35 protein-coding genes and 1 pseudogene are annotated in these 42,474 nt (G+C 36.1%); 7 read left to right on the forward strand and 29 right to left on the reverse strand.

Annotation, left to right across the window (positions count from 1 at the left end; genetic code table 11):
• Positions 1-157 precede the first annotated feature (157 nt).
• The 4 genes from J2S13_RS11090 to J2S13_RS11100 all read right to left on the reverse strand — a co-directional run bounded on the left by J2S13_RS11090 (position 158) and on the right by J2S13_RS11100 (position 3,218).
• Positions 158-628 (reverse strand): SMI1/KNR4 family protein, encoded by a 471-nt coding sequence (locus tag J2S13_RS11090; RefSeq protein ID WP_307257826.1) that lies wholly within the window; start codon positions 626-628, stop codon positions 158-160.
• Between the two features lie 18 nt (positions 629-646).
• On the reverse strand, positions 647-907 hold the full coding sequence (locus tag J2S13_RS16915) for an HNH/ENDO VII family nuclease (protein ID WP_370874027.1): 261 nt from the start codon (positions 905-907) through the stop codon (positions 647-649).
• 144 nt (positions 908-1,051) lie between these two features.
• Positions 1,052-2,287 (reverse strand): IS110 family RNA-guided transposase, encoded by a 1,236-nt coding sequence (locus tag J2S13_RS11095; RefSeq protein WP_307257827.1) that lies wholly within the window; start codon positions 2,285-2,287, stop codon positions 1,052-1,054.
• A gap of 148 nt (positions 2,288-2,435) precedes the next feature.
• Positions 2,436-3,218, reverse strand: coding sequence for a recombinase family protein (locus J2S13_RS11100; protein ID WP_307257828.1), 783 nt, complete (start codon positions 3,216-3,218; stop codon positions 2,436-2,438).
• A gap of 209 nt (positions 3,219-3,427) precedes the next feature.
• On the opposite strand from J2S13_RS11100, the gene J2S13_RS11105 reads away from it, so the two are divergent.
• Positions 3,428-3,643 (forward strand): helix-turn-helix domain-containing protein, encoded by a 216-nt coding sequence (locus J2S13_RS11105; RefSeq protein WP_307257829.1) that lies wholly within the window; start codon positions 3,428-3,430, stop codon positions 3,641-3,643.
• Here the strand turns inward: J2S13_RS11105 and J2S13_RS11110 are convergent.
• The 13 genes from J2S13_RS11110 to J2S13_RS11170 all read right to left on the reverse strand — a co-directional run bounded on the left by J2S13_RS11110 (position 3,640) and on the right by J2S13_RS11170 (position 19,535).
• Positions 3,640-4,461 (reverse strand): replication initiation protein, encoded by an 822-nt coding sequence (locus J2S13_RS11110; RefSeq protein WP_307257830.1) that lies wholly within the window; start codon positions 4,459-4,461, stop codon positions 3,640-3,642. The two genes, J2S13_RS11105 and J2S13_RS11110, sit on opposite strands and share 4 nt — an antisense overlap.
• 598 nt (positions 4,462-5,059) lie before the next feature.
• Positions 5,060-5,542, reverse strand: a complete 483-nt coding sequence (locus J2S13_RS11115; RefSeq protein WP_307257831.1) for an antitoxin YezG family protein — start codon at positions 5,540-5,542, stop codon at positions 5,060-5,062.
• Positions 5,535-7,274 (reverse strand): T7SS effector LXG polymorphic toxin, encoded by a 1,740-nt coding sequence (locus J2S13_RS11120; RefSeq protein ID WP_307257832.1) that lies wholly within the window; start codon positions 7,272-7,274, stop codon positions 5,535-5,537. Before J2S13_RS11120 ends, J2S13_RS11115 begins: the two co-directional genes overlap by 8 nt.
• Positions 7,275-7,287: 13 nt before the next feature.
• The gene (locus J2S13_RS11125) at positions 7,288-7,566 is read right to left on the reverse strand and encodes a YwqI/YxiC family protein (protein WP_307257833.1); all 279 of its coding nucleotides are present in this window, start codon (positions 7,564-7,566) and stop codon (positions 7,288-7,290) included.
• Between the two features lie 56 nt (positions 7,567-7,622).
• Complete coding sequence (locus J2S13_RS11130) at positions 7,623-7,958, reverse strand: YwqH-like family protein (RefSeq protein ID WP_307257834.1); 336 nt, start codon at positions 7,956-7,958, stop codon at positions 7,623-7,625.
• An 87-nt stretch (positions 7,959-8,045) separates the two neighbouring features.
• A complete protein-coding gene (gene essA, locus J2S13_RS11135) occupies positions 8,046-8,537 on the reverse strand; it encodes a type VII secretion protein EssA (RefSeq protein WP_307257835.1) in 492 nt (163 codons plus the stop codon).
• A complete protein-coding gene (esaA, locus tag J2S13_RS11140) occupies positions 8,521-11,118 on the reverse strand; it encodes a type VII secretion protein EsaA (RefSeq protein WP_307257836.1) in 2,598 nt (865 codons plus the stop codon). Before esaA ends, essA begins: the two co-directional genes overlap by 17 nt.
• Entirely contained in the window at positions 11,115-15,596 is a 4,482-nt protein-coding gene (essC, locus tag J2S13_RS11145) for a type VII secretion protein EssC (RefSeq protein WP_307257837.1), read from the reverse strand. The genes esaA and essC overlap by 4 nt, the downstream gene beginning before the upstream one ends.
• Before the next feature lie 11 nt (positions 15,597-15,607).
• The gene (essB, locus tag J2S13_RS11150; protein WP_307257838.1) at positions 15,608-16,960 is read right to left on the reverse strand and encodes a type VII secretion protein EssB; all 1,353 of its coding nucleotides are present in this window, start codon (positions 16,958-16,960) and stop codon (positions 15,608-15,610) included.
• A 14-nt stretch (positions 16,961-16,974) separates the two neighbouring features.
• The gene (gene yukD / locus J2S13_RS11155) at positions 16,975-17,214 is read right to left on the reverse strand and encodes an ESX secretion system protein YukD (protein WP_307257839.1); all 240 of its coding nucleotides are present in this window, start codon (positions 17,212-17,214) and stop codon (positions 16,975-16,977) included.
• An 87-nt stretch (positions 17,215-17,301) separates the two neighbouring features.
• Complete coding sequence (locus tag J2S13_RS11160) at positions 17,302-17,595, reverse strand: WXG100 family type VII secretion target (protein WP_307257840.1); 294 nt, start codon at positions 17,593-17,595, stop codon at positions 17,302-17,304.
• A gap of 395 nt (positions 17,596-17,990) precedes the next feature.
• Entirely contained in the window at positions 17,991-18,485 is a 495-nt protein-coding gene (locus J2S13_RS11165; protein ID WP_307257841.1) for a dihydrofolate reductase, read from the reverse strand.
• 93 nt (positions 18,486-18,578) lie between these two features.
• A complete protein-coding gene (locus J2S13_RS11170; protein ID WP_307257842.1) occupies positions 18,579-19,535 on the reverse strand; it encodes a thymidylate synthase in 957 nt (318 codons plus the stop codon).
• Positions 19,536-19,749: 214 nt separating this feature from the next.
• On the opposite strand from J2S13_RS11170, the gene J2S13_RS11175 reads away from it, so the two are divergent.
• Positions 19,750-21,921, forward strand: a complete 2,172-nt coding sequence (locus J2S13_RS11175) for a YheC/YheD family protein (RefSeq protein WP_307257843.1) — start codon at positions 19,750-19,752, stop codon at positions 21,919-21,921.
• A 327-nt stretch (positions 21,922-22,248) separates the two neighbouring features.
• Here the strand turns inward: J2S13_RS11175 and J2S13_RS11180 are convergent, their stop codons facing one another.
• A complete protein-coding gene (locus J2S13_RS11180; protein WP_307257844.1) occupies positions 22,249-23,562 on the reverse strand; it encodes an ATP-grasp domain-containing protein in 1,314 nt (437 codons plus the stop codon).
• Positions 23,563-23,782: 220 nt separating this feature from the next.
• On the opposite strand from J2S13_RS11180, the gene J2S13_RS11185 reads away from it, so the two are divergent.
• From J2S13_RS11185 to J2S13_RS11200, 4 genes are all read left to right on the forward strand, one after another.
• On the forward strand, positions 23,783-25,156 hold the full coding sequence (locus tag J2S13_RS11185; protein WP_307257845.1) for a Mur ligase family protein: 1,374 nt from the start codon (positions 23,783-23,785) through the stop codon (positions 25,154-25,156).
• Between the two features lie 107 nt (positions 25,157-25,263).
• Entirely contained in the window at positions 25,264-26,529 is a 1,266-nt protein-coding gene (locus tag J2S13_RS11190) for a YheC/YheD family protein (protein ID WP_307257846.1), read from the forward strand.
• 156 nt (positions 26,530-26,685) lie between these two features.
• Complete coding sequence (locus tag J2S13_RS11195; protein WP_307257847.1) at positions 26,686-27,474, forward strand: YheC/YheD family protein; 789 nt, start codon at positions 26,686-26,688, stop codon at positions 27,472-27,474.
• A gap of 89 nt (positions 27,475-27,563) precedes the next feature.
• Positions 27,564-28,949, forward strand: coding sequence for a UDP-N-acetylmuramoyl-tripeptide--D-alanyl-D-alanine ligase (locus J2S13_RS11200; protein ID WP_307257848.1), 1,386 nt, complete (start codon positions 27,564-27,566; stop codon positions 28,947-28,949).
• 251 nt (positions 28,950-29,200) lie between these two features.
• On the opposite strand, the gene J2S13_RS11205 is transcribed toward J2S13_RS11200, so the two are convergent.
• The 11 genes from J2S13_RS11205 to J2S13_RS11255 form a co-directional block, all read right to left on the reverse strand.
• Complete coding sequence (locus tag J2S13_RS11205; protein WP_307257849.1) at positions 29,201-30,544, reverse strand: C40 family peptidase; 1,344 nt, start codon at positions 30,542-30,544, stop codon at positions 29,201-29,203.
• A 278-nt stretch (positions 30,545-30,822) separates the two neighbouring features.
• A complete protein-coding gene (locus tag J2S13_RS11210) occupies positions 30,823-31,524 on the reverse strand; it encodes an anthrax toxin lethal factor-related metalloendopeptidase (RefSeq protein WP_307257850.1) in 702 nt (233 codons plus the stop codon).
• Between the two features lie 173 nt (positions 31,525-31,697).
• Positions 31,698-32,450 carry a TerC family protein gene (locus J2S13_RS11215; protein ID WP_307257851.1) on the reverse strand — a complete coding sequence of 251 codons (753 nt, stop codon included), beginning with the start codon at positions 32,448-32,450 and terminating at the stop codon, positions 31,698-31,700.
• A gap of 71 nt (positions 32,451-32,521) precedes the next feature.
• Complete coding sequence (locus J2S13_RS11220; RefSeq protein WP_307257852.1) at positions 32,522-33,295, reverse strand: class I SAM-dependent methyltransferase; 774 nt, start codon at positions 33,293-33,295, stop codon at positions 32,522-32,524.
• Between the two features lie 85 nt (positions 33,296-33,380).
• Positions 33,381-33,818, reverse strand: coding sequence for a BrxA/BrxB family bacilliredoxin (locus tag J2S13_RS11225; protein WP_307257853.1), 438 nt, complete (start codon positions 33,816-33,818; stop codon positions 33,381-33,383).
• The gene (locus tag J2S13_RS11230) at positions 33,818-34,957 is read right to left on the reverse strand and encodes a conserved virulence factor C family protein (protein ID WP_307257854.1); all 1,140 of its coding nucleotides are present in this window, start codon (positions 34,955-34,957) and stop codon (positions 33,818-33,820) included. The genes J2S13_RS11225 and J2S13_RS11230 overlap by 1 nt, the downstream gene beginning before the upstream one ends.
• 84 nt (positions 34,958-35,041) lie before the next feature.
• A complete protein-coding gene (locus J2S13_RS11235; protein ID WP_307257855.1) occupies positions 35,042-36,916 on the reverse strand; it encodes an ABC-F family ATP-binding cassette domain-containing protein in 1,875 nt (624 codons plus the stop codon).
• A gap of 74 nt (positions 36,917-36,990) precedes the next feature.
• Positions 36,991-37,482: a hypothetical protein gene (locus J2S13_RS11240; protein ID WP_307257856.1), complete on the reverse strand. Its 492-nt coding sequence runs from the start codon at positions 37,480-37,482 to the stop codon at positions 36,991-36,993.
• A gap of 96 nt (positions 37,483-37,578) precedes the next feature.
• A complete protein-coding gene (locus J2S13_RS11245) occupies positions 37,579-39,264 on the reverse strand; it encodes a formate--tetrahydrofolate ligase (RefSeq protein ID WP_307257857.1) in 1,686 nt (561 codons plus the stop codon).
• 252 nt (positions 39,265-39,516) lie between these two features.
• Entirely contained in the window at positions 39,517-40,197 is a 681-nt protein-coding gene (locus tag J2S13_RS11250; protein ID WP_307257858.1) for a class I SAM-dependent methyltransferase, read from the reverse strand.
• A 151-nt stretch (positions 40,198-40,348) separates the two neighbouring features.
• Complete coding sequence (locus J2S13_RS11255; RefSeq protein ID WP_307257859.1) at positions 40,349-40,858, reverse strand: imm11 family protein; 510 nt, start codon at positions 40,856-40,858, stop codon at positions 40,349-40,351.
• A gap of 170 nt (positions 40,859-41,028) precedes the next feature.
• Here J2S13_RS11255 and J2S13_RS11260 point away from each other — a divergent pair.
• Positions 41,029-42,158 (forward strand): annotated as a pseudogene (locus J2S13_RS11260) (IS3 family transposase).
• The last annotated feature ends 316 nt before the right edge of the window (positions 42,159-42,474 follow it).

The following is a 42,474-nucleotide window of genomic DNA, read 5'->3' on the forward strand; positions in this document are numbered from 1 at the left end:
ACTTCCTTCAGATTTCAGGTCACCCTGAACACCCTTGTCTTTCGCTAACAGTTCCTACTGCAAAGCCTGTAGTGGACTTTCACCACCAAGTTATAACCCATGCCGGGCGCACAAAGAAACCTTGAAAGGCATATAGCCAATCAAGGTTTTTCAAATTCTATACTTCTTGCTTAACTAAGTCTAATAAAAAATCACCAAAGTCTTTAGCAATTATTTCATATGTTTGGCTCTCTAAGTCAACTCCAGGCACAAAAGACACTACTTTTGGTTCTCCATTATCATCAAGGTGACTATAGTCTAAACAAAATATTTCGTCACTCCCAGTATCATATATAACTAGCAGATTATCAGGTAGATTAATTTTCCTTCGTTCAGTTAAAGTGTACCATATAGCGTCTGGAACTGATGAATTTTCAAAATCAGCATTAATAATTCCGTAAATTTCTTGTGCTCCGAAATTACCTGCTCCAAATGTCTTTAAATAATCAAAATATAATCCAGTAAAATTTAATCCTAACTTTTCTTCAGCCAAACTAATTAATTCATCTGTACAACCACCCACAAAGTCAGCAATCTCCTCTTCATTCAAAATAATTTCCTTTGCTTTTTGATAATTTTCTACACTCATTTCCATCCCCCTTTAACATTAAAAATCATTTGCTCTATTTTTCCAGTAATCAGTTCGCCATTTATTAAACTCAGACCTATTTATACCTGAAGATATAGTATTAGGATTGATGTGAATTACAGAACTGTTATCTTTATGAAACGTCTGTGTAACCTCTGCTATCGAACTTTCATTTCTTTGTGTCATGTGATGAAGGTTTATAGACTTTCCATCTGGACCAAGTGGGGCTAATCCCTTCTCCATTCTTTCAAGGTTAGTTCTACCTCGTGCGTCTTTCATATTTGGATTTATAATATCATCTCTTTGATAAACTTTCACATTTTTAAATTTTGTTGTCTTATTCCAATATTTATAACCATTACTCGTACCCTATGTTGTAATCTTAAAATTCGCTAATAAAAAAACAACCTATCTTAAACCTTATTAAACTACTTCTTCCTCTTTTATTATCGGCAATTCATAGGCTGTTTTGTGCTTCATCATGCCGTAAATAATGTTTACAAGCCGTCTCATTATACAAACCAATGCTTGTCCCTTTGTTTTACCTTCTTTTAGTTTCCGTTGATAGTATGCATGAAATACTGGATTCCTTGGCAGCTTACTTCCTTTTGCCACTTGTACTTGCTGTACAGCTAAGTTGTAAAATAATGCGTGTAGCGCCCGATTTCCCTGCTTGCTTTTTTGTTCCCTTCCTTTCCCACCAGAACCAAAGTAAACAGGCGCAATGCCCGCAAATCGTGCTAATTTGTTGGCATTTAAAAAACGTCTAACGTCCCCAATCTCAGCAATTAATGCAGAAGCCGTTACGAGTTCAATGCCTGGCATAGAGTCTAGTTGAAAGTCTAGTAAATTCATTAACCCTTTTAATTCTCGTTCTACATAGCGTATTTCTTGCTTTTTAAACAAAATGTCTCGAACGATGCTTCTCACTAGAAAATCTCGTATTTCTTGGTGTTCTTTTATTGTGTTTCCATCCTCTTTAAACAGCTTTAAAATTTCACTCGCTTTTTTCACCGAACATGTATTGTGACTGGCTTCTAATAAAAAAGTGGTCAATTGCTTAACACTTGCACCCTCTAAACAAGGTGGAGACGGATATCGTTCCCAAAATGCCAATGCTGTTTTTCCATCAACCTCTGAGAAAAACTTCTTATAGCTTGGATAGTGGTGGCTCAATTGAATATGTAGTTGGTTTTTTAAAGCACCTTGTGCCTTTACTAATGCATTTCTTCTAGTGACCAGTTGTTGTATCGACCAAAACAAATCCTGCGGTTTAGCGTCTGGTAACTGGTCTAGTTTGTTCACCAAAATTCTGGCTACACATTCTGCATCCCAACCGTCACTTTTTTGTGTCGTCATATGACTTTTTCGTTCAGCATATGAAAGTGCTGGATTTACTTCTTTTACAACCTGTCCATGGTCGGTTAAAAACTGTGCCAATGCCCTTCCATAGCCCCCAACATCTTCTAAACCAAAAATTGGTGTCAACCCATCTTTAATATGTTTATAAATATCCAGTAAAAACGTTGAAAAAGCAGACGGTTTATTTTCAAACTTTATTTCATCTAGTTTCTCTTGCCAACAATTAATAATCACCGCCACATGGTGTTGCTTATGTAAGTCTACTCCCACATAAAAATGTTTCTGTCGTTCGTGCATTAACTCATCCTCCTATTCAATGGAATGAAAATGCCGGCAACCTTAGTTCGAGCGTTCACCAACTGGTGCGCATTGGTACGAAAGCCTATCCATTTTCACCGTTATATGAAGATATATAAGTAAATGAGCACCTTTTTTAAGTAGCCCTTCAAATTATTGCAGGGTGTTGCCCATTTGCTTGAATTTGCCCATATGTATAAATTCCCCGATAAAAGCTTTCTCGGTCTAAAATGCGTTTCACTTGTACTTTTGTAAATCGTTTCCCTTTCTCTGTTCGATGGCCTTCCATGTTGAGCTGTTCTGCCAATTGAGATAGTGACCAATGTTTAAAAAAATGTCTTAATTCAAATAGCCTCCGTACAACGATCGCTTTCTCTGTATCCACTTCTAATACTTTTCGCCCTTTCTGTACTGTATAACCAAACATGACACCGCCACCTGCATATCCACCTTGCTCAGCTTTTTTCTTTCTGCCCCTACTTAGTTTCAATGCAATCTCTAATCGTTGATATTGGTCTAATAGCTCCAACATCCCATTTACTAAAAAATCATTTGGTTCATGTGTGTAGATGCTGTAATTTGGCTGCTCAATTGCTTTCACATCTGCGTTATATTTTTTCAACTCTCTTTGTATCAATACTTTTGCCATATCAGAGCGCCACATACGAGACGTATTTAATACAATTACTTGGCTCACTTGATGATATTCTATATCTGCCAATAGCTCTTGCAAGCCTTCTCGCTCAATAGTTAATCCATCTTCATCAACTGTCGCTCCGCTGAGTCCTCTATCCTCATATATGTGAAGCAGTTGTAGCTTATTTTCGTCACAATACCTCTCAATTTCTTCTACTTGATACGCTAAGCTATATCCTTCACGTACTTGCCCTTCTGTTGAAACTCGTACATAACCAACTACTTTTTCTTTCATAATGCCCCTCCTGTTACAGCAATTAAAGTCCCTGTAACGCTTACCCGTTTTTTGCGGATAACTTGTGTGTAACGTCTATCCGTTACAACATACTGTACGACCTTACCCAAATTTTGCACAACCCTTTATTTTACAGTCGTTTTTTCTCTAGTATGGTCGTACACTATAAGTAACCGTTACAATCCAAAAAAAGAGGTGGTGTTTTTATTATGTCTTCTACTATTCGTTTACGTCTCAATGAAGTTTTAATTGAAAAACAAATGAGCCGTCGGCAACTTGCTAAGCAAACCTCATTGCGTCCTAATACCGTCAATGATTTATGTACACAACCTATAGAACGTCTGCATATAAGTACCCTTTCAGCTTTGTGCGACACATTACATGTCTTGATCCAAGACCTACTTGTATTGGAGATAAATAATTAACTCACTCGAAGAACAATTGAACTTGGTTCTTCTATCAACCTTTTCCATTCCACCCTTGCTAATTCGTCGAAGTCCAATCGATACTGATTCGTAAGGGTCTTTTTTATTTCCCTCCGTATATACTGCGTATACATATCTATTCCATCTCGCATGCTAGCTACCCGTTCTCGTTGCTTGTTTTTAAGTATTTGCCAATCTATCACTACAGCCGCAAAATAATGTTCATTCTGTTTCGGCGGGTGTTTCATTAGGTCTTTAAGCAATACTTGCTCATTTACCTTATACACAACTTCTATTCGGCTTAATTCATGTGCTAAATAATTTCCTTTATTCTTTTCTAGCTCTAGCCGTTTATCATAAATCCTACAGTAATCATTCCGTTTACGTTGGTCGCCTCTACCAAAATATCTTGTTGTATCAAAGTGTATCATTTTCCTTCGTGCATCTATCGGTATTACCACTATATTTTCCAAACCCGTTCGTATATCATACGCTACATCACAACTCACAAATTCTACTTGGCTTGCCCGCTTCCCTATCATTTCTAGTATCTCTCTAAAATGTGAGTAATGCTCTGGCCTTGTCTCAATCCTTAGGGTATGTAAGTGGCCTTCTGTTTCTCTAAAGTTTTTAAAATATAGATGAATGTATACATCGTCACTTTTCCGCATGTGCAATTCATAGCTATATGTTCCACTATAAATCTTCATTTTCACTTTATATTTCTGCACTCCCACCATATAAACACGTAAAAATGTTGAATGTGGTACATCCTTATAATCAATAACAAATTTATCTATCGAAACCTCTATTTCCATCGTCTGTTCTTCCCCTTGTATGCTAGTACTTGTATAAAATTTAATACTTAGTACACTTATTAAATAATCGTAATCTTTTCAATTTACGTATATAAACATGCAAAAAAGCACTTGTCGCCTGTCATAGACAATCAAGTGCTTTAAGTTTATAAATTTTCTAAGTTTATTAATATTTGCAAGTTTTATAAGTTATTTTAGTATTGACAGTATGACATCTTTATTAACACATGGCAAGTGTAACGTTTAAACCCTTTAGCTTGTTTTATCTCGTGTGTTTGTTGCTTATGCCATCCATAAGTGGTCCTTGTAAATAAATTGTCATCTCGCCTATTCTCGCTCTAATTTGTCATAATATTAAAACAACGTTAATACTCCTTGATGGTAAAACCTTCATGAGTTATTTGTTCAAATTAAGGAAATCCTTATCTGTAAACAAGTTAAAACTAAGTGTCCCTCATTGCACCATTGTTTAACGTTACGAATATTGTCCATCTTGTGTGTAAATATAAATCGAGAAATTTAATATGGTAGTCTTCTATACCGCCACTTCAGCCACTCTCATGTATCCGCTTACCATTATGAATTATTGATAAAATACTTAGTTTTCTTTATTTTTAATTGTCTGAAGATACTTTTCTAGATGTTTCTTCCCCGAGTTACTTTTTGGAACAATACCCATATTTTCATACCTCCATATTGTCGCTATTTCATGGGGGTCCGCATTTGAGAGATCGTCATAACTAAAATCTATTTTAAACTTTCCTGTGTTATCAAAAATCAAAGTGAAACTTGTCCATGGCGCTTCATCATTATCGATAAACTCTCTCCATAACTCTTTTATGCTATCCAGCAATTGATGCCATTGTATGGAATACTCCTCTTCACTTATGGTAAAGAGCTCGGTGATATCATGACAACAAATAGGTTTATCACTATCTTTAGGATAGTAATAGAAGTCAGCTGTTTGAGAACCGTCATTCACTTCGGCATAAAGATATACTTTTAACCACTCCTCCGGAATTGTATCTATTATGATTCCGACTATTTCTTGATATAATCTGCCTAACTTTTCATCATTCATCTAATTTTCCTCCCGGTACATTATCAAATCTCTTTTTCTCCCAACCATCTTCACCAATTTTATACTTAATTTCAAAACTATCTGGACGTTTTGAATCGCCCTTATAATTAGGTGTTATTTTTACTTTCACTTCATCTCCTTGTCTAAGTGCGTCAGCCCACGAATTCTCAAGTTTTTTCCATTCACCTTTATTTAGGTTGCCATTCATTGGAACAAGATTATCTATATTACCAGAACCCTTGAAAATACTTGCAATCAAATGGCCACCTTCATCGTCAGCTAGGCGATCTTCACGTCCCACTTTCCTTTGAGCATAATTATTTCTTTTCCCTTCACCCATTTCCAGGTTACCTTCACAGCTTGAAATACGTCCTTTACTGTCTGTTTTATAAGTATACCCTTCTTTAGTAGTGTATTCTACATTCTCCTTTAACACCTTCTTACGTCCATCTTTCGTATATTGATCTCCATAGTTTACCTTGTTAGGAGCTTTACCCGTACCCTTACCCCCACGCTTCTCCACCTTATGAACCTTGTCACTCTTTTTGGAGAGGTCAGAAGCAGTGGAGACCGCATCTGCCCCTTTCTTTCCCCATTTCACTCCCTTAATGAAAGGCCCTCCAATGATGCCGGCAGCTGCCAGTATTCGTTCTGGCACGTCTAACTTTTCTTTTGTTATGGGGTCTTCACCACTAAATGCTTCTACTCCACTTTTGATATTGGAGGCAATTGGAACAAAATCCAAACCTAGTGAGGCACCTGTTTGTTTTAGTTGATCGGATTTCTTTACTTGCTCCAACTCTTCTTTCGTACATGCGTTACTGATTATATCTCTTTGTGGAATTCTATCAACGATTTGATAATAATGCTTTCCTTTATCCATATATTCCCTGACAACCAGTCCATTTTTCATTTGGTAGTAAGTGCCGGAAATATCTTTTGTCTCATTGGGGTCTTCAAAAACCTGTACTTTTTTAACAGCCTCATCTTTAATTCGATTAAATTCCTTTTTGCTTAAAAACGGATTTTGGCAGTGATCGAAGACATTTTCATATAACTTTTGGTTTAAACGTTCTTTTAAATCGTTGAATGCCTCTTTTTTTGTGAACTGTTTTTTGGAAAATTCTTGGATGGTGAGATTTCCACTTTGGAACATCGACTCCATTTGTTTGATGTAGTTCTTCATCGTGACAATATCTTGCTCGACTGAGTGGAGGGCTTTCGTTTGATCTGAATCAAATTCATTCAGTTTCTTGATGGTCTCATCTCGTTTGTTTTGGGCTGAGGCGATATTTTTGAGGACCTCATCATCATTTAGTTTCGTTAAGCTCACAATATCTGAGACTTTGTCCATCATCCCATTGGCTTCTGCGGTGAGATCTTCTGTGACGGATTTGATGTTTTCTAACCCTTGTTCTACTTTTCCTTCTAAAAACTCTACCTTAATATAGCCATCTTCTGCTGATTCAAACGCACGTAGAGCTTGTGTAACATTTCTAAGAGTTTGTTTGTAGCTCGTACTAAATTCTTGGTAGAAAAAGAGAAAGGTCCTGTGACATTCTCGGTAAAAGGAGCGGATTGCCTTTCCGCCCGCCCCTTTAAAAGAATCTTCAAGGCCAATAATTGTGTCGACGTCCTTTTGAATTTGTTTCATTTGTTCTTCTAAAGCATACAATTTTTTTTGGACCGTATCAATTCCGGAGCAAAAGTCGTTTACGTCTAATATTTTCATCCTTTTCTCCTCCCTACTTCACATGCAAAGAGGTGGCTAGTTTTTCATCTGTTTCGCGCATTGCATCTACCGATTTTCTTGTTGCTTCCTCATTATGTATTAGTAATGCTTTATATGATGTTAGAGCCTCCTGTAAGGAATGATTTAATTTATTTAGTTTTTTGACAACATCGAGTACATTTTGATTGCCGATCGAACTTGGAACAGTCGTTTCAAGTGACCCAGTGGAGGATTTCAACGTGGATAAGGCCTGCTCCACCTCACCATACTCGAGTTTAATTTCTTGACTCATTTCCCCACTCCTTTTGCTTTTTTCTTCTCTCTTCTTTTCAAAACTGACTAACTTTTTTACATTGCCATAAGGGCTTCAATTTGTGCTTCAAGTTCTTCGATTTCCTTTTCGATTTCCTCTATTTTTTTTGCAATTTCTTTATACACAACTTTAAACTGTTTGGTTTCAATTTCTTGGTAGCTTTCTAGGATTCCACTTTCACGAATATCATCAAATCCATCCGCCCAATTTCCTAGCCATGTTTGTGAAGATAATTCAGGTAGTAAACAGAGATTCTTATTATTTGTAAAAGACTGTTGAGTCACTTTCAATTCTTCTCGGCATTTTTTTAGTCGATTAAGCTCCTCTTTTTTTCTTCTTAACCTTTCCATTAAACTACCAATTGAAGGCATTTATCTCACACCTTTCCCCTTTTAGGATGATTATTATAAAAGAGAGACTTTTATATTCCTAGTTTCTAAACCTTAATATGATGGTATTTAAGAGGAAGTTCGCTGTTTTCCTTTAAAGATCAACAATAAGAAGATCAACACGATGCCAATCATAATACAAACGATGTAAAGCATGACTAGGTGAGTATTTTCTTTCGTTTCTTTTGATGAATCATACTTCCTTGTTTGATAAGACTCCATCTTCTCGTCTCCAAACAGTTTCCATTGTTCAGCTTTTGCAGCGATCGTATTGTTCTCGTTTGTCTGGTCTTGAAATAACTTCTTTTTAATCTTTTCATTAGGATTGTCTTCCTTTTCAAATGTCAGTCCTTTTTGCTCTTCTGGGATTGGTTGTTTAAGTTCATATAATGATTTTTCATGTAAGTAATCGGTATTGGGGTTTACTTTTCCTTTTTCATACACATTCGGCTCTAATTCTTCAATATCAATATTGGCAAAACTCACACTATACGGTATGAAGGTAAGGAGGGCCATAAGGAAAACGGCCCTCTTTATGAACTTATTATCCCTCATGGACATTCTTACTTTCCTCTTGTGTGTTTGAAAGAAGGGTATGCCCGATGATTGGAATCATCGTAAGAATCACGATCAAACCACCTAAAATCAATACTGCTGGACCGAAAAGTGTGCTCAACTCATACTGAATCGACATATAAACTTTCGATATCGGATCCTCATAATTGAAATTAGGAATCGTTAAATCAAGCAGAGGCGTAATAAAAAAGATCATAACCCCTACACTGACGAACCACCCAATTAAAGAACCAAAATAGAATGAGACACGGACCAATGTTGAACTAGCAACTAATAATAGAATCGTGAAAATCGTCCATTGAATGGCCCGATCATCCGCTAATGAATAAATAGTCAAACCAAACAAACTAATCATGAGCCCAACAATTAAATTTAGAAGACTAAACAGCGCACCTTTAACAAGAAGTGGGGCTCCTCGAAAATAATGACTTAAATATCCAATTAGTAGACTACTAATCAAAATGATCACTAATATCACGACTGGAGGAACGGTTTTATTTTTTTCCTTTGGAACTTCCCCACTAATCTCAAGTGGATTTGAAAGATAATCATAGATATAGCCGTTGTTTTGCCCATCAATAAACGTATTTCCTAGCAGATTATATACATCCTTTTGGATCATTTGAGTCGAGGTTACATTTTTGGCCCATTTTTGGTTTAAGTTGTCGGCTTTCTCTTGAACTCCATTTACCTTTTGTTGAAGTCTGTTCGTATAGACAACAATATTTGTCTGCCGATCGCCGAGTGATCCCATTAACTGATTCATTCCTTGTAGTTCATGTCCAAGACTTTTTTGTAATGAAAGTAACATCCTACCGTTTATAGATTGACCGGTAGATGTTCCCTCATTTTTATTTTCAAAAGGAGTTTCTATTAATTCTGACATTTTCCCTAGATTTACTTGAATCGCATCCAGTTCTTTGACCACTGATCCTTGTTCTTCTTCTACATAACTGGTGTACTCCTCTAAAAATTGATTTACGGCTATTTGAAATTCCTTCATATCTCCTTCGGTACCTTCAAGCCCTGTTTTCAGTTTATTCCAGGCTTGTTGTTCTTCCTCCTGTATCATGAGGATATTTTTAACGTTTTCATTCAATTCTTTATCTGCCAGGACTGATTTTTTACTAGCATTTTCTGTACTCCCCATCTTATGAATGATGGATGAATATCGAGATAAGTAAGAATAATAATGCAAAAGCTTATCTGTATCTAAGTTTGTTACTCCTCCGTTAAAAACAAGTTGAAGTTTCTTTTTTCGTTCCTCTGATAATTGTTCGGAAGCGAGGATTGTGTTTTCGAGTTGTTTTATTTTGCTAATGATGATATTTACTTCTGCAGTTTGATATATTTGTTGATTATGAACCGTCTTTTCTTCCTGTTGTTCTTTCATGGTAGTAGGACTTAGATTCTCTCCATCATCCGGTTGCTCCGGTTCTGAAGTCTCACTCGCTCCTTCGCTATTTTCATTATGATAGCCATTTATTAATTCCTTTCGTAACGGAAGCATCACTTGCTCTAATCCATTAAGCTCATCTCGCTCGTATTGTTGCTGGTAGCGATCAAGCAATTCACTATGAAAAGTGGATAAAGCTTTCCTTTGGTGATCTACTCGATCCATACGTGCTTCGTTTAAGTCACTTAGGAATTGATAGCTATCCTCAATCTTCCCTTGAATCCCAGTAAGATTTTCAGAAATAGGTTTGAGCTGCTGATTGTAGGTTTTATCCATAAAAGTTTCCATAGAAATTAACCCATTTTCTATTATTTTTGAGCTTTCACCTTGAACCTTTTTTAACATGTCCTTTTGATTTTGTTGATACAATTTATAAGCTTCAACATACTGCACAAAATTTTCAAGACTTTGTGCAACCTCTTCTACATCCGTATTTTGTTTTAATGAGCCTTCCTCAGCAAGCTTCATACTTGATTGAATCGATTCTAACAATTGCTTTTGATTTTTTATCTCATCAGAAAGTTTTTTGGAATTTGGACTGTAAAAGGAAAACATGGCATTTTGAAAAGCTTTTTCTTTTTCCAAAATTTTATCAAATTGATCCCGCACATTCTTAACTTCTTGGGAAATATAACTCCAATAAAGAGAAGACATATTCTTATTTACCTTATTAGATGCTTCCTCTAGTTCCCCTATCACTTTTTCCTTATTAACGGCATTCAACTGATCTTGAACAACATATTGAAGGGTAGCTTTTTTCGGTGCCACTTCCTCATAAGTTAAAATATTCTCAGTGAATTTAGAGGGGATATAGATGATCGCATCATATTTGATGTTTTTAAGACCATTTTCTGCAGCGCTACGGCTAAGTACAGTCCATTTATAATTTGAATCCTCATTTAAAAGAGCTGGAATCTCATCTCCAAAATTTAAAGTATTCTCTTCGTTTTCCACTCCCAAATCTTCATTTACTACAGCAATAGTTCTTGTCGCATTTTCTTTTACTTTCATCGGGTTATCGCCAATGTATTTAAAAAATAGTATAGGAAATGCCAAGATCAGAACCACTGCACAGATGACTTTAATCAGTTGTTTCCGTTGTTCTGTCATATAAGGATCTCCCTTTCAATCTCACAAAGTGGGATTTGAATTTTCGTTTCCTTTCCATTTTCAACATAATACCCAAAGCCAGGGGTAATATCTGTTTCCTTTCTATTAAATGGAAAAGTAATAAGATTTTGTTCCGACTTTTTCATTAGGATGATGGCTTGACGAATTTGTTTGATTTCAGTCGTAAAAGAATCATAGCCTTTTGAAAACTCGCTATGGTTACCAGAAACAACGAGCATAAATCCTAAATGGCTGTAGTTTTTCATAAATTGAGCTAGCCTTTCCTGAAGACTTGCGTTAATCGTTTGTTGAAATCTCGAAAAACCATCAATTACAAGAAATATCGAAGAAAAAGACAGATAGTTGACAGTACCTTCACGGATAGCCTTCAAATAATCTTGTTCTCTTTCTTGTAAAACCTTTTCAATTCGATCTAGCCAATCGATAATTTGATCTCTTTGTTCTAAGTAGGATACTTTCTTTTCAGTAGCGAAATCGGCTAGACCACGATTGATCGAATCAAACACACCAATCTCTACTTTTTGCTGCAATATAGTGGTTAAAATAATTTTTAATACATTTGTTTTCCCTTTTTGCGATTGTCCGAAAATGAGACAATGTTTATTTGTCATAAAATCTAAATTGACAGGTTGAACAAATTCTTCATCAAGACCAATTGGTACAATGCCATTTTGCTTTCGAATCATATATTCCTTATGAAATCCTTCAAACGTTAATTTGGATGCAAGCATTGGGATTGGTCGAGGCTGCTCAACATCATGATATTTTTCCTTCAGGATTTGAATAGTCTGTTTCATATGCTCAAACACTTCCAAATCATCTTTTCCCTCGGCAGGTAAAAACATTTGGGCAAAATAGGCGGTTTCCTTTTTTATTATTGCGCGACCCGGGATCGCCTCTAATGCAAATGGAGGTTTTCCAATGATTGAATATGCTTCTGTATGATCCATTAAGTAATGGACAATTTTGGTTTTTAAGTTGTTCATAAGTGATTGACGGACTGCATTAATTCTTGTGGCTGTAAGAATTACGTAAATGCCTAATGATGGACCATCACGAACAAATTGTGTAAACTGCAATTCCACATTTTCTAGTTCTTCCTTAGCAAGATCAAAATTATCAATTGTAATAAAGATTATTGGTAGTTGATCATTACTTATGGAATTATACATTTTAATGTTGCTGACCTCTTTATTTTGTAAAAGGTCTTTTCGATGATTCATTTCATCTTTCATAAAACGGAAAAACTTTTCTATCTTTCGTTCTTCATCCATTCGAAAATAGTCAGCTGTTTGTGGCAATTGCTTTAATGGCAATAACGCACCATTGCCAAAATCAAACAGATAAAAGTACATTTCCTTTGGACTATATTTTGATGAAAAGTTTAATAATAGATTCATAACGGTAAAAGACTTCCCATAACCCGATGATCCAAAAATTCCAATATTTCCATCCTCAATCAGATGATAGCTGTATGGGGATTGATTTTGCTTTTCGGGTTCATCCGTTAATCCTATATAAAATTTTCCCTTTGTTTCAGACATATAGTCAAAACGGGATAACTTTTCGGGTAATGGCGGTAACCAAGGACTTTTCAACTTTTCAATTTTTAAATCATGTTGAACCTTTTCAATTTGATCAACAATTGCATGAATTTCCGTTTTGACATCTCTCTTTTTATTTTTCCTTGACGAAACTTCAGATAACGGGATAAGACCCAGATCTGTCACAAAGGAAATTTCATCTTCTGCATCGAATGTATCTTCAAGATAAGGCGCTCCACTCCAGGCCGATTGAAATAGCTCGTATATTTCATTATTTCCAACCTGTAGGTAGCCCCGACCTGTAATTGTAATCGATGCGGCATCCGCGTTTTTTAAAATCTCTTTACTATCGCTAGCATCCTGAACCTTTAACGCTACTTTAAATCGTGCGTTACTCCATATTTGATTATCGATTACACCGCCCGGCTTTTGAGTCGCCAAAATTAAATGAACACCTAGGCTTCGTCCAATCCGAGCAGCACTGACAAGTTCCTTAATGAATTCAGGCTCTTCACTCTTTAATTCTGCAAATTCATCAGAAATTAAAAATAGATGTGGTAGCGGTTCTTTCGCAACATTTGTTTTATATAAATCTGTGTAATCATTGATATGGTTTACCTCATATTGATCAAACAAACGCTGTCGTCTCTTTAATTCACTTTTGATAGAAGCTAGAGCTCTTTCACTAAAGTTGCTACTGCCCTCGATGTTCGTAATCGTCCCTAGTAAATGAGGCATATTTTTAAATGGCTGTGCCATTCCTCCCCCTTTATAGTCGATTAACAGAAACGCAACTTCATGTGGATGAAAATGGACTGCTAACGATAAAATATAGGTTTGCAAAAACTCACTCTTCCCTGATCCGGTCGTTCCCGCTAACAGGCCATGGGGTCCATGTGCTTTTTCATGAAGATTTAATTCGACAACGTCTTCTCTCCCTTTTAATCCAATCGGAACTGCTAATGATTTTGCTGACTCTCTTGTCAACCAATTTTCTTGAATCCCGATATCTTGTACATCCTTCGCCTGAAGCATCTCTAAAAATGATACTTTCGTAGGGATCGAGTTTGTCATGCCAGTTTGATGATCAAGAGTCCTTAGCATACGTGCAAAAGATTCATTGTCGTCTCTTTGATGTGGGTCAATGTTAAACGGGATTTGCACCGCTTTTTTATTTTTGATCAGAATATCCCCAACATGTTCATTAATATATCTGACAAGTGTATTGATATGTTCCGTAAGATTTTCTTTTGTCTCCGAAGCAAAAATAGCCGAAATCCCCAAATGTGGATCATCGCCTTCCAAATATTCTAGTATGATATGTTCAGATATGAGCTTTTGATTTGACACAATAAAAACAATTTGAGGAGAAAATCGCTTTTTCCCTTTGTTTTCATCTAAATCCCGTTCTCGGATAACCTCATAAATAGATGTTAAAAGCTGATCTCTCGTTTGCTCATTATAGATAAATCCTTTACTAAAGACGTGTGGAAGCTGAAAATGTGGCAACCACTTCATCCATTCCCATTCGTTGTATTCTTTTTCTTCAAAAATGAACACAAAACGAAGGTCATGATAACTATGAAAAAAGGCAAGCTGGCCAACTAGCTGATGAATTTCATTTTTCACAGCTGATTTTTTTCCAATCAATCCGATTGATCCATGTGCAAGATTGACGGTGATGGGTGTATGATTAATCTCTTTATACACTTTCTCCATCACTTGCAACTGTTCGATTAAATCATCAATTTCGCGATTGGCCATATCCCCGCTATTAATGGAAATCTCATAGGTGGATGGCACTGTTCCTGTCCCGATCCTAAGTTCGAGAAAGTCGTTACTGCTAAGCGTTCTTTCCCAAATTCGATCAGATACCTGTTCAGTTAAATATTTCAATCTTATGAAAGATGGGAAATGATAGGTAAGCACTTGTTTTTGCTTTTCAGCAAGTTCTTTAAGCTCATACCGTTTATCTTCTAAATAACGAGTATAAACTCTTCGTCTCTTAGCAAGCCGTCTTTTTCGATTTCCTCTTTCTTTGAAATAATAAGCAGTCGATGTAACTAACGTCATAGCAAACATCACGATTGAAACAATAATAAAGATTCCCCGCGGTCGAATTAAGGCAACGATTCCAATGACTAAAAGCATAACTAGCGGGGGTAAAATAGTTAGCCATAGACCACGGTTATGATCATCTCCTTCTTGTGATGGGAAGGACAGATTCACCTTATCATCTGGAAGTTCGTAAATCATTCGCGGTGTGCGACGGTACACCGGATATTTCTTTTTCATTTCAGATTGTGGTTGCTCAATTAAAGGCAATGCTGTCTTAAACTCTTCCCAACTTGTGATTTGCAAGATATCTTCTTCAAGAAGGCAAATAAGCATAAATGGGGATAAGAGAAAGTCTCCCATTTCAACGGGAGTTTTCCCAGTTACCTTTTGTCCGTTCAAATAAAGGTCATTTTTTTCTGCTGAAACCATCCAAGTTTTTCCTACCCTTGTTAAACTAAATTCTCCCCTACATTCAGAAAATGTTGTTTGATCTTTTCGAACAACATTCGCTTTTTTGTCATCCCTAGAAAAGTACAACTCATGATGATTTCCAATAAAATATTTATGGACTTTTGTAGGTGATTTTGTGCGTAACAATGATAAAGTTTGTGTCCCATCTTTAATTAGGATTGTGTTCCCATCTGATAATGTTCCGATCAACCGTTCGTTTTGATAAACATTTAGGTTCATTCCTTTCTCATCATATGTAAGAGAAAGGACCCCCTGTGTAAAAGGGAAAGTTCCAATCGTAACATGGTGATTCCATTCTGGACCCATTGTGATTGAACGATTAAATTTTGGATCTATCGATATTTGTTGATAATAATCATCATAGAAAACCCAAAGAAAACTCAAATAATCACCTCCTAAGGTGCTTGATCCTCATCTGGCTTTGATTCAACTTCTTTTGTTTCATTAGGTGTTGTCACCTGATCTGTTGTTTTTCCCTCTGCAGCCGGATCCCCTTTCTTTGTTTCTTGTTGGGATTCTAGCTGTTTCTGTTGAATCGCTTTTTCTCGTTGTTTTTCCTTTTCACGCTCCGCTTTTTGTTGTTCTTCTTTTTCTTGCTGTTCTTTCTCTTTTATATACTCATCAAGTTCGTTTTGAATTTCATCTAGCTTTTGTTGTCGTTCTTCACTTTTCAAGTCATCATTTGTTTTAATTTCTTCTCGGTAATTGATCAGTCCAAGCATAATTAAATCCCGGTCCTCTAAAAACCGAGCAATCTCTAGAGCTTCTTCATTTTCACCGCGTCCTAGATAAATCCAATATTCGTAATATTTAGGATCTGAATGTAGGGTAATCCTACTTTGAACTCTTTCTTTCTGTTTTTCAGTCAATGATTCATTAGCAACATACGAAGTCGCTAATGAATATTTCACTACGTCCGGCATTCCTTCTACATCATAGCGAGCTAATGTATTAACAACCTCACTATATTCTCGATTAAGAAAGTGTTCATTGCTTTCCACATATGCTTGTTGTTTAGGCATCTGGAAAAAAACTGAATATAATGTATAGATGAAAGCGGGGATGAAACAAATGAATAAGCCTGCTGTAACATAGCGGTGGACTTTCCACTTTTTTTCTGGAATATGTATAAATGTCTTGTCTTTTTTTTCTAATCGGATGATTTCCTCTCGAATAAATTCCTCCAACATATCGAAATTCTCTTTTGACATAAGCTCTTTAGCGAGTGAAGAAAATTCCAAACTTTTATAAAAATAATAGTACTCTTCAAATAAGTGCTTTCCTTCAACAATGGCAGCTACCGTCGCCTTCGTTTCTTGAAAAAGCTTTTCTTCGTCTTTTTCATAAGGTGGAAGGCTCTCTTTTACACCATAATGTAGAAAGGAAGGCTCTAAACTACGATCAAAAACTATATTGTCAGGACATACAACGAGATGCAGCCTAGCAAGCTGATGATTTTTCACTTTTTTCACAAGTTGGAAGGCCAGCAACCATTTACTGCGTTCATCTTTTTCATAGATGGATGGAAAAGCTTCGTAACTTGAAGGTGGATAGATAATGATTTTTAAATCATCATCCGTCATCACGATGTCTTTTTGAAAGGATCGATCCATCTCATTTATTAAATCTATTTCGATTGCATCATGGAGTTTGATTTTTTCTTTATGAAAAGTGAAGGTATATCCGTTTTCTTTCGTTATGATAGCCTTCAATTTTTGTTCTAAATAGGACGGACTCTTTTCTGACATTCTAATAAGCTCCTTCATAGAATTTCCAAACGATCTCCTGTCGTAATCCCACAGTCAATCAATCTATCGTTTCCTGAAAAAACAGTGTGTTTATTTGCAACACGAACCCAATTGCCCTCTCGATTTGGAAGTGTGATTCGCTTGGCTTGCCAAACAATATCGATGACTTTTTTAACGGAATGATAGTTTGATAGACGAATGTCAAACATATCCCCTGTGTAATGTTTTAAATCAATGGTGATTTCGATATACATTTTTTTCACCTCTGGAATGGAAAAAGCGCCATCATTCCTGCTAGAATTAGCGCTCCTTTCCAACTACATTCAATTGTTTAGACTAGGTTAGCCACGAATTTGGCTTGCAATTTGTGCATCAGTATCCTCAAGAATATTTGCAGAGTCATTAAGCTGTCTTGAAATACTATCAAGCAAATTAGCCATCTCTACAAAGGAAGGTCTTAACTCTTCATACTGTCCAATAAAAGCATCGCTAGAAGCACCTTCCCACATTTCTTTTAATTGACCTTTCATTGTGTCTAGACGACCTACTAATTCTTCTACTTGACCACTTTCATTATTATATCTTGTTGCCATATCACGAAGTTCCGCTGGTGTTACACGAATGATTCCTGACATTTCTTCCACTTCCTTTCCAATATTTACTATAATTATAATAAGTTAGATAATAGAGGGTCAATGGTAAGTAAGGATGGTTGGAAAAATAATGAAAATTACCTATACCACCAGATTATTTAGTAAAAATTTGTGAATAAAAAAAGTTAAAACGTCCGGTTGTATTTATTTATCGTAATATATTAGGACTAAATATGCAGAAAATTGTCATTTTTCAAATTAATTTGAAACCCCACTTTTTTTAATATTCAAATTTTACAGATAAGAAATGTTCAAAATAAAAACTTATGTGAAAGTGAAGGATTGATTATGGACTTGATTGGAGATTGGAGGAAAAGGGGTGTTAGATTGATGGAATTAGGGAAACAAGGGGGCCTTCCCCATATTTCCCTTTCTCACTATTCGATTTCTTTCCGTTCATATACTTCAAACTGGTAGTCGTAGGGGTTTTTTTCGTTTTTTGGCCCTTTTCGTGTGGAAGTGAGTGTCCATTCGTTCCAATTGATTGTTGGGAAAAATGTGTCCCCCCCAAATGTTTCGTTTATTTTCGTTACGTATAGGCGGTCTACATATGGGAGAAATAATCCGAATACTTCTGCACCACCTGTAATAAAAAGCTCTTTGGTTTTGGTGGAGAGCTTTATAACATCCTCTACTGAATGGAGTACGGTGCATCCTGGTTGTTGATAGTTTTGATCTCTTGTTAAGATAATATTTTCTCTTCCGGGTAATGGTTTTCCAATCGATTCAAATGTTTTTCTTCCCATCACGATCGGATGGCCCAACGTTGTTTCTTTAAAGAATTTTAAGTCTTCGGGTAATCTCCATGGAAGTGTATTATTTTTCCCAATGCTTCCTTCGTTATCCATAGCCCAAATAAATGAAATCGTCATAAAATGAAAACCTCCTTTTTTTCTATGTAAATGGTCATTCTCTCATTGCTTCTAAACCCATTTCAACTCTCGTGACAAAATAGGGTGTTGTAATTAAACCGCTACTGGTGCTTTTATTGTCGGATGTGGTTCATATCCATCGATTTTCATGTCCTTCATTTCAAAATCAAACACGGACGAAACCTCTTCATTTAGCCATAAAGTTGGCAATGTTTTTGGTTGGCGACTTAATTGTGTTTTGATTTGATCAATATGATTCATATAAATATGTGCATCCCCTAAAGTATGAATAAATTCTCCTACCTCTAATCCACATTCATGAGCGATTAAATGAGTTAACAATGAATAACCGGCAATATTAAATGGAATCCCTAAGAAGATATCTGCACTGCGCTGATAGAGCTGGCAAGATAATTTGCCATCAGAAACATAAAATTGAAATAAACTATGGCAAGGAGGCAAAGCCATAGAAGGAATATCTTCTGGATTCCAAGCCGTAACAATTAATCTTCTAGATGAGGGATTGGTTTTGATTGTTTCAATCACATCTGATAATTGATCAATCGTCTCTCCCTTAGTCGTTTTCCATGAACGCCATTGTTTTCCATATACATTCCCTAATTCTCCAAATTCCTTCGCAAAATCATCCTCTTCTAAAATACGTTTTTTAAACTGTTCCATTTCATTATCGTACAGCTTTTTAAATTCTGGATCTTCCAAAGAACGCCTTCCGAAATCATCCATATTCGGCCCATCGTATTGATCACTTTCAACCCAATTTTCGAATGCCCATTCATTCCAAATATTATTATTATGTTGCAGAAGGAAGCGGATATTAGTATCTCCTTTTATAAACCATAATAGCTCACTTGCAATGAGTCGAAATGGAATTCGTTTCGTTGTTAATAAAGGGAACCCTTCTTGGAGATTAAAACGCATTTGGTAACCAAAACATGAAATGGTGCCAGTTCCAGTCCGATCCTCCTTTTTTGTCCCATGTTTTAGCACATATTCACATAAATTTAAATACACTCTTTCATTTTGACTCATCAATTCTCACCTTTCTACAGTCCATTTCATCTTGATGGATTTACCTTATCTAATTTTACCTTACATATTGGAAAAGCTCCAGTTTCGTATTGTCTGTACGATTTAAACCCAACTTTTCATATATTCGGCAAACTGAACATATGTCCGTATCAAAAACCAAATCATTTGAATGTAATAATATTAGATTGTCGATAAGAAAAAGAGGAGATTTCATATGACACTTATAGGAATGTTACATCATCGGTTAGATCCCCGAACTGTCATAAAGTCCTATGCTTATGCAGCTGTTGCTCAAGCGGAAGGTGCTAGGCTTGTTTACTTTTCTCCTGGTAAGGTGAATTTTGTTAACCGGACGATAAAAGGGCAAGTTTATGAAAATGGTTCATGGGTTGAACGAATCACCCCTTTTCCTGATGTGATTTACAATGCTGGAAGTCCTGAGAAATTAGCTCAGTCTAATAGGATTATAAAAAAATTAAAAGCGGAAATCCCGTTTACTACTCACTCTATTGGAAATAAATGGGGCGTTCATAACCGGCTTAAAGAGGCAAAGAAATTCTCCAATCACCTGATTCCTTCAGAAATCATTAAGACTTCAGATGATTTTTTTAAATTTATTGTTGCTTTTCAAAAAGTAGTATTAAAACCAATTGATGGGAGGAAAGGGAGAGGGATCCTTTTTATCAACAAAAAAGAGGATGTCTTTGAAGTTGTAATGAATTCAAATCGAAGCAATTATTCTAAGCAGCAATTAAGAGAGTTAATCGACTCAACCCTTTCGAAGGGAACTCATATCCTCCAGCCTTATATACAATCCGTTACTCGATCTGGTCAGGTTTTCGATTTTCGATTACACATTCAAAAGAATGGAAAAGGCGAATGGGTGATTACCACTATATATCCACGAGTTGCACCTCCTGGGTCTATTATTGCCAATATTAACAATGGTGGATTTACTAACTATTTAGATCCTTTTTTGCAACAAGAATTTAAGGAAGAAGCGTTTAATATCAGAAGAACACTTGAGTTCTTTTCCCTTTCCTTAGCGAAGCATCTTGATGAGCTTCAAATGATTCATTATGGTGAAGTCATAGATGAGATTGGAGTAGATGTTGGATTAGATGAGAATTTAAAAATTTGGATCTATGAAGTAAATTGGCGACCAGGTTGTCCCCCTGCTTTTTATTTAGAATTAGACGTCGTCATTCATACGATTAAATATGCCATCTATCTTGCCAAAAATCAAAAGGCGTTAAATGAAAAGATTCAAGCCGTGAAAAAATGTCATCTTGAAGAAAAAGGGGATGTCCCTATTATCGCCGTGACAGGTAGTGCTGGAAAAACTACGACAAAAGCCTTTCTTGCCTCAATTTTATCAAAAAAGTGGAACACATTTGAGTCAAAAGATTATTGGAATACAACCGAACATACGAAAAAACATGCGGCAGAAATCAATGCGAAACATGAAGCTATTGTACTAGAGTATGGCATGGCCTACCCTGGAGTTATCCTGGAACATTGTAGTATCATTCAACCCAATATTAGTATTGTCACAAATGTGGGACTTGCCCACGTTGGAAACTTCGATGGGGATATTAAACAAGTAGCGAAAGCAAAATCTGAATTAATTCATGGGATGAACCAAGAAGGTCTTCTAGTCTTGAACAACGATGATCCAAACTCCACCTACTTAGAAATCGATACATTTAAAGGGAAAATACTTACAGTTGGAATCCATTCAGATGCCCATTATAAAGGGTATGATGTTCAATATGAAGACAATGGGATGTGCTTCAAGATCAAACTCCAAGGCCAAGAAATGACGATGTTTATCCCTATTCTTGGTGAACATCATGTGTATAATGCCCTAAATGCTATTGCTGTTGCCGATCAATTAGGAGTATCACCAATGGAAATAAAAGCAGGTCTACTTTTTAAGAAACCACCAAGAAGATTAACTTTATATCATTGTCGCGACAATATTACCGTAATTGATGATACGGTTCATTCCCATCCCCAAGGAGTTCACGCAGCTATCGATGTTCTGACGAATATCGGAAAAAATCGAAAAATTGCCATTATCGGACAAATGCGTGAACTAGGAGATTTACGCGAGGAAGAGTATCGAAAAGTTGGAGATTATGTATGTGAAGCAAAATTGGATGTCTTAATCACATATGGTTTCCGAACGGATGAGATCGGAGACCATGCCAAGAAAAAAGGATTCCCTCCTGAATCTGTATATCATTTTACGAATAAAGATCTTTTACATGAAACACTAACTAAAATCATTCAGGAAGGAGACACGATTTTAATCAAAGGTGCGAGTAAAACGAATATGTTTGAAACTGTCAAATTTTTAGATCAAACTTATCACTCCACATAAAGTGAAACTTCATTCAGTGGGGGTTCTTCATCCCCCACTGAATGTTAGAAGGGCAGTAATCCTCCATCTATCTTCTTTGTTTCCAAATCATTTTGAGGTGGAGGTTATACTTTCCGTTATGTGGGGATAAAACACCAACAATTTGTTACCAATAAAAAAACCGAATAATCCTTCAACTCAAAATGAATAGATAATTCGGGTATCATTATGTTTAGATAGAATAAGAACGCCAAATTTTCATTATATCAACAATACTCTTTGAACCAAATGAATTAAGGTTTTCCATTATATAAGCGTTTGGTTTTTGAGATGTTTCATTAGAGAACATTATCCCTCTTCCTGATTGGTTTGTTTGATAGGCTCCGCTTCCTGTGTATTTATAGATCGCTCTTGGTCCGCTGTAATGGTAATTTCTATTTCTTGCGCAGGCGCTAAATGAAACTCAATTTCTTTTGCAGCTGTTTTAGCATTTTTCTTAGCTTCTCCCATACTATCCCCCACCGCAATCACGTAGGCATAGCGATGCCCCATTGATAAAGGGGGAGATAATTTGCTTCCTCTTTTTGGTTTCACATAAACCTCAACTACACCAGGTGATCTCCTTGCCCTCGCTCTACCTGTCACTTTTTCTAGCATTCCCTTTCTCGACACAATTAGATACTGAGTAAATACATATTGATTGTATTGGGGAATGAGTGAAGGTTTGTTTCCCAAATATAGCTGAAGCGTTTCCCTTACTAAATTTATCCCAAATGCCGATTGAATCATTTTATTCATCGCTCCACCTGAAATCCTTGGATTAATTTCGATCAGCTTCCATCCACTTTTCGTATAACGAAGCTCCAAATGCAAGGCTCCATTCTGAATGCCAAATTGTGAAATAATAGAATGAAGAACCGTTTCAATTCCCACTTTGAGATAGTACGGAGGTTTTGCATGTATACCATACCCTGTTACAATAAACCTTTTATTCTTCGTAATTTCTTGTTCAATGATCGCTATGATGTGGACTTTATTTTGATAAACAATGGCCTCAACTAAATATTGATTGCCATCAATATACTCCTCAATCACAAGCGATTCGTTAGGATTTTTTTCTTGTAGTTTTACAATATGTTTTTGCAATTGTTCCATTTTTTCTGCAAATAGAACGTCTTTAGATCCTGTCGATTTTGGTGATTTAATAATGAGGGGGAACTCAAATTGTGAAGTAATGAAATCAACATTTACGGATTCTCCCTTTTTTATGATGAAGAAATTTGGGGTATAGGACTGATCTTTTAAAAACGATCTTGTCTGTTCCTTATTTTCCATTATTTTAATCGCTTCATGATAAGTAGCTTTTTTGCAAAATTCATTACATAAAATCATTGCCATATAGACATATGAATCTACAAAACTAACAATAGCCTCAATTTCTATCCCCCTTATGAGCAACTTTTTAATTTCCGCCCTAAATTTAGAAAGATCTTTCGATTCAATAAATATCATTTCATGAACATCAGGATATTCTACCCTTTGTTCCATTTGTTTTTCTCTATTTGTAAACACAACGGTAAAATAACCCATTTTCTCTGCTGCCTTTACAGCCTCTCTACTTGATCCCGATTTATTAGTGCCTATAAATATAATCGTTTTCAAAAGGTCCACTCCTCAAAAAATAAACTTGGATAGTATTATCTCGTTATATGTGTATGAAAAGGAGTTGTTTTTGTATGGTTATCTATCATGGTCTTTCCGAAATCGAATCGATCTCTTTATAATGGATATCCCTATTTTGAATTTGGCCTATAGGTAGATGAACAATCAATGATTGTAAACAAGCATACAATAATATTGCGAAAGGAGTGCGAAGGTCATAATGAACCCCCTAACGGTAAGGCAAATTAGAACTATTTTCGCCGGTGAATTAATTCAAGGGTCAGATGACTTTATTATTTATCACGGCGCCTACCGTCTAAAACAAGTGAAAAAGCAACATACAATGTTGTTTTTAAATAAAAATATGACCAATTGGGAGTGTCTAAAACCATATTTTCCAATCGTTATTGTTACTGAAAAGAATGTTCGCAAACAGGAGTATGTAGAACAGATCACAATCATTAAAGTTCAAAATACAGATGAGGCTTTTTGGAAATTTGTTCATTATTATCGCTGTTTATTTCAAATCCCTGTGATCACAGTTACCGGAACTTCGGGAAAAACAACAACGAAAGAGATGATCAAACACATTCTCTCGATAGACAAAAACGTGATTGCAACAAAAAGTACTGGAAATTCACGGACAGCAAATTTTCAATATCTACTTAGTATAGATGATGATACAGAAGCAGCTGTTTTCGAAACAGCCGTAGGTGCCCCTGGAGATATTTTAAGGGCTGGAAAATACTTCAGACCAACAATAGGAATTATCACAAACATAGGAGTACACCATCTTAATTATTGCAAGTCTCCTGAGGAATATATTCAAGAGAAAACGAATATGGCTAAAATAATCGACTCAACCGGTGTGTTAATTATCAATTCAGAGGATAAAAATTCACAAACGACAGAATTCAACGATTTTGAAGGACGAATTATAAAAGTTGGAAAAGATTCTTCTTGTCATTATCGAGCGGAGAGTATTCAATATATTCCAGAAGGCATGCGATTTACACTTGTTTTCCAAAATAAATCTCAACCTATTTTCGTACCAGGACTGGGAGAACATCAAATTTATAATGCATTGGCTGCCATTGCAGCGGCCCATGAAATAGGAATTCACCCTTTTGTAGCAGCAGAACGCTTAAAATCATACAAAAATTTCAATAGGCAGCTACAAGTTTTTCACGGATTAAATGGTGCTATGATAATTGATGACACATGGAGTATGACCTCAACCTCCTTGGAAGCCGCCTTAAACGTGTTAATGGCGATTGGAGAAGGAATGAAAAAAATCGCCATAATAGGGGGAATGACGGATCTCGGACCATGGGAACATATTATTCACGATCAAGCTGGAGAGATGATTTCTCAATATGAAATGGATGTCCTCATCACGATTGGAGAACGTGCACGAAGAATGGCGGACATCGTCCTAAAAAATGGACGAACAGTAGAAGTCCATCCATTTAACAACACCATTCTCGTCTACCACCTTCTAAGGAAAATCACTGATGAAAACACGATCATCCTTGTAAAAGGGGATATGTATTTAACGCCTATCATCGATTTAGCCAAGAAATTACGAGAGTGAAAATAGAAAATGACATTTCGAAACCATTTCATCCTAATCATTCCCTGTTTTATTCTATACTTCCATGAAAGGAAAGTGTTTCAAAATTGAAAGTCAGTAGAGGACGGATGAATCAATATCAAATATTAAGTTCTGATCCATATATTTGCCACCATCTTGTTGAAACAAACCTATTTTCTAAAAGTTCATTGTTTTCTTGTCTACAAAAATATACGTCAGTGACTTTAAAACCGGCTTTTGGTAAAGGGGATATCACGATCCATGCTGTGAAAGATCATTTTCAAATTATTGCCCCTCATGATGATACAATGGTACGTAATAAGGAACTACTTTATCAATATTTAATACAAAATAAACTGAAACAAAAATACTACATTATCCAACCAAGTTCTTCTTGTCAGACATTTGGAAAATCTCCTCACCATTATTATATGACGGTCCATCGAAATACACCTGAAACGAAATGGAACTACTTGTTCAAAACTAAGAAGAATCATCACAATGATCCCATCTCTCAAAAGGTCCTTCAACAAATGAATGAATTGGTCATTCAAGTAGCCACTAAACTTGGCAAAGCCTTTTCGAAATGTAATACGATCGTGATTGAAATAATTGTAGACTCAAATGATCACATTTGGATTTCTGACTCAATCCTCCACTTTCCCATTAGCAAATGGAGCCAATATCACACCTTATCAACTAATCAATCCCTTGCACCCTATATTCCAAAAACAGATCTATTGACAAAAGAAACAATGAAAGAATTTTTAAAAGAGTTTCATCAAATTATTATCAAACCTTGTGTTGGTCAACATGGGAAGGGAATTATAGAAATTACGAGAAAAGATCAAAGAAATTATGAGATTCATTTCGAAAGAAGAAAATTTTCGAACCCAAGCTTTGAAGCAACTTATCATTATATTAAAGAAACCTATCTATCTCAAAAATATTATATTATTCAGCAAAAATTACACCTGACATCTATACAAGGCTGCCCCATAGACATAAGGGTTATCACCCAAAAAAATGAATCATCATGGGAGGTAACAGGTAAGCTTGTAAAAGTAGCGGCTAGAGGCTATTTTATTACAAATGCAGCACAAAAATTAATTCCATTGGCCGAAGCCCTCGCTACACATTCCATTTCACAAGCGGAAATCGAACAACTTGAATCGGAAATCAAGCATATAAGTCTTTTAGCTGCTACTCAACTAGAAGCTGGTAAACCGCATATCCAAATTATTGGTTTTGACATCGGTCTCACCGATCGAAAGAAAATTTGGATTATTGAAGGAAATTATATCCCGGATATCTCGATGTTCTTTCAACTGAAAGATAAAACCATCTATTGGAAAATCATTAAAGGCGCATAGATGATTTTCATGTTAATCTACCTTTTTCATTCCGTATTATGAACACAAACTTCAAAATTGTCGAATTTTTCTCTCTATTCCCTTCACTCCTTTTCGATAAGCATCCTGCATTCTGTTCATTATAAAAAAATATTAATTTTTATTGAGGTGTTTCTCTTGCATTGTTTAGGAAAATGGAACCAATATGAAATATTAAAGCGGCAACCCCTTCTCCTTAAACATCTCCCGGAAACGACTTTATATAGTCAAGAAAATTTAATTAATTTTCTTTATCGGCATTATTTTATCTATGTTAAACATGATACGTCTGGCCAAGGAAGGGGCATTTTTAAAGTATCCAAAAGGGATGATAGCCATTTTCATATCACCGGTTACTCCCTCTATGGGAAAGTGGTAGATAAAATAGTAGAAACAACAGAAGAATTCCATCAAATTTTACACCCTTTTATTCAATTTGGGAGATTAAGCGGACAATATATTATTCAGGAAGGGATCGAAAGTATTACGAAAGATAAATTACCTTTTAGCCTTCGAGTTCATATTCAATACTTGGATGGAAATTGGATCATTGGCGGAATTTATGGAAAAATCTCTACAACCAGCACAATCAAAAACGGGATTGTCAATTCACATCAAGGTGCTCAAATTATAACCATAGACAAATTATTATCACTACATCCCGCTATCAATCATATTCAAAAAGATGAAATACTGGATTCTTTAGGAAAAACGGCAAAATTAGTGGCTAAAGAGGTTGCTATGCATTCTCCTTGCAGAGAGTATGGAATGGATTTTGGTATTGATACCAGTGGTAAACCGATTTTCTTTGAAGTAAACACCACTCCAGGGATTAAAGGGTTCGCAAAAATAGAGAATAAGTCCTTATGGAAACGAATTGTTAATATACGAAAAAAGCAAAATGAGGATTCATCTCGTCGAACTTAATACATGTCAGGCAAAAGAGGAATCATCCTCATAACCCATTCGTTCATTGTAGATATTTCATACGATAATGATAGGAAGGAGGAACTTGTTTGCAACCCATATTAGTAAAAGAAATTCAAAAATTACTTCAGGGAAAATTAATTTGTGGATTAGAAACGTGGAAAGTGAGAGATGTCATCTATTATAATCGGCATGAGTTAAAGAAAAGACATACATTGATATTTGTAAATAGAAGCGACACCATCAACTGGCAGGAAATTAATAAAAAGGGACCAGTTCTTGTCCTATCTGACCAGCCCACCGAAGAGTTAAAAAAGGCATTATCGAACACAACGGTCATCCAAGTTGAAAATCTAGTCCAGGCCTATTGGAAATTTATTGAATACTACCGAGGTCTCTTTAAAATCCCTGTTACAACGATTACAGGGACATGTGGAAAAACAACGACAAAAGATATGATCAAACATATTTTAAGTAAGGACCGAAAAGTACAAGCCTCTGAAAGTAGCAAAAATGAGCCACGAAGATCTTTACCGTATTTAATAGGAATTGATCATCAAACAGAGGCAGCTGTATTTGAACATGGTTTGGGAAATATCGGGAATATTAAACATCAATGTTTAATTTATCAACCGACAATTGGAATCATCACAAATATTGGTGTTCATCATTTAGATGGTTGTAAAAACTTAAATGGATATATAAAAGCAAAAGCTGAAATCGTCGATGGAATCAAAAAAGACGGAACATTGATCTTAAATGCTGATGATGAACATACCAAGAAAATCTCTTTACATTCATTCCAAGGAAAAGTAATTTATTTCGGAGTGAACATGAAGGCCCATTTCCGCGCCTCCAATATTCAGTTTTCAAACAACGGGATGGATTTTCTCCTTCATTCCAATCGAAAAACATATCATGCATTTGTTCCTGGCTATGGTGAACACCAAGTTTATAACGCACTCGCTGCGATAGCTGCAGTAACTGAAATGGGATTGGATCCTACAGAAGCGATCCGTCGTCTTGCAACATTTCAAACGATGTCAAGACATTTAGAGTTTTCTAAAGGATTAGGTGGTAGTACGATCATCGACGATACTTGGACGAATAACCCTACAAGTGTTGAAGCTGCATTGAAAGTTCTTGATTTCATTGGAAAGGATAAAAACATCATACTCATCTTGGGAGATATTAATCGATTAGGCCAATATGAAAAAAAATATCATCGAGAAATTGGAAAAATGGTAGCAAAGAGAAAGATCCATACTCTCATCACCATTGGCAAGAAAGCGAAGGATATTGCCGATCAAGCAAAGCAAGACGGCACGACAGCGCAAGTTCATATTTTCGATGATGTTCATGGAGTGGGAAAACAACTAGAGCCTATTCTTGATGAAAATGCTATTTTACTTATAAAAGGTCCGATGTCAAGCCACTCTATGATCGAATTTGCTAATCATTTAAAATTAAAATAAAGTGAAACCTCATTCAGTGGGGATTTTCACCATCCCCCACTGAATGTAAGTGAACTTATCAGACCTTTAGGAGCAGTTCCCCTCCACCTATCTTCATTGTTTCCACATTATTTTGAGATGGAAGTTTTACTGCCCGTTAAGACGGGATAAAATTCGCGGGACCGGTCGACATATTATCATGGCCCTGTGTTTCATCTTACCTTGACTAAACCTACATGAGACGATGTGGCTAGTCATCTTAAAACTACTAGTTAAAGAACACGTTTTGCGGTTACGTAGTTTTTCTTAGCCCATGTCGAATTTAGACTTTCTTTTTCTACTTTTCCATTCGTAAATAAACTAATAAATTGGCTGTTTCCGAGATAAATACCTGTTTGAGTTATTTTTTTACCTTGATGATTCGTAGAGAAAAAAAGAAGATCTCCCTTTTTCAAATTCGACTTTTGAATGACTTGCCCTACTTTTGCTTGTTGACTTGCCATTTTAGATTGTAAATGAATTCCATGATTTTGATACACATAATATGTAAATCCAGCACTTGTGAACGTTAAAGCCTTCTCATTATATGTATATCCAAACTTCGCCTTTCCAATTAAATTTGAAGCAAAGTTCACGATTTGATCCGCTTTATTCGTATTCAATACTGGCTTTTTAGCCGGTATTTCCTTTTTTGAGATCACTCGCTTTGCAGTAATATAATGCTGATCATAATAATCTACCAAAAGAACTCTTGTGTTAATTCCATTTGAATTAGGAATAATCAATCGTTGTTCCCCTGCATAAATAGCTACAATAGAAGGGATTTTAGAACCTTTTTCACTATTGAAGAAAACTAGATCTCCCTTTTTTAACTGACTCCGTGAAACGGTTGTCCCCAATTTCATTTGCTCTTTAATATTGGTCGTGCCTAATTGAACTCCATTTGTTTTATAAATATAGTTTACAAAACCTGGACCTGTAAATTTTTTGGATGATTCGTTATTTACGGTCCCCATTGTTACCTTGTCCTTCAAATTATACGAATCTTCAATAATCTGATCTTCTAATGTTGCTGGATTGGAAGGAAGCAAGCTTGGTAATACTCTTCTAGCTGTAAGATAGTTTTCTTTATAATATGGTTTACTATTCATATCCGTAATGACAATTTTTTGTTTTGGATCCGCCATTTGGATTACTTTATTGTCGCCAATATACATGGCGACATGATCGGAAGGTTCATTATCAGACTTATTACTATCAAAGAAAACAAGATCCCCTTTTTGCAATTGATTTCTTGGAACATAAGTCCCCTGCTTCATCATATAATTTTCGTTATAGGTAGCTAAATCGACTCCGCTTTTTTCAAATATATACATAATAAATGTGGCACATGAAAATTTGTAAGGGTAAGTGGGCTTGTACTCTTTCGTACTATATTCTGCCTTACCGATTAAACTTTTCCCTAATTGAATTAATTCATCGGCTTTTGCTTCTACAGCAGATTGATTATTCTGATGAACCGTTTGTGCCGATGCCTTCTGTACAGGTTGTAAAGAAGGAGAGACACCTAAACCTAGGGCAACTGCTAATGTAGTTGTAATGATTTTCTTCTTCATAGGTTTCCTCCTAATGTTCTTTTGTTTACGCAATTGATTCTAACATAGAAGATGAATTGGCTATTGCGGGAAATTTCACCAGCGTTTTGGAGAAAACATGGAAGCCCTTGATCTTATAGGCTTATTGGAGCCTATTTACAGTTTAGTTACAAAGGTTACATAGGGATTTTTTTCATAAAAGAGTCCAATTTTCCCAATAGGAGGAAATCTATATTTACCTATTTTTTCCACTCTAATAAAATAAAAAAAATAGGCTTGATCGCCTAATCATATCCTAATTAAGTGGATTGTAGAGTCAAAATATAATGGAACGTTTCAGGTGCTAAACTCTTTAATTCGTTTCTTGCTGTCTCATCAACATAATACATGGCAAAGACTTCAGCAAAATATTCCTCTGGGTATTTGTGAAAATAGGAATCATGGGGGAAAATTTTATGAACTTCCTTTTTCCATATCGTCAAAAACTTCAAATCCCAATACGGATCATTGTAAATATAACGATCAATGGAATGGGCTAATTCATGTAACTCTAAATTGATCGAACCATGCCCTTTTCCTCTTTCACTCGACCCAATCTTTACTAACACTAATTTCGATCCCCCTATCCCAGGCACTTGGTCCCAGGTCGTTTGTTTATTATGATATCCCCTAGGTGTTTGCCCTTTTAAATCAGAGACGGTCGGGTGATCCGTTAATTTTCCCGTGAATAATTGAATCTTAATACCAGATCTATCCACTTTTTTTAGTAAGGATGGGGGCAATTGATCGATTCTAGAAATGATGTGCATGGCTTCTTTTACATCATAATGATCCAATGGTAATAAAACCATTCTACCAAGGATTTGATCTGAACGTAGTTTAATAGAATGATGATGGGATGTATCTTTTAAGAGGATTCCTTGGTCTAAAGCATTCGTTGACTGCCAATATGGAGTTGTAAGCAATACTAAAATGAGTACAATGATCATGATGCACCGCATACCACTTTCCTCCCTATTTTCCCATTATAACATAGGAAAATAAGGTTCTAGTTTGATATATTACTGGAAAAACGAAGCACCCAATGACTTATACCTAGCATTTACGATGATGATTGTTCCCTCTTCTTTCGTATCCATAGAAGCTTTTTTGAAAAAACCTCTATGTACGCTGGTTATTTAGATTTTCGGAAGAAATGAATAATGAATGTAATGACAAATGAGAAGATAATAAAACTAAAAAAGTACGTATGTTCAATTTCAATATGAAAGACACTTAATAACATTTTCACAGATATAAAGGCAATAATGATATATGCTGTTGTTTCAAGTTCTGGGATCCGATCAATCAAGCGAAGAAATAGTCCAGCTACTCCGCGCATCATGAGCACACCGAGCATTCCCCCAATCAATAATACCCAAATTTCTTCACTGACCCCGAATGCTGCCAAAATACTGTCGACGGAAAAGGCAACGTCCATTAGTTCAACGGCTACAACTGTTCCCCAAAAAGGACCAAACAACCGTATGAGAATCCCTTGTTGATTCACACCTTTTATTTCTTGATCTACTTCGGCCCCTTTTCTCTTTTCCATAAAATAATGGATGGATAACCAAGCTAAATAAGCTGCACCGATTACTTTCACCCACCATATTTTGATTAAATAAACTCCTAATCCTATGGCAATAAACCGAAATGCATAGGCTCCGATTAAGCCATAAAAAAGTGCCTTTCGTCTGTGAGTTCCCGGAAGATGTCTCACCATGACAGCAAGTACTAGGGCATTATCAGCTGAAAGTAACCCCTCCAGTATGACAAGAGTTCCGATACTCCCCCAACTAACAGGGTCTGTCAAAACTTTTGCCCACATATTCCAATCAAAAAATTGCGCATAAGTATGTAAAATTCCTTGAAATCCATCTATCATGAAATGTCCTCCTGGTTGTAAATAGTTGTTCGTTATTTATCGTTTTCATTTACTTTTTAATGAAGTATTTTTTATAGTTCGATAAATCCAAAATGGAATTTAGAAGTCTTCCGAGCCATTCTTTCAAAACCGAATCGCTCAAATTGCTCCGATCGAAAATGTTCTTTTATTACAATCCGATGTTTTGCCACCCTTTTTGCTTCCTTGATGACTGATTCGGTTAACTCTGTATAAATCGCCCAATCTCTTAATCGGGCGATCCCATCTGATTGTAAAATCGCCTGATCAAACATCGGATCAAAATAAACGCAATCAAAAGAACAGTCATTTAAAGATCGTAAATAATCCTCAAAGTAAGAATGAATGACGGTAATATTTTTCATCGCCATATTCATTTCACACATTGAAGAATTCCAACTGGATAAACCTCTACGAACAAGATAGGCTAAGTATGGATTTCCTTCAATCCCCACTACTTTTCCCGACGATCCTACTATGTAACTTGCTACAATACTATCGGAAGCAAGTCCTAATGTGCAGTCTAATAAAGACATTCCATGCTTTAGTTGTGTCGCCTTTAAAAATGGATCATGTTCCCCTTGTAACAATCGTTTGATCCGAAAAGAAGCGGAATTAGGGTGAAAAAAGAAAGGTTTGTCTTTCTTACAAAAATATAGTTCTATTCTTTCCTTTCCTACCACCATACAATCATCAACATTGATTTGTTGCAGCTCATGTAGAGAACTTTTCTTTCTTTTGACATATGGGATATTGAGTTCATTTGCTATCCTTTTCGTTTCTTTTATCATCATTTCATCTGTTCGTCCAGCTGTCGTAATAAACATTTTTCCCCCTAAAGCGTAAAAATATGAATAGGTTTGATTGTTTGAGCCAAAAAAAGGATGTCAAAATCGACACCCCTCCTACTACCTATTTGCAGAATTCCCCAAAAGCATTCGTTAAATTGATCATGATATCCTCCATTTGTTGACCTTCTATTTGATCTCTAGGGATGAAATGAACGACTTCTTTTCCTTTTAATAAAGCCATTGAAGGGGAGGATGGTTCATACCCAGAAAAATATTCTCGCATTTTGGCTGTTGCTTCTTTTTCTTGCCCAGCAAACACAGTAACAAGGTGATCTGGTTTTACATCGCTTTTAATCACTGCTTGAGTAGCCGCAGGTCTTGCTAATCCAGCTGCACAACCACAAACAGAATTAATAAATACTAAAGTAGTCCCCTCAGCATTCTCCATATAATTTTCAACCTCTTCACTTGTTAATAATGGTTGAAATCCCGCTTGAATTAATTCTTCCCTCATTGGTTTTACCATTTGTCTCATGTATTCTTCATATGCGTTTGTCATTATAATTCCTCCTTAGACTCTTTTTTTCTGGATTCTGTCATTTGTTTCCAAACGGACCCTTTCGCTTCTTCTCCACCTTCAATTCGCTCGATGGCCATCTTAACTTGTAAAGCTACCTCAAATTCCTCATCATTTTCAGCCTGTTTTAACGCAGGAAGCGCTGTTTCATCACCGACTTCATATAAAAACATCGCTGCCCGCCAACGAACAATTTTGCTCTTATCCTTTAGGAGTTTGCTCATTTCCGGAATTGCTTCTGCATACCCTAAATCAGATAAACAGTCCCCTGCTGTTCTTCGTACTGTAACAGTCGAATCATGCAACCCTCTATATAATAGTGGCAGCACTTCTTTGTCTTCAATCATCCCTATGTATACAACTGCCAGCCGTCTAATCGCCGGTTTTTCATCTTCCAATGCTTTTTCCAAAAGCGGTAAATCATGAATTGTAGGGTCATCCATTTGCTCAAGAAGCTGGTATCGTTTTCGCCAATCTTTCTCTGCGAACATTTCTACTGTTAACGGAAACGATTTTCTTTTGGTTGATAGCGTTTCTAAACCTTTTTTTGCTTTTTCTACTAATGCTTGCAATCTTTCTTTTGGATATGCTGCGATGATCTCTTCTAATACTTCCTGTCCAATTTGATCCAGTTCACCATAACGTGTTCCAAAATCTTTCCATGATCTCTGCAGGACAAAATTATCTCCTTCTTGTTGCGTTTCCTCAAATGCTTTCACAAAATATTCTGGTAAACCGAATCTTTTTTCAGTTTGACCATTATTTAATTTGATTTGCAGTGGAATACCCTTAAATAGTTGGATGGAGGTTTGCACTTCACCAAAATGTTCATCGACTATGCGTTCATTGAGATGTTCCTGAATCGTCTCCCCAAACGCTTTGCGAACTTCTGGTAAAATCTCCTTCCAATCATACTTTCCGTTTCGTTCAACAGCAAGGAAATCTGCTACATGATAGACTCCTTTTATTCCTTCAATCTTTAATATATCTTGAATGATTGCAGGGGCCCCTTCTTCATGATCTTTTTTATAATTGGTACTTTTCCCTGCCGGTAATTCTTCATCTAAAATGATTTTCATCGTATTCGGGCTAGGGGTTGGTTCTATGCTAACAATTTTCACTTATCGTCCCTCCTATTTTAGCTCAAGAAGAAAATTGTAACATGATTGTATCATAATGATCCCCACTATATAGAGAAACAATGGTTAAGCTAACTCTGATAAGTAAGTCCATCTTTCAATAAAATGTTCTAATTTTGCATTCAATGTTTCGATTTCTTCCATGAGTTTCTGTGCTTTTTCAAAATCGCTTCCACATTGCTCTAATTCTTGTTCTAGCTTTTGAACTTCCTCTTCTGTGTCCGTAATTTTATCTTCAATTTCCTCCCATTCTTTCTTTTCCATGTAAGTCATTTTTTTCTTCTGTTCTTGCGGTTTTACTTGTTCTATCCGCTTTTCTTGTTTTGGTTCAGATTCTCGTTCGATTTGGGCTAACTTTTTTAAATAATCACTATAGGAGCCATAATAGAAATCAATTTCCCCTTCACCCTTGAAAACTAATAATTGTTCTGACGTTTTGTCTAAAAAATAGCGGTCATGCGAAACGGTGATCACCACGCCTGGAAATTCATCTAAGTAATCCTCTAGCACGGTTAATGTTTCCGTATCCAAATCATTGGTTGGTTCATCTAGTAAAAGAACATTCGGTGCCGTCATTAATAGCTTTAATAAATAAAGGCGACGTTTTTCCCCACCTGAAAGTTTTTTGATGAGAGTACCATGCGAATGCATCGGAAATAAAAACCGTTCTAACATTTGAGCCACAGATATTTGCTCTCCTTCATTCGTGGTTACGACTTCTGCCGCTTCGCGAATATAAGCAATCATTCTTTTATTTTCATCCATATCGACTCGCTCTTGTGTATAATAAGCGATTTTAACTGTTTGCCCTTGGAGCAGTTCCCCTTCATCTAAAGAAATCTTACCAGCCAAAATATTTAATAAAGTCGATTTCCCACTCCCATTTTTACCAACGATTCCAATTCGATCTCCAGGCTTAATAAGTAAATCAAAATCTTGTAAAATCATTTTGCCTTCAAAACTTTTCGTTGCAGATTTTAATTCCAATACCTGTTTTCCAAGTCGGCTTCCCTTTAAACCCATTTGTACTTGATCTCTTTTGGGGACTTTTCCTAATTGATCTTCTAGATGCTGAAATCGTTCAATTCTAGCTTTTTGCTTCGTTGATCTCGCTTTTGCCCCTCTTTTAATCCAGGCGAGTTCACGGCGGTATAAATTCTTTCTCTTTTCTTCTGCCAACACTTCTTGTTCTTCACGTTGGGCTTTTGCTTCTATAAAGGCTTGATAATTTCCTTTATAGGAATAGATATTTCCACTGTCAAGTTCTAGGATTCTATTCGTGACTCCATCTAAGAAATAGCGGTCATGAGTCACAAGTAAAATAGCCCCTTTATATTTTCCTAAATAATCTTGAAGCCATTGGATCGTTTCAAAATCAAGATGGTTCGTTGGTTCATCCAAAATGAGTAGATCTGGGGTTTCAATTAAAACTTGGGCTAATGCAACTCGCTTTTTTTGTCCACCAGATAGCTCACCAATTTTTTGATCATATTGTTGAATTCCTAGCTTAGACAAAATAATTTTTGCTTCTGTACTAGCATCCCAGGCATCTAAAGTGTCCATTTGCTTTTGGAGGGAAAATAAGCGTTCTGTCCATTCTTCGCTAGCTGATTGTTCTAATTTCTTTAAAGTTTTCTCATATTCTTTTATCAATTGAATTATAGGTGCCTCACTAGAAAACACTTGATCCATTACACTTAATTGTTCCTTTAAATCTGGTTCTTGTGGCAAATAGGCGATACGATAATCACTTGGGGCAATTAGCTCACCATCATCAGCCTGGTCCTTTCCAGCGAGAATTTTTAATAAACTAGATTTACCCGTACCATTTATCCCGATCAGACCGATTCTTTCCTTCTCTGAAATGGAGAAAGATAATTGCCGAAACAATATTTTTTCACCATATGTTTTTGTTACATTTTCGATTGATAATGTTCTCAATCCACATCATTCCATTCTTCCACTAAATTAATGATAGCAAGTGGTGATTTTCATTTACACGATATCTATGATTATTATAGTAAAAGTTTAAAAGTTTGAACACTAAACAAAACCATGTCTTGCAAATCAGGGATCATTTCTTCTGTAATGAGCCTTTCAAATTGTATGACAAGTTCGTTCACTTTACCACTTTGACTTGAATCCACATTCCTTTCTTCAAAGACCCGGTCAGGACCCCATTTTTTCTTTAATAATTCGATATGAAAATCCTGAAAAATCTCCCTCGGCCCACGATAGGTGATCTCGACGAAACAACCAGCATCGCCTGATATTTGCTGTGGCATGATTTCGGAGGCGAATTGATGTAAATGTGAGCTTAATTGAAACTGGATCATGATCTTTTCATTCTTGAATGACGTATAAGCAATTTGATAAATTCGAGAAAAGCTTGCAAGGTCCACTAAATCTTTTCGTCCATGTAAACATATGTCTCGTTGGGAGTCTAAATCATATATCATCCCTTCAATGACAACTTTCATATTTTCAAATGATGTTGGGTCAAACATAATGTCCTCCTGTAAAAAATGAGTAATGGATTTTCAACGATAGCATTCTGTAAAAAACTCCTTATGAATTAAAAATGTTCATAAGGAGTTTTTTCTTTAAAATAAGCCTTTTGCCTTCCCACATTCATCTACATCCATTAAATTGGCCGCTGGTTTTTTTGGGAGTCCTGGCATGGTCATCACATCGCCAGTTAAAGCCACGATGAAACCTGCCCCAATTTTTGGTTTTAATTCCCGGACATGGATAGTAAAGTTTTCAGGGCGCCCTAATTGTTGAGGATCATCAGAGAGTGAGTACTGAGTCTTCGCCATACAAACAGGGAGCTGCCCCCAACCAAAGCGTTCAAAATCGGCGAGTTGTTTCATCGCCTTACCTGAAAATTCAACATCTTTTCCACCGTATACTTTTTGAACAATCCGTCGAATTTTTTCATCAATAGGTAAATCTAGTGAATATAAATAATTAAATTGGCCTTCCGACTTGTTGATTACTTCTAAAAGCTTTTCAGCCAACTCAATGCCGCCTTCTCCACCTTTTGCCCATACATCCGTTAATGCAACAGGATATTCATGTTTTTTACACCAGTTCATTAGTTCCATTACTTCTTCATTGGTATCTGATACAAACCGATTGATGGCGACTACATATGGTAGACCAAATGCTTGAATGGTTTCAATATGTTTTTGTAAATTTTGCAGTCCACCTTGTAGTGCTTTGATATTTTCCATATGAAGATCGGCCTTTTTTTGGCCACCATGCATTTTCAAAGCACGAATTGTTGCAACAATGACGACAGCTTCAGGTTTGAAGTTTGCGGCCCTTGTTTTGATATGAAGAAATTTCTCCGCACCAAGATCAGCTCCAAATCCCCCTTCTGTTACGATGTAATCAGCCAATTTGATCGCAGCATTTGTTGCCATGACACTATTACAGCCATGTGCAATATTCGCAAATGGACCGCCGTGTACGAATGCCGGAGTATGTTCAATTGTTTGAACGATATTGGGTCTCAGCGCATCTTTTAATAATAATGTCAGTGCCCCTTCCACCCCTAAATCTTTCACAGTGACTGGTTCCTTATGAAGATTATAAGCGACAACCATTTGTGATAAACGCCGTTTTAAATCCAACAAATCGGTCGCTAAGCATAAAACCGCCATAATTTCTGACGCCACTGTAATATCAAATCCATCTTCCCGGGGAACTCCTTGGGAAGGCCCTCCTAACCCGACAACTACCTGTCTGAGTGCCCTGTCATTTAAATCAAGTGATCGTTTCCATACGATTCTTCTTGTATCAATTTGCATTTCATTTCCTTGGTGAATATGGTTGTCAATCAGTGCAGCTAGTGCATTATTCGCTGTCGTAATTGCATGAAAATCTCCAGTAAAATGCAAATTAATTTCTTCCATTGGTAGGACTTGTGCGTAGCCTCCACCGGTTGCTCCGCCTTTTATTCCCATTGTAGGACCTAAGGATGGCTCGCGAATGGCAATGAGAGCTTTTTTTCCCAATTTGGTTAAAGCATCTCCTAAACCTACTGTTACCGTAGACTTTCCCTCACCAGCCGGTGTAGGATTGATTGATGTAACGAGAATGACTTTTCCATCTTTATTCTTTTTTAAACCTTCAATTGTTTCGTAAGTTAATTTCGCTTTATATTTTCCATATAATTCGATATCATCTTCTGATAACCCTAGTTTACTTACAATCTTTTTGATCGGCTTTAATTTTGCATCTTGAGCAATTTCAATATCTGATTTTATATCTATTTGTAACATTTCGTGATCGCCTCCGACTTGGTAACAGTTCTACAAATTCATTTTATCATGATATGTTCAAAATAACCGAAACCTCCTCTTCTTTCAAGAAAGTTCACGCTTTCGTTAAGAAGTAAAAAAGCGTAGGGCCAAAATGATCTCATCCTAAACATTTGTTAGAAAGGAACTCTTGATACTTACTTTTGGATGAGCGTATGTATACTTTTGACCACGATCAAATGATCCAGAAACTTTGTTTCTGGATCATTTGAATTAAGATTGTTTTTGAATTAAAAAAACCGTCATAAAAGAAAGCGCTTGCTTTAATTCACTCGGCAAATCTTTCACTTTCGATTCATCCACCGCCTGCTTAAACACATGCAATTCATCAATTACCCTCCAGCCATTTTCACATGCTAGTTTCTGAAATTCCCAGGGCATCATTGTATTTTGAATCACTTGTTCCCCTAATAAACGTGGATAACTGTTAAGACGTGGTTCAGCAGTTGGTCCAAGGATACCAATACATGCAATCCCTTTTGGAACTAAAATTCTAGCGATTTCCTTTAATACATGAAATGGTGACTCTGTCCATTCAATTGAATTAATGGCAAGCGCCGCATCATTCGATTCATCATGGAAAGGCAGTTTTGACAAATCTCCTACTTTAAATTGCAGATCGTTATTTTCATTTCGTTTAGCTAATTGGATCATTTTCTCCGATAAATCAATGCCTGTTACTTGAAACCCTTGATTTGCCAATAAAAATGCCCCGTACCCATCTCCACAGCCGAGGTCGCAAATCGTCTTTTGATGATTCAAATATTTCAGAAAAAACGGGATAATATCCTTTCGGCTTCCCTTCTCCCACATGTTAATACTTCGTGAATGCCAATTATTCGCACGCTCATCCCATTGCTCTTTTGCATCGTGAATCCAGTTCAATTTTCCCACTCTATCACCCCTTTATGATTGTAACTATATTGTAAAAGGTAAGAAGAAAAAATAGCAATATTTTTTTATCCCTCTAAGGTTTCCTGAAAAATTATAAGATATTTCTTATTTCTAGAAATTCACAACCAGTAATATTATTTTCTTCAACTAATTATTTAAAAGTTTCTGACACGAATAATGGAATTTCATTTCCCTTTAATTTGAACAAATTTCTGTTATTTATTTTGTATTCTGATACTGCATATTTTCTTACCGAATATATTTTTTCACCGTCTAAATCCATAACACTATAATCAGAGTTTTCTAGGTTTAATGCGTCAACTATCCCTAATACATTTGCAACAAAATATTCATCATTCTCTATTTTATGTTTACTTTCAAAATCAACAACATTTACAGGTAGAAATTGGACATCTTCTTCAATTTTTTTTATTAAATCCTTAAACTTTTTTGATACAATGAACCAGCCTAAATTATTTGCTAAATAGTCAGTAAATCTATTTCCATCATGTAGATTAAAATAAAAAGTGATATTGTCATTCCAATTCTTTAAAAAATTCCCTTCCTTTAACTCATACTGCTCAAATCCATGTGTATCCTCACAACGAACAACTACATCATTATCGTTGCTGTCATCTAAAATTAGTTTAAAATATTTCATTTTGACCTCCAATACTCTTTATAAAGCATATCTGGATTATCTCCCTTACTTCCTGCTTTAACCCTTCATACAATTTAAGAAATTTCTCCCTATGGATAGGTTACACTTAGTTGGACAGATTCGTTAAGGTCATATAAACTTAATTCATAAAAGTCGGGAGAGAATGAATTATGGCCAAACGAGAAAGAAGAACATTCACCAAAGAATTTAAAGAACAAATTGTTCAGCTGCACCTTTCAGGTAAACCTAGAAGTGAAATTATCAAAGAATACGAGCTGACGCCATCTGCCTTTGATAAGTGGGTTCGCCAGCATAATACAAGTGGATCATTTGAAGAAAAGGACAATAGAACCCCTGAGCAGGAGGAATTAATCAAGCTCCGCAAAGAAAATCAAAGACTGATGATGGAGAATGATATTTTAAAGCAAGCCGCGCTGATAATGGGACGAAAGTAGATGTGATCCGAAATAATCGTCACAAATACTCGGTATCAGCAATGTGCGCCGTCCTACAACTTCCTAGAAGCACGTACTATTATGAGGTGAAAATTCGAGATAATCAGGATGAAGAATGAACAGCTTTAATTGTTAAAATATTTAAAGATAGTCGGAATATTTATGGTCAGAGAAAAATTAAAAAGGAGCTTCAAAAGCAAGGATTGACAGTGTCACGTCGCCGTATTGGGCGAATAATGAAAGAACAAGGTCTTGTCTCCAAATACACAGTAGCTCAATTTAAACCTAGAAAAACAACTGTGAATGAATCTGAAACCGGAAATGTATTAAATCGCGAATTTAATCAAGACAAGGAATTAAAAGTGATTGTGAGTGATTTAACATACGTCCGAGTTAAGCAAAGCTGGCATTATATTTGTGTTTTAGTAGATTTATATAATCGTGAAATTATTGGCTACAGTGCTGGTCCTAATAAGAGTGCTGAGCTAGTTCAACGTGCCTTTTCGACAGTAAAATACAACTTAAATCGCCTTGAATTATTCCACACTGATAGGGGAAGTGAGTTTAAAAATCAACTTATAGACGAGGCACTAGAAACATTTGGTATTGAAAGATCACTAAGTGAAAAAGGAACACCATATGACAATGCGGTTGCAGAGGCAACATTCAAAACTATTAAAACTGAATTCGTTAATGGTAGGGTTTTCGATAGTCAGCAGGAACTTGATCTTGAGCTATTTGATTACGTAAATTGGTTTAATAATATTCGTATTCATGGATCTCTAAATTATCTTACTCCTAACGAGTATAAGCGCAAGCACCAGGTTGAAATGAGCAATATTTAGTAGAGAAACGCCCACTTTACGTGGAAAGGCGGGCATGATAGCCTTGGTGGCTGAGCTAGATTCTTTAATAAATCTAGCTTCCTGGCTCATCCTCTTGCGCGCAGAGGCTCCATGTCAAGTGACAAACTGCACGCACTATTTTACACCTGAGCCTAAAACGTTGACACTATAAAAGGGTATGTGTTCCTTAATAAATTTGTTCAGTTTAGTGTTGACATACCACTATTGTAAGTAACTAGTAGAAGTAATATAATCAAAATCCTCAAAAGAATTAACTAGGTTCTCGTACTCAAAATTGTAAATTAAAATAACAGCG

The sequence above is a fragment of the Oikeobacillus pervagus genome (genome assembly GCF_030813365.1).
In the GTDB taxonomy this organism is placed as follows: domain Bacteria; phylum Bacillota; class Bacilli; order Bacillales; family DSM-23947; genus Oikeobacillus; species Oikeobacillus pervagus.

Coding starts and splice junctions, on each gene's coding strand:
- J2S13_RS11090 (WP_307257826.1), bottom strand. CDS start 628: ATGAGTGTAGAAAATTATCAAAAAGCAAAGGAAATTATTTTGAATGAA.
- J2S13_RS16915 (WP_370874027.1), bottom strand. CDS start 907: ATGAAAGACGCACGAGGTAGAACTAACCTTGAAAGAATGGAGAAGGGA.
- J2S13_RS11095 (WP_307257827.1), bottom strand. CDS start 2,287: ATGCACGAACGACAGAAACATTTTTATGTGGGAGTAGACTTACATAAG.
- J2S13_RS11100 (WP_307257828.1), bottom strand. CDS start 3,218: ATGAAAGAAAAAGTAGTTGGTTATGTACGAGTTTCAACAGAAGGGCAA.
- J2S13_RS11105 (WP_307257829.1), top strand. CDS start 3,428: ATGTCTTCTACTATTCGTTTACGTCTCAATGAAGTTTTAATTGAAAAA.
- J2S13_RS11110 (WP_307257830.1), bottom strand. CDS start 4,461: ATGGAAATAGAGGTTTCGATAGATAAATTTGTTATTGATTATAAGGAT.
- J2S13_RS11115 (WP_307257831.1), bottom strand. CDS start 5,542: ATGAATGATGAAAAGTTAGGCAGATTATATCAAGAAATAGTCGGAATC.
- J2S13_RS11120 (WP_307257832.1), bottom strand. CDS start 7,274: ATGAAAATATTAGACGTAAACGACTTTTGCTCCGGAATTGATACGGTC.
- J2S13_RS11125 (WP_307257833.1), bottom strand. CDS start 7,566: ATGAGTCAAGAAATTAAACTCGAGTATGGTGAGGTGGAGCAGGCCTTA.
- J2S13_RS11130 (WP_307257834.1), bottom strand. CDS start 7,958: ATGCCTTCAATTGGTAGTTTAATGGAAAGGTTAAGAAGAAAAAAAGAG.
- essA (WP_307257835.1), bottom strand. CDS start 8,537: ATGTCCATGAGGGATAATAAGTTCATAAAGAGGGCCGTTTTCCTTATG.
- esaA (WP_307257836.1), bottom strand. CDS start 11,118: ATGACAGAACAACGGAAACAACTGATTAAAGTCATCTGTGCAGTGGTT.
- essB (WP_307257838.1), bottom strand. CDS start 16,960: ATGTCAGAAAAGAGTCCGTCCTATTTAGAACAAAAATTGAAGGCTATC.
- yukD (WP_307257839.1), bottom strand. CDS start 17,214: ATGTATATCGAAATCACCATTGATTTAAAACATTACACAGGGGATATG.
- J2S13_RS11160 (WP_307257840.1), bottom strand. CDS start 17,595: ATGTCAGGAATCATTCGTGTAACACCAGCGGAACTTCGTGATATGGCA.
- J2S13_RS11165 (WP_307257841.1), bottom strand. CDS start 18,485: ATGACGATTTCATTTATTTGGGCTATGGATAACGAAGGAAGCATTGGG.
- J2S13_RS11170 (WP_307257842.1), bottom strand. CDS start 19,535: ATGAGTCAAAATGAAAGAGTGTATTTAAATTTATGTGAATATGTGCTA.
- J2S13_RS11175 (WP_307257843.1), top strand. CDS start 19,750: ATGACACTTATAGGAATGTTACATCATCGGTTAGATCCCCGAACTGTC.
- J2S13_RS11185 (WP_307257845.1), top strand. CDS start 23,783: ATGAACCCCCTAACGGTAAGGCAAATTAGAACTATTTTCGCCGGTGAA.
- J2S13_RS11190 (WP_307257846.1), top strand. CDS start 25,264: ATGAATCAATATCAAATATTAAGTTCTGATCCATATATTTGCCACCAT.
- J2S13_RS11205 (WP_307257849.1), bottom strand. CDS start 30,544: ATGAAGAAGAAAATCATTACAACTACATTAGCAGTTGCCCTAGGTTTA.
- J2S13_RS11210 (WP_307257850.1), bottom strand. CDS start 31,524: ATGCGGTGCATCATGATCATTGTACTCATTTTAGTATTGCTTACAACT.
- J2S13_RS11215 (WP_307257851.1), bottom strand. CDS start 32,450: ATGATAGATGGATTTCAAGGAATTTTACATACTTATGCGCAATTTTTT.
- J2S13_RS11220 (WP_307257852.1), bottom strand. CDS start 33,295: ATGTTTATTACGACAGCTGGACGAACAGATGAAATGATGATAAAAGAA.
- J2S13_RS11225 (WP_307257853.1), bottom strand. CDS start 33,818: ATGACAAACGCATATGAAGAATACATGAGACAAATGGTAAAACCAATG.
- J2S13_RS11240 (WP_307257856.1), bottom strand. CDS start 37,482: ATGTTTGACCCAACATCATTTGAAAATATGAAAGTTGTCATTGAAGGG.
- J2S13_RS11245 (WP_307257857.1), bottom strand. CDS start 39,264: ATGTTACAAATAGATATAAAATCAGATATTGAAATTGCTCAAGATGCA.
- J2S13_RS11255 (WP_307257859.1), bottom strand. CDS start 40,858: ATGAAATATTTTAAACTAATTTTAGATGACAGCAACGATAATGATGTA.